This is a genomic window from Spirosoma daeguense (genome assembly GCF_054776875.1).
Map to the genome: position 1 here is coordinate 57,672 of NZ_BAAHBF010000002.1, position 57,671 is coordinate 115,342.

Genomic DNA, 57,671 nt, shown 5'->3' on the forward strand with positions numbered 1-57,671 from the left:
ACCATTGTGGAGCCGCAACCGGGCTCCATCGTTTACAATACCGATCAGCAGAAAGTGGCGATACGTAACAGTACAGGTTGGCAATACCTTGATGCCAGTGGAGGAACCTACCAAAATCGGGCGTATTTCACAACAAACTCTCTGATTCAGGGAAGTACCACAACACCAGCCAACCCGGCGCAAACGTGGACTATTCCGATAGGTGTAACCAAATTCGAGATAGAAGTCTGGGGTGGAGGAGCGGGGGGCGGAACCTTCACATCGACTAAGGCCAGTAGTAATTCTTATGTCTGTTCGGATGGAGGGTTTGCAGGTGGTTATGCTCGTAAAACCATACAAGTTGTGCCAAGTGTTACAACGGTCAGCATAAATCCGGGGGCAGGAGGTAAAGGAGCAGATGCCGTATTCGTTTCTGCGAATGCCGGAGGAGACTCATTTGTTACGTATAATGGTCAGACTTTGCGGGCTAGTGGCGGTGGGCTGACAAGTCCACGCTCTGGAACCGACGCTATATCTGGACAACCGGCCTTGTTAATAAAAGGTGGCTCGCCCGGCCCATTTCAGATAACCTATGGACAACGTTCCAGTACGGAGTTCATTCGAACAATTCAGTGTAGTAATGGGGGCATAGCCTATGGAACTCCTCCTGATCAGGCAGGATTGGGGCTGGTTCAGGTATACCGTAATTCTGATAATGTTCGGCTGTATCAGCTTAATGAACGATACTCTGACCAGGAAACTCCACAAAACGATGGCAGTTTCCCCGGTGGTGGTGGCGGTTGTGGTCAGCAATTTACGGCAAGTCTGGGTGGTGGTGGGCCGCTTACGTTTGGTTATAGCGGCTCTGGAGCGCCGGGTCTGATAATCATTTACTGGTAACCGAGCCACCAACCCGTTTCATCTATCGTATCAGACGGGTTAACGTACCAATTCTTCAATTCAGCTCGATACCGCTTCACGAATGGAAATTGAAGCCGCAGTTTTGAGATCACAAACTCAATTCTACGCGCATGAAACTGGCGATCTATGTATATGTTTTGGCTTGCCTGATGAATCTGGCGGCCTGTAAAAAAGCGGGTAATGACTTAACTCCCGTCGGACAGGTGGGATTTGCTACAGGTAAAGCCCTTGATGCTCAGGGTAATCCAATAAAAGGAGCCGAAATTGTAGCAAACAACACAGGTTCATACAGCAATAATATCGTAGGCTATACGGATGCAAATGGCAACTATAAGCTCAAACTATCGGCTGGTCCACTGGTTGGCTCATACTACGTTCGAGGTACGCTGAAAGTTAAATACGATAATAAAAATTATACGCTACCATTATTTACCGAAGAGGACGGCGCGTTCGACCCTGAAACAGGAGCAGTTAAAAATTTACGTTTAAAACTTTCCGGTGAACGTACCGGCAACTTTGGTGATGATGGTTATTACGGCGGGCATGTGGAAGTGAGCAACTGGACACAAGATGTTGATCTGGCAGATGTTGAATTAACGTTTAAGCCATCCGGAGCCTTGATCGATGGTAGTACAGGCAAAACCTTAACAACGAAACTGACTAATTACTACGTCGATGATATACCCTTAGGGAAATATACAATTACAGCCCGACAGGTATCGACCAAAAGGCCGTTAACTATTCGCGTTCGGGATAAAAATCAGGAATACACACAATCAACAATCGGTACGTTTGAACCCACTTATGATAATGCTCAGCACTTTCGGCTATTGCTGGATATCAGTGATTTGTGAGGTTGGATTAACCAGCAATAGAGGCCGACCGTCCTTTAGGGGATTTAGGGGTAAAAAGCTCATTTACAGCTTGTTTTCGGATATTTACCACTCGATGAAACCCCTGTGATTAGAAATCTTAAAGCCCTAACTCCTTTAGAAACTCGTCCCGGTAATTACTGCCAATTGGAATTTCAACGGAGTCGATAAAAACCCGATTTCCTTCGATATGGCTGATTTTGGCTTTGTTGACCACAAACGAACGATGAACACGTAAAAATTGATGGGCCGGTAGTAAGTCGAGAAAACTCGAAAAAGTCATGCCGGGTGTCAACGTAGTCGTGGTTGTGTTGATTTTGGTGTAATTGCCACTGGCTTCGGCAAAAAGCAGATCGACGTAGCGAATCCGGTAGATTTTTCCGTCGGCTTTCACAAAAATGAATTCCTCGGTTTTTCCTTCTTCCGACAGCGGAACAACCGGCTGCATGGGTTGTAATCGCTCCAGCGCTTTGTCGACGGCAACAATAAATCGTTCGAGGGAGAAGGGTTTTAACAAATAATCACACGCTGCTAAATCGAACGCATCGACGGCGTATTCTTTGTAAGCTGTCGTAAAAATAACCTGTGGCTGATTTCGGAGAGTTTTCAGAAACGCAATCCCGCTCAGAACGGGCATGTTGATGTCTAAAAACAGAATGTCGATAGCCTGTTTCTGGAGCTCAGCTTTCGCGTCGAGGGCGTTGTCGCAGGAGGCCACTACGTTCAGTTGGAGTAGATGCCGGCAATACGTTTCAATAATTTCCCGCGCAATAGGCTCGTCGTCGACAATTAAACAGGCTACTTTTTTCATTTAATCCGAAGCTGTAATTCTACCGTATAAAATCCATCGGCCTCCCGAATGGCTAAATCATACCCGTTTTCGTACAGCAAATTAAGTCGCTGATTCACATTGGTTAATCCCAGACCACCGCTTTTTGGTAGTTCGTTGCTGGTGTCCTCTGTTCGGGAAAACGAATTCTTTACCGAGAAAAGAATTGAATTACCCCAAAGTTTCAGCGTTATCTCAATCGCGATTTTCTGGTCGGTCGTGTTCTTCGCGTGTTTGAAAGCGTTTTCAACAAACACAATCAAAAGCATTGGTGCAATACGAATGCTGGTATCGGTTACGTTGTCTATGGCCGTTTTCAGAGAGAGTTTCGAGCCGATACGTAGCGTTTCGAAGTCGATGTAGTTTCTAATATAGGTAAGCTCATCGGCCAGTGGTACATAGAGTTCTTTCGCGTCGTATACAGAGTACCGTAATAGCTCCGAAAGTTTAAGCAGTAGGGTTGGCGTTTTGTCGGGTTGCGAAATGGAAATGCCGTATAGATTATTTAACGTATTGAACAGAAAATGAGGGCTTAACTGCGATTGTAGCAAATGCAATTCACTCTGGCTATGCTGGCTCAATGCCTGTGCTTCCTGAAGTTGGTTATTGATACGGGTTCGGGTTAGTTTGATGAACATACCGCCCGACACGCAAAAAATAAAAAGCGGCAACCCCAGAAACAACGCATACATGAAGGTCGGATGATGTTGCAGACTGGTTGCAAATTGAGCGCATAAAAACGCACAGGCAATCATGATAAGGGGTAATAATCCTAATAACCAATCGGGCACCTTTTTACCGGAGGGAATCCATAAATGAGCCAGATATCGCCCAATATAAACGCCTGACAGACAGCCTAACGTAGCAAACAGGGCTGCTTCCTCATCATCTCTGGAAGCTATGGTTTTGGTATAGGTCAGAAAAATGAAATAAAGGAAAACGCAGGCCACTAACCAGATGAGCCGACGCTGGGTTATCCTGAAATTTCCGATAGGAGGGGATGTTGGTTCCTTTTTCACAAGTGTCGTTTAGATTGCTGTACAAATCTGACCAACTCCGCCAAAATAAGTAAATGAGATGGACAGAAACCCTATAAGCCCTGACGAAACATTGAAAAAGACGGACTAACCCGTTCGACAGCGGAAAACTACATTCTATCAGATCGATTGCCACGTTTGTCAGCATTCTTTTAAGCGCCCAATCACTACGTCAATCTTTGCTTCGAACGTAGTGAATCGGACTCTTAATTAACGCCCTATGCAACCTGCACTTATTAGTTTTCTTCTGTTGATCTCATCCGTTATAAGCTTTGCTCAGCGTTCAGAAAATAGTCTGAATGGTTTGGTAAAAGACAACCAGAATGCGCCATTACCCGGTGCTACGGTACGTTTGCTTCGGGCAACCGATTCGACGCTGGTGCGCGGTGTGGTCAGCGATGGCAACGGTAAATTTACGATTGCCGGACTCCCCGCTGATACGTACCGAATTCATGTAACGAGCGTAGGGAATAACGATTATCGAAGTGTTGCTATACTGATTGACGACCAGCATCCAACTGTTACGTTGCCCGTTTTTATTCTGACGCCGTCGAAAGCAACGCTAAACGAAGTGAAAGTAGTGGCGAAAAAACCACTGCTCGAACAGGAGCTCGACCGAACCATTGTGAACGTAGACGCCATGATTGGCAGTGCCGGGAGCAATACGCTGGAAGTACTCGAAAAAACACCCGGCGTAAGCGTCGATATAAATGGCGAAATCAGCCTGAACGGGAAAGCGGGCGTATTGGTCCTGATCGATGAACGACCAACCTACATGTCGGTGCAGGATTTGGCGTCCTATTTGAAATCGCTGCCGGGCGGCTCCATCGACAAGCTTGAACTCATCACCAATCCACCCGCCAAATACGACGCAACGGGTACGTCAGTTATCAATATCCGCCTGAAACGCAATCGTATTCAGGGATTTACGGGCAACGCAGCACTGGGTTATAATCAGGGCGAAACAGGACGTAGCAACAATGTCGTAAATCTGAATTACAATAATCAGAAGATCAATCTGTTTGGAAGCCTCGGCTACAATAAAGATGGGAATTACTCCGACGATGTGTACGAGCGGAATCTGTACGATACCAGAATGAATTTGCTTTCGTCGGTTCTGTTGACGAGTCGATCGAAAACGGGTAGTCATGGCAGCATGGCGCGGCTAGGCATGGATTTGAACGTATCTCCCAATACTACCCTAGGATTCATCTTTAATTTTCAGCGAAGTTCCAGACTGGATCGCTTTGACTACGTCAGCAAGCGCGTTGATAATCGCTACGTTATCGATTCGGTGGGCAGGGGTTCGACCGACGGACGTTCGGTTTGGGTGAACGGAAGTGCAAACGTTAATCTGCAACACAAATTCGGGAAAACAGGCCGCGAAATCAGCGCCGATCTGAATTACGTTCAGTACGAAACAGACGCTGAGCAGGTGTTGCAGAATCAGGTAAATGATGCCGACGGTACGTTACTAAACAGCAACTTATTTTTGTATAAACTCCCATCGACCATCGCCATTTATTCGGCAAGAGCGGATTATGTGCATCCGTTACGTAACAAAGGAAAATTCGAAGCTGGTGCCAAAACAAGCCGCGTTTCGAACGATAACAACTCACAATATTTCAATGGGTCAGGCTTTTTTTACGTTCCGGATTACGGACAGTCGAACCATTTTCTGTATCAGGAAACTATTCATTCGGCTTATGCCAATCTGCGGAAAGAAGGAAAACGATTGGCAGCACAGGGTGGTTTACGGCTGGAAAATACACAGATAAATGGTCGTCAACTTGGAAATCAGGAAGTTGCCGAAACGTCGTTCGGACGAACATATACTAGCCTGTTCCCGTCTGTTTATGTCAGCTATAAGTTGGATAGTGCGGGAAAAAATACGTTGACCGCCAGCGTTTCACGGCGTATTAGCCGCCCGAATTACCAACTAATGAATCCATTTCTAGTATATCGTGACCAGTACTCGTTTACAACGGGAAATCCTTTCTTAAAACCTCAGTACCATGTACAATATGAACTAAAATATCAGCACAAACAGTACGTTGGTGTGAGCCTGCAATACAGCCGGTTTACCGATCTGATTTTTCAACTGACGGAAGCCGTCGGCGATGTGTTTATCAATCGACCAGATAACGTAGCGTTTGGTCACATACTGGCGCTGGCTACCAACGTATCGGTGATGCCAGCGAAATGGTGGAACGTGAATGCCAACGTAATGGCCGCACGGATGGCCCTTCGCGGAGAGGCCTATTCGCAACCCCTTAATTCGGGTTTATTTCATGCCAGATTTAATCTAATGAATCAGTTTCGTTTCAACCATGGGTGGAGTGGGGAGATGAACGGTTTTTATAGCGCCAATGATATTTCCGGACAGACAATCACTACGTCACGGTATCGGGTAGGAGCGGCTTTGCAAAAGAAAATCTTTCAGGATAAGGGCAGCCTTCGCCTGACGCTGGACGATATCTTTCATTCCTGGAAAACCAACTCCCGAACCATAAGTTTGAAGCAGGCCGAAGCGTTTCAACGTAACGTAGCAGATACCCGACGAATTGGGCTGGCCTTTACGTATCGATTTGGTAAAGAAACATTTGCCCGAAAAAGAAGCCATTCCGATAATGCTGCCGATGAGGAAAAAGGAAGGGCAAACTGAGTGAGGATGAGGAGGTGAACTATATTAATTTTTACGTATTACATCATCCCATTCTTCTCTATGGGCTACTCTTTTCATAGATATTTACCACCCCTGCCCCCTCCTAAAACAGGAGGGGGCAGGGGTGGTCAAAACGATGTGGTTAGTTGTAAGAATCAGCTATTACTGCCAATCAGGATTTTGTTGAAGCTTGGGATTGGCGTTGATTTCTACCTGCGGTATTGGGAAATATTTGTGTTTAGCCAGCGGTTTTCGTTCAGGGTAATCGGCATTCTTCACTTTTGGAATCTCCGTCAAAAACTTACCCGTACGAGTCAGGTCGTACCAGCGATCACCTTCTCCGAAAAACTCCCAGGCTCTCTCCCGAAGAACTGCGTCAATAAAACCATCTTTGCTCAACCCCGGCGTTAGCGCCGGAATACCCGCCCGTCGGCGAATTACGTTGATGTAATCGTAAGCGACGCCTGTTCCACCGTTCTGTCTGGCTTCCGCTTCGGCAGCAATCAGGAAGGCGTCGGCGTAGCGCAAAACCGGCATATTGTTGCTGTTCGCAGCTCCCACTGATTTCGGATCTTTAAACTTACCGAGCACAACCAGACTATCTTTAGCAAGCAACCGGGTATCGATGGCATTCTGCCGGACGACTGTTCCTGAACTGGACACAAAACTGGTATCCAGCAGCAAACGCCGTTTGTCGATTGGGTTAAAGGATTTATAAAAAGAGCGGTACATGTAAAAACCGCCGGAAGCTCCGTTCGAGTAGACACCAACGCCTGTTTGTGGGGCAACCTGCCAGGCAACCGCCGTATATTTATTGGGCGTTACCAGTCCGTTCGATTCAGCCGCAAAGATATTCTCCGTGCGAGCCTGCGATTTCTTCGTTACGTCGTACACATCCACTACGTTAGGAAGCAGGGTTAATCTACCTGAGTCAATCAGTTCTTTAGATTTCGCAAACGCCAACGCCCAATTTTCGTTATAGAGTGCAGCTTTGGCGTGTAATAAAATGGCCGCCTGTTTACACGCCCTTCCCGGTACTAAACCCGCCGAATAATTCGGTAAAGCGGCCGTTGCTTTCGTCAGATCGTCGTAGATCAGCGTATAAATTTCGGTGAGGGGCGCTTTGGCGTTCGTGGCTCGTTCAATGGTGTTGGTTGGCGTAACTTTTAGAGGCACTTCGCCGAAATTCTTCGCTAATGTCCAGTGCATCAGCGCCCGTAAGAAATACGCTTCGCCAATGACTTCCCGACGACGTACCGTGTCCATTTCGGTATTGGGTACTTTTTCGAGCAGCCAGTTTGCTTTTTCAATACACTGATACGCTGATTGCCAGAGTTGAATCGGTGACTCAAAAACCCGTGCAAAACCCGTCTGTACCGAATACGTAGGCTCGTACGTGTATAACGTAATCGACGCCCGGCCTACGACGTTGCGCGGAAACATGAGGTCGCTGGCGGTTTCGGCCAGAAGCGGGTAATGCCCACCGTACAGATCGTAAAAACTGCCATACATGGCAACATGCGCCGATTCGACTTCGGCCGCATTTTTGTAATAATTGTCGGTATAAATCTGCGAGAAAGGCGTTTCTTCCAGCGCACATCCCGATAAGCCTGTGAGTAGCAGACCGATCAGCGTAAACGATACGCATTGTTTATATTTCTTCATCATCGATTTTATTTTATAAGAGCTTGTTCTCCGTTTTTTGATCATCAGAATTCAACCTGAAGACCTACTAACCAGGATTTTGAAACAGGATAAACGATGTTGTCGACACCAACCAGTGTATTGGAACCGCCAAACGAATTAACTTCCGGGTCGAAACCTGTGTAACGTGTTACGGTAAAGAGGTTGTTGCCACTGATATACACTTTAGCGAGGTTAATACCTTTGATCTGAGGAAGCTGGTAGCCAATCGTAATATTTCTGGCTCGCAGAAAAGAACCGTCCTCAATGTAGCGATCCGTTAGCGGAATACGCTGGGCCAGGTTGGTTCCCGCGTGTACGTATTCCTGACTTGGATTTTGCGGTGTCCAGCGGTTGCTCAGTCCGCTGAGTACGTTACGCATTCCCAGCGGATTTTCTAACTGATAAGCCGCCATATTGAGCACTTTGCTGCCCTGAACACCCGAAAACAGAGCGTTTAGATAAAAGCTTTTGAACTTCAGATTGGTTGAAAAACCATAGGTGAAATTTGGTGCTGAATTGGTCAGGACCAGATCGCTGTCATTTATACGTCCATCTCCGTTTACGTCTTTCACTTTTACACCCCCAACGCGTGAACCTGAGCCTTCGAGTATGGTTTCGCTGTTCTGATAGATTCCGTTGAACACGTAGGTTCTGAACAGACCGATTGGCTGACCGACAACCAGCGAGTTGTAAAAATTGACATCGAATTTTTGCAGATTGTCCTGCAACTTCGTCACCTTATTTCGGTTAAAGGCAATGTTGGCCGATACGTCCCATTTCAATTTTTCGGTCGTAATCGGGCGAGCTTTCAGGGCAATTTCCAATCCTTTGTTTTCTAGCGAAGCAAAGTTTCCGAACACCGTCGAATAGCCCGACGAAAGTGGCAGATTGCGCGCAAAGATCAGATCTTCAGTACGTTTGGAATAGAGGTCCATCACCAGCGAAATTTTGTTTTTCAACAGATCCAGATCAAATCCTACGTTCACCTGCGTACTTTTTTCCCATCTCAAATCTGGATTCGCTACGCCAGTGGGCTGCGTTCCGGTGACGTTGACGCCGTTGAAAATATAATCCCGGCCCAGTCCAACCGTTGCCAGTGATTGATACGCACCAATAGCTCCCTGATTTCCGGTCTGACCGGCACTCGCCCGAAGTTTCAGGTTGGAAATAAAGGCGTTATTCTCTAAGAAACTCTCTTCGGTTACGTTCCAGGCACCAGAGATGGCCGGAAAAAGCGCGTATTTATTGTTGCGCCCAAATTTGGACGAGCCGTCCATCCGAGCATTGAAATCGATAAAGTACTTCCCTTTGAAATTGTATGAAAGTCGGCCAAAGAACGACACGAGTTCATCTTTAGAGCGACTGCTACGTGAATCCCGTATCTGCGCCAGTCCGATGTTTTCGTTCGACGTAGCGTCCGATGCAAAGCGTTGTCCGGTCGAATAATTGTAGTTGCTGTTATTGGCGATGTAACTGTATCCGGCAATGCCACGTAGCGTGTGATGCGTCTTAAAAACGTGGTCATAGCTCACGATACTTTCGTGCATCATGCGGTTGTAATTCTGGTTCTGCTTCATCGCAAAGCCACCGCCACCGCCATTGGTCGAAATATCCGTGATCGTCGATGCGGCAATCGGGAAATAATAATCAAGCAAACTACCAGTAATTACCGCGTTGAAATTCGCCCGGTATTTCAAGCCCTTCAGCAGGCTAAAATCAAAGTAGACGTTCGGAACAAACGTATTAGTATGCTGCTGATCCAGAATTTTGGTAAATTGAAGCGGGTGCCGTAAATCCAGATATAAACCGCGCAACTGCCGGTCAAAATTCAGAACATCACCAGCATCGTCATAGGCCCGCAAAACCGGTGGTGTTGCCAGCGCCAGTCCGACCAGCGAATTGAGCAATCCACCACCATCGGTGTCCACCGAACCCGTGGGAATTCGTTGGTTGATTGATTTAGAGAACAAGGTACTGGTTCCAATTTTTAACCAGTTTGTCGCCTGATGATCCAGATTCAGACGTAGCGAATATCGGTCGAACGACGAATTGATGACAATGCCATCCTGATTGAAATAGTTAAACGAAACCAGCAACTGCGTCTTTTCATTGCCACCCGAAACCGTAAGCTGATGATTTTGAATGACTGCTTTACGGAAAATCTGATCCTGCCAGTTCGTACCCACGCCGATTGAGTCGGGTCTTGGAAACCGATTGGGGTTTTTATAGACTTCATTTTCTAGCTCGGCAAACTGAGTTCCGTTCAGGACCGGAATGGTTTTCGTTATTTGCTGCTGGCCATAATATGACTCATAGCTGATTTTAGTCTTGCCGCTCTTCCCTCGTTTGGTCGTAATAATCACAACTCCATTTGCGGCCTGAGAACCGTAAATAGCCGCTGCCGAAGCATCTTTCAACACTTCAACCGACTCAATATCATTAGGATTCAGGTTGGAGAGTGGACTGACTTCGTTCGCATTTCCGCCAATAATCTGTCGTCCACCATTAGTATTGATCGGGATGTTCTGGGAGGTATTCTGGACTTGAACACCATCGATGATGTAAAGTGGTTCAGACGAACCATTGATGGAGTTTGTTCCCCGAATACGCATGCTGATGGCTCCCCCCGGTGCGGCATTGCTTTGGGTGACCTGCAAGCCAGCAACCAGCCCCTGCAAGCCCTGTGCTAGGTTGGAAGCGGGTGTTTGTAAAAGCTCCGAAGCTTTTACACTGGTAATGGCGCTGGTTACCTCACTTTTTTTCTGGGTTCCGTAACCTACCACCACCACTTCGTCAAGCGCTTTGGTGTCTGGAACAAGGGCTATTTCCAGATTTGCACGGTTTTTTATGCCTACTTCCTGCCGAACGTAGCCAATGTACGAGAAAACCAACGTAGCATTTCCGTCAGGCACCGACAGAGAAAACCGCCCATCTGTATCCGTAACAGTGCCATGAGTGGTTCCTTTCTGCACTACGCTCACGCCCGGTAACCCTTCATTCGTTTCGCTACGTACAACGCCTTTGACGGTAAACTCTACTGGCTGAATAACAGCATTGGAAACGAGGGAAGATTGATTAACAGTCGGTGTGGGAATTGATTCAGCCTGCCCGGAAAGAGAACTGGCAGAGGCTTCAGGAGTCGCGCTAAACTCTGTTTTTCGTGTAGAAGATTCGTTGACCGAAAAAATGAAATAGATCGTATTAGGCTTTTTATAGCGTTTATACGTAAGCCCGACTGGTTTCAGTAAATCATTTAACAGCCGATTGACGTCCGTTTTAGAGACATCGGGCGTCGGAACCCGTAACCCTTCCACTGTTTTTTCATTGTACGTAAAGCGAATCCCGAATCGGTTTTCCAATTCTTTCAAGGCATCTTTTAATAGTTGAGTCGCCGACGCGGGTGAGGTCAAAATCGGCTTTGTTTTAGACGTAGCAGATTGCTGAGCAAGCATAACCGACTGGGCAGAAATGGTACGTTGTATACTAAATAAGGTGAGACACAGGCATAGCCTGAGAGCGATAAGCTGGAAACGGTTTTTCATGAACGAATTGGGTAAGGAACAGGTACTAGCGACTGATGTAAAGCTGGTTTTCCTGACGGGTTATTTTCAGACCATTGATTGTAGAAAGTGCGTCGATTAGATCGTCCAGATTTTCCGAGGGCACAACGCCGGTCATGCGTTCCTGCGCGATGCTGGGGTCGGTGAACGTAACGGTCAGGCCAAATGTGGTTTCCAGTCGGGACGTAACATCGCTTAGGGACGTATTATCGAGAATCCACTGCTGATTTGTCCAGTCATTGTAGCGCTCCGGTTTCACCGATCGTTTCGTAAGCTTTTTCTTCTCGTTTGAAATCTCAACGAGGTCGCCGGGGGCCATCACGATACTTTTCTGCTGTGCACCCTTTCCCATGTCCAGCTTGACTTTTCCAGAGTTTAGCACGACTTGCGTAGCTCCTTTCCGGCTTGCTACGTTGAACCGTGTGCCCAACACCTCAACATTCACATCATTGGTATGAACGATGAAGCGCGTCGGCGCCGTTTTTTTCACTACGTTGAAAAACGCTTCGCCCGTGAGCCAGACTTCCCGTGTTTGTCCATCCTGCCAGTTTGTGGCTAGTTTGAGAGTCGAGTGCGCGTTCAGAATGACCTGCGATCCATCGGGTAAGGTGATGGTCTGGGTTTGGCCATAAGCTGTGTGGTACTCGGGTGTTGTGCGTTGATTCAGGTAATATAGCAGGCTACCCAAAAAGGCAATTCCAGACAGAACAGCCGCCCAGCGTGCCCATTGCCGGGAAGACCAAAGTGGCCGAACAACGGGCTGTTCGAACTGCTTTTGCTGGCGAGTCTCGTTAATCCGACTCCAGACGGCGGTTTGTTCGCCCGGTGCTGGCAGGTCTTCACGGAAGTTTAGCAGAAGAACAATTTGCCGGGCTTCAGCAATTAGTTCCTGTTTGTCAGGATGCTGATCGAGCCACGTTTGCCAGAAACGTTCATTTTCGGGGTCTGGGTTTTTAACCCATTCCTGAAAACGAGGGTCCAAAGCAAAATCTTCGGCTGAGTAATCATCGATATGCATTCGATTCAGTTTCGGAATTAAGAGTGATTTTACTCTAATCTGAAAACTGGTCTCAACCTCATCGGCAAAATGAAAATATTTTTAAAAAATATAATTTTCCGAGTAGAGTGAGTCGGAGAATGAATAGCCAAACGATGGATTTAGATACTGGAATCGATAAAAAGCAGCACCAGACTAATGGGGGTAATGTTCTTGCGTAAGACGCTTAACGCTTTGGAAATCAGGTTGTATGACGAATCAATATTCATCGACATAATCGAGGCAATCTCGTCGTATGACAGATTATTATAGAATTTCAAAAAGATTGCTTCCTTCTGTCGTTGTGTCAACGTATTAAGGGCCTTTATAATACGTTCAGTTTGTTCTTCGCTCAGTTGTTCGGCGATGAGATGGGTTTCATACGGCGGTACAAAATCAAACCCGCCCGAAATTGGGTCATGCTCAACTAACCACGGTTTTGCTTTAAGTTGATCGAGCAGCGTATACCGCATGGCTTTGAACAGGTAATATTTAATGGACGTAGTATCACTAAGATTTTCCCGCTTTTCCCATAGTTCGATAAAAAGGTCATGAATGGAGTCTTGAACTAAATTTTTATCGGTTGTAAACTTACTGGCGTAATTGTAGAGAGTTTTAAAATACCGGGTATAGATTTCCTCGAATGCGGCTTCGCTGCCTTCTTTGAAGGTTTTCCAAAGTATTGCCTCATCAACAACCGAATTTTCTCTTTTAGTCCATTCCATTCTGAGTGGTTACCAGTGAGTTAACTAGTCAGTCTACACGCTAGAATAACTCATTCAGGTAAATAAAGTTATAGTGTAAGAGGAGATAGTGCAATCAATGTTTAGGTCTGGTCAGCATAGATTAGCTAAACATGGATGACAAATTGCTATTGACAAATGTTGGACACCGAATGCAGGGCATAGCTAATTCTCTCGTGAAACACTGGTGACAATCCGCTTGATGAAGTAAAAAGAGACTTGGAATAGCTTATTATCAGCTTTTCAACGTGTTTACTCTCTACTATTAACCAGATGAAATTGCTTTCGATTGTGGCGTTGCTAACCTGTTTTCTGTACGTTGGAAAACAATTTTGCCTGTCTGCACAGGCTCAACAGATAAGCCGAAACGACACACTGACCATTGGTCGAGATACTCGGTTCAACAGGGAATTTTCGGAAACAAACCAAAAAGGCTGGTACGGCAATGCAGAGGTTTCGCCGGTAGATGGTGTTGTTAGCGTAATCAACATGAACGTAGCAAAACCGGGTGCCGTTACATTAGCGATTGGTTTGATTGATCAAAATAACTACGTCATTGTTGAACGAGAGTTTGTAAGGAAAGTAGTTTCAGGTTTGAATCAATTGGTTGTCAGTGAGCCAATTAGATCTGGTCAGCAGGTTTTTGTAAAGATGCCAGCTTCAGGAATACGCTATTTCAAAGGCGCTGGCGGGAAGATACAGTACACCCAAAAAGGGTATAGTGCTACGTTGTCTACGTTACCTGACGCCTATCTTTCGTTATCCTATCGTATTGATTCTGCGCCAACTAGTAAGCTCGTTTCCAGTAGTTTAGGGAATAAGACGATTACGTCGAAACGAGCTTACAAAAACGTGCTTATCATCGGAAACAGCATTACCCGGCATGGATTAGCAGCGTATTGGTGGGGCAACTGGGGAATGGCTGCCAGCACGCGTGAACATGATTTTGTGCATGTGCTGGTCGGTTTACTACGTCAACAAAATTCCTCAATGAATTTTTCCGTGTTACAAGCTGCCAATTGGGAGAGAAATCATGAAAATTTCGCGTTGAGCGCTTACGATACTGCGTTTGCCCGCTCGCCTGATCTGGTGATTATCCGCTTGGGCGAGAATGTTCAGGACGTAGCGAATTACGAAAAATCGTACCTCAATCTACTGACCTACATCCAGCAAAAAGTGCCGACTGCTACGTTGGTAACAACAGGGAATTTCTGGGCCAATGAAGCTAAAGACCTCGCAATGGCTAAAGCGGCCAAAGCTGTTCAGGTGCTGTTTATCCCTTTATTTCAACTGGATATAAAAGAAAATAAGAGCAGTATTGGAGCAATCGTAAAAGGTGATGACGGCTCAGAGCATAGCATCGATCATACTGGCGTTGCGAATCATCCGGGCGATTTGGGTATGAAACGAATTGCAGAAACAATTTTTAGTCAGTTGCCTTAATTACTATTGGCTTCTGGTGGCAAGGTGATTTCTTCAGTTCTGACTGGATTGCTACGACCATACTTGGAAGGAGATACCTGATAACGCTCCTGAAACACTTACGCAAAATACGATATGCTCTCAAAACCAACACTGTAGGCAATCTGAGTGACGTTATCGTCGCCTAATCGGAGTTGTTTCGCTGCTTTCTCCAGCCGGATTTCCCGGATAAAATCTGTTGCAGTTGTGTTGGTAATGGCCTTTAGTTTGCGATACAGTTGAACCCAGCCCAGGCTGACGAATGATGCAACCTAAGCTAGTATTCTATTGATCGCCACGTAGTTTTGTTGCTACTATCGAGCGATTAATAAAACAGCAAATTATATGCGCGTCATAATTATTGGCGGAACAGGTCATGTGGGTACGTATCTGGTGCCACGATTGGTAGAGGCTGGTTATGAGGTGATATGTATTAATCGCCAGCAAAAAGTGCCTTATCAGCCACATCCGGCCTGGGAAAGGGTACAACTGGTCAAAGCAGATCGTACGGAATTAGAACGCACGGGCGACTTTGGCTCTTTTATTGCCGAGTTAGCTCCCCAGGTAGTCATTGATATGGTCTGTTTTAACCCCGACAGCGCTCGGCAACTTGTAGAATCGCTACGTAGTCGAATCGAACAGTATTTATTCTGCGGAACGATGTGGGTATATGGGCATAGTATCGAAGTTCCCGTGGATGAAACGCACCCTCGTCAACCCATTGGCGAGTATGGTATACAGAAAGCCGCTACAGAAAAGTATCTGTTGACCGATGTTGACCAGCGGAGCTTTCCAGCAACAATCCTTCATCCGGGGCACATTGTCGGGCCGGGCTGGCAACCGATCAATCCGGCAGGAAATCTCAATCCCGACGTTTTTTCACGACTGGCTAAGGGTGAAGAAGTGATTTTACCCAACATTGGTATGGAAACGTTGCACCACGTTCATGCCGACGACGTAGCACAGGGGTTTATGCAGGCCATTTTGCACCGGTCGGAGGCCATCGGCGAAAGCTTTAATATGGTTTCGCCAAAAGCGCTTACGCTACGTGGCTATGCCGAATCAATGGCTGCCTGGTTTGGGCAAACTGCCCTACTTCGCTACGTTCCCTGGGATGAATTTCGCCAGCTTGTTTCGCCCAAGGATGCACGCCTGACCTGGGATCATATCGTACATAGCCCAAGCGGAAGCATTGAAAAAGCGCGCCGTTTGCTGAATTACAGTCCACGTTATTCATCCTTAGAAGCCGTTCAGGAAGCGTTACGTTGGCAAATGAGCAGATCGTGATGAGTGATTACTGATGAAGTAATTATTGGTTTTAGTGAGTACGTTTCCCACTATTTTTTACGTAGTACTATATTTTTTGTAACGGCAATGAAGCCAGTGTTTATTCATGTAATTATCTGAAAATCGTTTATAAACTATGGCGTTGGCGGTAGTTTAGTTAATAAGAAACCATGCTTCTCTGATTTTGGCTTAATGCGAAAACTGTTAACATCACCTATTCGAAGTGACTAGTTTGGTGTCTTTTCGTCTGATTATCTAACGGTTAGAGTTTGCATGACGGGTCTCAGCTATTGATTTTCTTCTAGTGAGCTTATCGCGGATCGGTCAGAACTACACAGCCGGAAATTAACTTTGTTTTGATTGCCTATTGAATTAGATCACCACTCGCTACAAGTACAATACAACAAACCACTAACTGGTAAAATCAGCCAGCAGAAAAAGGTGCAATGCGGCATCATCGCCGTATAAATCAACAAACATTTTCTGACGTGATCGAACTCCTCTTGAGAGGAGCAGGGCCCTTTTTTGCTCGTCACTTCGAAACTAATCCATTCATGAACAATATGTACAAATGCAATCTGTTACGTCAGGTAAACAGAAAACTCCTCTTAAGTCTATCACTTCTACTGCTGGTTTCGGCTTCCTTAACATGGGGGCAATCACTACCAACAGGTTTTAACAATAGTCTGGTACTCAATGGGTATACTACGCCCATGGGAACCGTTTTTTCGGCCGATGGCAAACAGCTTTTTGTGTGGGATAAAGCCGGACGAGTCTGGGTGTCTGTCTGGAATGGTGTTCAATACGTGAAGCAAACCGCTGTGGTGCTGGATATTAGCCCGGAAGTTGGCAACTGGCGCGATTTCGGTCTGGCCAGTATCTGCCTCGATCCGAATTTCGCTACCAACGGACTGATTTATTTGTTCTACGTAGTAGACCGTCATCATTTAATGAATTTCGGAACCGCGTCTTATAACGCAGCTACGAACGATTACCTTAAAGCAACCATTAGTCGTGTAACACGCTATAAGCTAGTACAAACTAATAATGTGTTCACGGCCGATGTGGCGAGTCGGAAAGTACTGTTGGGAGAGACGAAATCAACCGGTATACCGCTGACTCATGAATCGCACGCAGGCGGAACGATTTTGTTTGGGGCCGATGGTACGTTGCTGGTTTCGACCGGCGATAATGCCAGTTATAATGTAGTGGATAAGGGCAGTTCGAGTGATACGTACTGGCAGACTGCGATCAACGATGGCATTATGCGGCCCAATGAAAATGTGGGTTCTTTTCGTTCACAGATGATTACGTCACTTTGTGGTAAAATACTACGTCTCGATCCGAACACCGGCGATGGCGTATCTAGTAATCCATTCTATAATTCGGCAAATCCTCGGGCGGCAGCATCGCGGGTGTGGGCTTTAGGTTTTCGAAACCCTAACCGGATGGGTCTTCAGCCGGGTACGGGCAGTATGAATCCTGCCGATGGAAATCCGGGAACCTTGCTGGTTGGGGATGTTGGTTGGGCAATCTGGGAAGAGGTTCATTTGATTAAGCAGGGCGGAGAAAACGCAGGCTGGCCAATCTACGAAGGTATTCAGGAACATAGCTCCTATGCCGCAGCCGCTCAGACGCTGGAGAACCGCGATGAGCCAAATCCGACCAACACCTGCAACAAGCCGTATCTGACGTTTGCGAATTTGTTGAAGCAGGCATCCATCGGCACAACTACTGTACTAAATCCGTGTAGCAACCAGCCTTTGCCGGGATTACAGCGTCGATATGTTCATAATGTGCCCATTATGGATTGGCACCATTCGCAGAATAGCGCACGTGTGCCAGTTTTTACGAATACCACAACAACGGTTGCCCAGATTGGAGCTACCGGGTCGTCAGCCACAGGTACGCCTTTTAAAGGAAATTGTGTAACTGGAGGGGCGTATTATGCAGGTACCAAATTTCCGGCGGCCTACCGCAACTTGTATTATTTTGGCGATTACGGGGCTAACTGGATAAAAGCAGCCGCAATAAACAGTAATGGAACGGTTACGAGCGTAAGCGATTTTTTACCCGCTGGCGGCACAAATGGCGTTGTCGATATTGAGTACAACGCGCTCGATGGATCGCTTTACTATACCAACATCAATAACGGCGAAATTCGTAAAATCAGTTATGGCCTTAACCAGCCGCCTATTGCTACTATTTCGGTAGATAAGGCATTGGGAAATAGCCCGTTGACGGTCCAGTTTAAAGGCGATGGTTCTACTGACCCAGATGGCGATGCGCTTACCTATGTCTGGAATTTTGGTGATGGTACGTCATCGACAGATAAGAACCCCGTTCATACGTTCACCGCAGTGGGAACCCGGAGTTTTACCGTTCAGCTAACGGTTACTGACACACAAGGGCAAACAGCCAGTCAGCAGTTGCTTATCTCGTTGAACAATAGTGCCCCAACGGTTAAAATCGCATCGCCGATTGCCGGAAGTTTATATGCGCTTAATAAAGAAAGTACGTATCAACTGAAAGCCAGCGTTACGGACGAAGCCGTTGGTAGCTTAACCTATAGCTGGCAGGTTGTTTTGCGACATAATAACCACCAACACCCCGAACCGGCCTTAACAGAGGCATCGCCGATAGTAAAAATCTCTCCGGTCGGTTGCGATGGTGATACGTATTATTATCTGATAAAAGTACAGGTAACCGATAATGGCGGCTTAACCGCTACTGATTCGGTGAAGATTTACCCGGATTGTGCATCGGCCAACTTAGCCATTCGTAATCTAACCGCTACGTTGAATGCCACAACGAATGTAAATCTGAACTGGTCGTCGCCTACCGCTCCGTTCGATGAGGTTCTGGTGGTGGTGAAAGCAGGAACCGGTTTTCTGGACAGACCATCTGGAACAAACTATACTGCTAATCCTGATTTTACGGGCAACGGTTCGGCCATTGAAGGCGGTAAGGTTGTCTATCGAGGCACGGCGAGTATGCTTACCGTTACAAATCTGAATCAGCAGACAACGTATTACTTCCGGGTCTATACGCGAGCCGGTGATGCCTGGTCGGGTGGGGTAGGAACAAGCCTCACCACGGGAGTGAAGCAACTAGATCCTGCGCTTTGCTATAAAATAACCGGTCGAATTAGCAATAAAGTACTGGGTGTTGAAGGTGGCTCAACCGCTAACGGTGCTGCGGTTAAACAGCGCACCTATACGGGTCAGCAATGGCAGAAATGGAAATTTCAGTCGGTGGGCATCAATACGTATCAACTGGTGACGGTTCATTCGGGCAAAGTGCTGGATATAAAAGACGGCTCAACCGCCAACGGTGCACTGCCCATTCAATGGACAAATGCGGGGTCAAACAATCAGAAATGGGTGACGCAACTCGACGGGCAGGGGTATTATTCCCTCAAAGCGGTTCACTCCGACAAAGTGCTGGATCTGGAAGGCTCAAACCAGAACGAGGGCGGAAATGTGATTCAGTATACACCCAGTGGACAGGCCAATCAGCAATGGAGTATCGAAGCGGTAGGCTGTGCCAATACCGTAATCGATCCGAACGCCTGTTACAAAGTGACCAATCGGAATAGCAACAAAGCGCTTGGTGTTGAAGGAGGTTCTACCGCCGACGGTGCAGTGGTTAAACAACGTACCTATTCTGGTCAGCAATGGCAAAAGTGGAAGTTTCAGTCAGTAGGCGCCAATACGTATCAACTGGTGGCCATGCACAGCAATAAAGTGCTGGATGTGAAAGACGGCTCAACGGCCAACGGTGCGCTACCGATTCAATGGACAAATGGAGGAAGAAACAACCAGAAATGGATTGTTCAACTCGATGCCCAGACGTATTTTTCGATCAAAGCCGTTCACTCAGGTAAGGTACTGGATGTGGAAGCCTCAAATCAAAACGAGGGCGGAAACGTGATTCAGTATACACCAACTGGGCTCGCCAATCAGCAATGGAATGTTGAACCGGTAGGTTGTGCAAGTGGTAGCCGGGTAAAAGCAGAAGCGGAGTCGGAAAGCTCGCTGACAGTCTATCCAAACCCGGCTCAGGATTATGTTGCTATCGATATTCCTGTTTATGAAGCCGCAACGATTCATCTGGATTTGATTACGTTGGCAGGCAATAAAGTACGTTCGGAAACGCTCTCTCTGGAAAATTCTACTACGTATCGTGTGGACGTAGCTGATTTACCGGCTGGTATGTATCTAATCAGAGTACAGATTGGTGCGCAATTGACCAAAGCCCACCGGTTAGTAATCAATCGCTAAGGCCATCCGCTTATTCGGAAGTAACGTTATTGACATGATCAAACTAAGAATCCCGTTGGGAAGGCTCTAGGCCAGTCCAACGGGATTCTTGTTACGTTGCTGATCTGTTGAGGAAATCCGGAGAGGCTATTTACTCAAACAGCCAGTCGATGTTTTTTTTATTTCCAGCAAGGTCGGGCGCGACCCCGGCCGCATCCGAGATAGGAATCTCCTGATTGCCATCCATAAAACCCAGAATCAGGCAGGCACCTTTGCCAAGATTGAGCGTGTGCTGACCAGCCTTAAATGAATAGGCATGAACGTTCACGGGCGGCAGACCATCAACCAATAGTGCATTCGAAATTTTGATTTCAGACTGACCGTAATCGTTGGCGCTGGCATCGGTTTCGAGTTCGGGAGCCGGGTGGTATTTTGGATTTTTTTCGTTGAAAAATCCGACTAATAATTTCACGGGTTGAGTTGCCGTAAAAGTTAAACTGGTACGTTCCGATTGCTGTTTCGCTTTGGCAAATTTCAGCCCTTTCAATTGGTTTAGTTCGGGTGCTACGTCACTAATCGTCAGTGACGTATCGGCAAAAACGCGCTGCCCTTTTTCCAGAATATACGTATCAACCTGCGGACTCTGTAACGTAGCAACAGCGGGTTTCAACAGAATGGGTTGCTTGGCAATGGCTTTGGGAGACGTTTTCAGCGAGTCGATTACGTGCTTGAAACGGTTCAATTCTTTTTGATAAACTGGCAGCATTTCTTCCCACGTTTTATACGTACCATTTACGCCCCGCATCGGAATTTTGCGTTGCTGCGTCTGCATACTGTTAGCATACAGGTACGTATCTTTGGTAAGGTTCACTAATTCGGCGAAGTGTTTTACGCTGCTTTCGAGCAGAGGAACCGCTTTTTCCAGATCGCGCACATCGTTTGAATATTTGTAACGCAGCACAGTTACCGCAGCACGAGCTTTTTCGGCGTAGAAATTAGCAAGTGCGTTCTGACAATACACATCGTTTTTCAATCGGCCGAATTCAGCCTTGTCTTTCGTGACCGAACCAGTTGCTTTGTCAATAGCAGCTACGGCTTTTTTACCATGTTCAATCACTTCGTCGGCAATCTGAGGGGGTGTTTCGCCGATGTGTTTCTGCTTGTTCCAGTCCTTTTCGGCGTATTCGATAATCATTTCACCTTCAGGTGCTTCCGATTCGTACATTAACGTAAACAGACCATAGCGGAACGGATTAATGAGCTGCGTCATCAGCATACCGAGCGTCAGCGTCTGACGGTTTCCGTCCGTAATTCCGTAGCGACGTAGCAACTTCGGTTCAATTTCGCCCGACTGTTCGTAAGCTTCCAGTACATCTTTGCCTTTATCGGGAGATAAGCCATATTTATCGGCGAGTTGGTTGCCCCAATACGATACTTCGTCAGGGCGGTTTCTGCCAGCTTTCCAGGCGTAACGCGCCCAGGTTTTATACCAGATCCAGTCGCGGTCGAGCTGGAGTAGGCGAGGGGAGGTTTTGTCGGCAGTGTACGGCCAATCCCAGTACGACGCCTGTGGGTAAAGATGCAATCCGTTGGCTCCGTAAATGCTGTGCATGGCCCCCACCGATTTCTGGATGAAATCGGCCGAACCGTAGCGGAACGGCTCCAGATTCGCCAGAATATGCACATTTTCAATCTGAACCGTACCGATATTACTTAATGTGCGATGCAAATCGGCCCATTTGCCGCGTGGCTCATACGTAGTGAGTGCTTCGCCGTTGAACTTCGCTTCGGTATATAAATTTTTGTAGATGGGCAAGGCAGCCTTCATCACACGCGGGGCATCCGTATCGTGGGCACGTAGCACAAGCGGTGGTTCTTCGGTTTTTCCGAGTGCTCTCAGACCATCTTTTACACCCGGAATAATGGTCTGCGTAAACCAGTCGACATCATCCTGACCAACGCCTTCCATGGCTTCGCCCAGCGCAATAAGCAAACCAACGTTTGGGTATTTCTCGACAAAAGCCGCAATCGATTTTCGGGTATAATCGGCAATGAGCGGAACAATTGGCCGGTTCCGGTCCTGCGTTTTAATTTTATGGTGCTCGGCAAAAGGTTTTGAGACGATAATATTGTAGAACATCTGAATCACCCAGATACCGCGTTTGTCGGCTTCGGCAGTCAGAAATCGAAACATTTCTTCGTTCTTTTTGAACGTAGCATCATCGACTTCCACGGCGTATGGATACTCCTTGACCCGTACCAGCGATGCAAACGGATGGCCGTTCCAGAGATATAAAGAATTATAGCGATTCTCAACCATCATATCCAGATACCGAATCCACAAAGCTTTGTCGTATAACCACGGAAAGGTTTCGGGCGTGTACGGGTACTCATACACATCGCGACCGGGCAAATACGTAGGTTTCTGTACGCCGATACACGTACCACGTAGCACCATTTCGGGGCCGTCGGTCAGGTTGATTGTTTCTGGAAGTTTACCCGTTTCTTTTATCTGTTCGGCTAGTTCCAGACAGCCGTAGAGTGTTCCTGATGCATCATCACCCAGAATCGACAGTGGTTTTTGCGCTTCCTTCCGAATCGAAAATGCTTCCTTTTTCAGCCCATTTCCACTACGTAGTGCTAACTGGATAACATAATCGCTACTACGTTGTGCAGTGGTGTTGGCAATCATAGCCTGATAGCCAGTTGCCTGCAAGGCCTGTTTTAATTTTTCAGCCCCGAAGCTAATTCGTACATGACTTTGAGCGGGCAACGTAATGGTGACTGACTGCGTTTTTTTAGTCGTTTTTTGCGCGAACGAAAAAGTAACAAAAAAAATAAACAGGAGTGAACACAGCAATCGGGTTACGTAGTGATTCATAGCGACGGGAAATATGCGTCTACAAATCTAGCGGATTGGTGTGTCCTGAATCTCCACCATTTTCTCTGAAAATTGTACAATATTAGCGTGCTGCATAAAGCTATCTCAATTGTACGAAATCAGGTGATAAGGTCTGAATGCATCTTCACCCATCATCGGTCCGATTCTTGATCTGGTATGGCGGTAGGGTTCATCCCTGTCACAAAAAACGGATTCTGCTGTCTGAACGCTATCGAGCAAAAAGCTAAATAGCGGCTCAACGGGCAATCATGTTCTAATGAAAAGCCTTGCTGGAACAGCCAGCAGTTTGCTTAAATTCGGCGCAATAAACGAGTAATGTATGCAACTCAGAATAATACTGACCGGGGCCTCTGGCTTTGTGGGCGAAGGAGTGCTCTTGGCCTGTCTGGAGCATCCAGAAGTTAAGGAAGTGTTAATGGTCAATCGCCGATCTGTCGACATTGTTCATCCCAGGCTTAAAGAGCTGATCGTGCCTAATTTTATGAATCTGAGCATGTTTCAGGCGGCTATGACGGGATATAATGCCTGTTTTTACTGCGCTGGTATCAGTTCAGTGGGTACCAATGAAGCAGATTATACACGCATTACGTATGATACTACTCTGAACGTAGCAGAAACGTTGTTAACACTCAATCCGGGAATCATTTTCAATTTTGTGTCGGGAAGCCACACTGATAGCACAGAAACAGGCCGCGTGATGTGGGCGCGTATAAAAGGTAAAACCGAAAATGCGTTGATGCGCTTGCCGTTTAAAGGTGAATATAATTTCAGGCCGGGTGCAATGGCCGCCTTTTCCGGTCAGAAAAATGCTAAAAGAGGATATAAGCTGGTTATAAAACTAATCAGCCTGTTTGCACCCAAACGGGTGTTGACGCTACAGGAGATTGCATGGGCTATGATCAATGCTACACAAAAAGGCGCACCAAAGAATGTGTTGGAAATCAGTGATATTCGAGAACTGGCAACGCTATAGCGTTACGTAACAGGGGGTCTTTACATCATTTTTGTATTTCCCCGGTTTCCTCGTTTTAACCTCAAAAAGTACTACGTTCTGATCGGCTTGTTTTTGCAGGGATTGGTACGTTCTGCCAGTTGGCCAGCCGAGTATTTTTCGTGTATACTGGAGGTCGTTTCGGCTATATTTAATAGACCTGACTTCCACGTTCCATAAATTCAGATTTACCGATTTTTAGCGGAAGATATTATACCGAAACGTTAGTAAACAATAAAGCCCGGCCTCACAAGGCCGGGCTTTATTGAATTTATCCGCAAACAGTTATTGTCTGATAAGTTTTACCTGTTGTTGCTGGAGGTTGGTGCTTACGTTCAGCAGAAGAATTCCACGATTATCATTCATCGGAATGTTTACACGTTCGGTTGCTGCTGCCTGCTCAATACGTTGCTGATGGATGCTCTTTCCTTGAAGATCGACTAAATCCAACTGCACAGATTGACCCTGAACGCCCTGAATCTCAACTTCCGCTGATTTTCCTACGACTGGATTACCCAAAACCTTCACCGAAAGTTTTGATCCAGCTTCTGCTACACTTGCCCGTGCAGGAGCATTGCAGGCAGCAAACCAGTTGTAAGGATACGTAACCACTGAAGCCCCCTGCTTGGCAACCAACGTAATGGTTGGGTTGTCAGTATACAAATCAAGGCTGTAAGGGCCAGGATTATTAGTTGGCAACATTTCGTTCACAACCGAGAACGAAATTGGGCTACCATTCAGACCTGCATACTGAGGATTGAACGTAATACGACGTTGATCTGGCTTTAATACCTGACAATTCACCATTGAAACACTCGCAATAGCGAAACCGGTTGGGGTCGTGTTCGCTGGTCTAACTGTGAGTTGGAAGTTTGCACTTGCAGATAAACCGGCTGGGTCTAAGGCCGTAATTGTCACAGCCGATACGCCTGAAGCAGACGGAGCACCACTAATTGAGGTTCCATTTATACTTAAGCCCGCAGGTAGATTTTGCGATGTAAACGTCAACGCCTGACCGTCTGGATCAGAGAAATAAGGGCTGAGGTTCAACTGGTAAGCCTGTCCTTGGGTAATGGTTTGATTTGGAATCCCAGTCGTGGTAGGTGGTCTGTTAGGCGTACCTCCTGATTGACAGGCGGCTACCCAATTGTAGGCAAAATTGGCTTGCCCGTTGCCAGCCTGCACAGCCACCAGATTGATCGTTGAATTATCATTGTAAAGCTGTAAGGTATACGGCCCCGAATTGGTAGTCGGCAACATCTCATTCACAACCGAGAACGAAATCGGATTGGAGTTCTGTCCGCTATATATTGGGTTGAACGTAATCTGATAACGACCAGTTGTTGCGTTGAGGACCTGACAGTTTACCGTAGTTACCTGTGTAATGGCAAAAACGCCTGGTAAGATCCGTGGGCTTACGGCATTGGACGAAGGGCTTGTACAGCTTCCAACTGTACAGGTAGCCGTTAACGTATAATTGCCGGGTTGTGTGTAGGTATAAATCGAACCATTTGCTGAGCCAACACCACCTTGAGAGTTCCAGTTAATTGTGCCTGCGCATCCTGTTGCCGTAACCGATATCGGCTGTGCGGTTGTCGTTGCTGCACTTGCCTGTAAGGTAGGTGCGTTCAACGTGCTGTTGCTGGATACGTTTACCGAAGCAGTTGATCGACAGTTGTTAGCAGACACGTACGTTACAGAATATAATCCTGGATTTGTTACCGTTGCTGTATTGCCACCGCTTCCACCGACCTGGCTGGCTCCACTGCTAAACAGATAGCTGCTGGCACCAGTTGTGGCCACTAATGTGACTTGCGGATTTGAGCAGGTAATGGTACCGCTGCTGGTTAACGTAACCGATGGTGCTGTTGGGTCAGACAAGGAAACTGTGGTATTGAGCGTTCCCGTACAGCCATTGTTAGTGATGGAGAAGGCCGAATAACTACCTGCCGCTAAGCCTGCAAGCGTGAAAGCTCCCCCCGTAACAGTAACCTGTTTGGGACTACCCACGCCTGTGTAGCTCAACTGATACGTACCGTTGGGCAGGTTAGTGGTAAAGCTGATGCTACCATTAGTGCCGCTACAGGTAGTTGGGTTCGCTGAACCGTTCTGGACCAGTGTGGGTGTAGGCGGGTTGTTCAACGTAACAGACGTATTGGCCGAGCCTACACAACCATTGTTGGTGATGGAGAAGGCCGAGTACGTACCTGCACCAAGTCCCGTCAGAGTGAAGGCGTTGTTGGTTACCGTTATCTGCTTAGGACTACCCGCACCTGTGTAGTTGAGTGTATACGTACCGTTGGGCAGATTAGCCGTTGTGAAGGCGATGCTGCCATTGGTACCTCCACAAGTGGTTGGGTTGGTCGGCGTACCGGGTATAAGAGCCGGTGCTGCCGGATCTGACAGAGAAACACTTGTATTGAGCGATCCTGTACAACCATTGTTAGTGATGGAGAAGGCCGAATAACTACCTGCCGCTAAGCCTGCAAGCGTGAAAGCTCCCCCCGTAACAGTAACCTGTTTGGGACTACCCACGCCTGTGTAGCTCAACTGATACGTACCGTTGGGCAGGTTAGTGGTAAAGCTGATGCTACCATTAGTGCCGCTACAGGTAGTTGGGTTCGCTGAACCGTTCTGGACCAGTGTGGGTGTAGGCGGGTTGTTCAACGTAACAGACGTATTGGCCGAGCCTACACAACCATTGTTGGTGATAGAAAAGGCTGAGTACGTTCCTGCTCCTAAGCCCGTCAGAGTGAAGGCGTTATTAGTGACGGTGATCTGTTTGGGACTACCTGCACCGGTATAGCTCAGTTGATACGTACCGTTGGCCAGATTGGTAGTCGTGAAGGCGATGCTGCCATTGGTACCATTACAAGTGCTCGGGCTGACCGTTGTACTGACGGCCAGCGTTGGAGTAGCTGGGTCAGACAAGGAAACAGACGTATTGAGCGATCCAGTACAACCATTGTTGGTGATCGAGAAGGCCGAGTAAGCCCCCGCAGCTAACCCCGTTAGGCTAAAAGCTCCACTCGTTACGGTAACCTGTTTGGGATTACCCGCACCTGTGTAGCTCAACTGATACGTACCATTAGGCAAGTTGGTGGTGAAACTAATGCTACCATTGGTGCCACTACAAGTGCTCGGATTGGCCGAAGCGCTGAACACCAGCGTAGGCGTGGGCGGGTTGTTCAACGTAACAGACGTATTGACCGAGCCTACACAACCATTGTTGGTGATAGAAAAAGCTGAGTACGTTCCTGCCGCTAAGCCCGTCAGGGTGAAAGCGCCGTTGGTGACCGTAACCTGTTTAGGGCTACCCGAACCGGTATAGTTGAGTGTATACGTAGCGTTGGGTAGGTTTGTGGTGAAACTAATGCTGCCATTGGTTCCCCCGCAGGTACTCGGACTAACCGTTGTACTGACGGCCAGCGTTGGAGTAGCTGGGTCAGACAAGGAAACAGACGTATTGAGCGATCCAGTACAAGCATTGTTGGTGATGGAGAAGGCCGAATAACTACCTGCCGCTAGGCCTGTCAGACTGAAAGCTCCGCCTGTAACAGTGACCTGTTTAGGATTACCCGCACCAGTGTAGTTTAACTGATACGTACCATTAGGCAGGTTCGTAGTGAAACTAATGCTGCCGTTGGTGCCGCTACAGGTGCTCGGATTGGCTGACGTACTCAATACCAGTGTCGGCGTTGGTGGGTCTGTCAGCGTTACGGACGGATTAGAAGAGCCAGTGCAGCCATTGTTGGTGATGGAGAAGGCTGAATAACTACCTGCGGCTAGTCCCGTCAGGCTAAAAGCTCCACTGGCGACAGTAATGGTTTTAGGGCTACCCGCGCCTGTGTAGTTCAACTGATACGTACCGTTAGACAGGTTAGTGGTAAAGCTGATGCTACCATTGGTGCCTCCACAGGTAGTCGGGTTAGTCGAACCATTCTGAGTGAGGGTAGGAGCAACAGGGTCTGTCAGCGGAATTGTCGTATTGAGCGATCCTGTACAACCATTGTTGGTGATGGAGAAGGCCGAATAACTACCTGCCGCTAGGCCTGTCAGACTGAAAGCTCCGCCTGTAACAGTGACCTGTTTAGGATTACCCGCACCGGTGTAGTTTAACTGATACGTACCATTAGACAGGTTCGTAGTGAAACTAATGCTGCCGTTGGTGCCGCTACAGGTGCTCGGATTGGCTGATGTACTCAATACCAGTGTCGGTGTCGGTGGGTCTGTCAAGGTGACGGGTGTAGTTACGGTAACGCTACAACCGAAGCGAGTCAGCGAAAAATTGGAATAAGTTCCGGCACTAAGCCCCGTCAGACTAAACGCATTGCTGGCTATCGTAACCGTTTTAGGACTTCCCGTGCCCGTATAACTCACCTGATAAGTACCAGAGGCAATATTGGTGGTAAAGCCGATGCTACCATTGGTGCCTCCACAGGTGGTAGGATTGGCAGGTGTGCCCAGAGTCAGTGTAGGAGGTGCAGGATCGGTTAGGGGAACACTAGACGAACTGGTCGCCGTACAACCATTGCCACTTAGTGAGAAGGATGTATATGTTCCTTGACCTAAACCCGTCAGCGTGAAAGAATTGGCGGCAACGGTGACCGTAGCAGCACTACCCGGACCTGTGTAGCTGAGTGTATATGTACCGTTGGCAAGATTGGTAGTCGTAAATTCAAGGCGACCATTTGTTCCGCCACACGTTGTCGGGCTACCACTGCCACTAACGGTTAACGTCGGCGTAGGATTATTCAGGGTAACGGGTGTAGCCAATGAGCCAGTACAGCCATTGTTGGTGATGGAGAAGGCTGAATAACTACCTGCGGCTAAGCCTGTCAGGCTGAATGCTCCGCCCGTAACCACAACGCTTTTGGGACTACCCGCTCCGGTATAACTAAGCTGATAAGTACCATTGGACAGGTTGGTGGTAAAATTAATGATACCATTAGTTCCTCCACAAGTTGTCGGGTTAGCTGATCCATTTTGAGTCAGCGTCGGAAGGGGGTTTACAGTTAACGTAACGCTGGACGTAGCTCGTATACCTCCATTGGAGGCCGTAACAGAAATGGTATACGTAGTACTTGTGCCAACATTAGGGGCATTCTGAGTCAACGTATTGCTGGAGCCTGAAAAACCGGCTGGACTACTGCTCCAAGCATAGGTAACAGTAGCCGGAATACCCGTAGGAGTGGCGGTCAGATTTACAGAAGCTCCCGCACAGACAGCCGTAGGATTGGCGGGACTAATACTAACAGAAGGCGGAACGGTCAATACCGTCAGCCCAACCCCTCCCGTACAATTCCCAAGGCTGTTATCGGGAACAACTTGCCAACCCGATATAGGCGGCAGGGCAGTATTCGAGGCTACGGTGAGATAAGGTTGTCCATCAAGTGCTAACACCCAGCCAGCCGGACTACTTGTTTCATAATACACGGCCATCCCAACATCTTGGTATGCTGTCGTATTGATGGTTACAGAACCTGTTCCCAGATAGGCAGGTTTGCCTGTACTCTCATAATCATCAGCAAATTTCGGCAGCACATACGTACTGTTCAAACAGGCGCCCGAAACCGTAACAGAAGCAGGAATTGTTTGGGCTTTGGTCTGCATACTAAGTAACGCAAGCAGTAGGCACAAGCCGCTGACTACGTATAATCGCCAGTTCTGCAGAAACATGGGCGATGTATTTTGTCTATAGAAAAGATGATTCATGTGAGGGAAAGATTGAGGTCTGATTGTGGTTCTAAAAACAGGGTTAGTATCAGAAGCCAGCGAACTGGCTTCTGATAGAAAAAGCTAAAATCGACAAGAGATAGCTATTGACTAGTTGCGTGAAGGATAAATTCCTTCCGTAGCAATTATATAATTTAGCCCTAAATAAGGCTGCATGTTGTTGTGAGGCTGGCTACCACCAGCTATTCCTACCGACACAGTATTCGAGGCCATAGGGGCATTGGGGGCTTCATTAATGTATTCGGGGTCTAGACCACCAGATGAAGCCCAGGTATTGCCCCCTGGCGAAGATGCAGCGCCCGGTTTAGTGTTTCCCTGTGCTTGTGCCGCATGATTGTGAGCTGGCATTTCAGTGATTATGAGCGTATGAGTAGGCTCGCCAGACATCTGGCCTAAATTGATAGGCGGTAGACCTGGCCCCTGACCTGGTCCAACCGGTACGCGTCCACGCAAATCGGGGAGGGCAAACGTAGTTTGGCCGTTTCCGCCGTACGTAGTGCCCAATAGTGAAAACAAGGCGGTATTTTGAGCAATTGAGAGGATTTGGCCTTGGCAGAAAGCCCAGCCACGAGGAGCAAAATTGCCCGCGAACATAATAATAGCGGCTAAAAAAGGTTCACTCATAATTTTGTATGTTTTAAGGTTTGGTTGAAAAACAGTAGATTGTTGTTAAATAGATCGGCATCGGATGCCAAGATTGCGTTCTACTCGAATAATCTCCCGGTCAGGTAAATACTCGTTAGGTAGACAAAAGAACGCTTTCAGGTTTTTGCTGTGTTTTTTGGAAATCCCATTCAGGTTTTTCAGAGCATTCAAACTCACATAAATTTCCCGAAGATTGTGCAATTCGCTAACTGGCTCAATTGAGTCGATCATATTGATCTGAGCGTACAACTGCTCCAGCTTTTTAAGACTTTTGATCCCTTCCAGGGATTGAATCGAATTATTATTAACGAAAAGACTTTTAAGATGGACCAGGCTCGTTAGTTCGTTCAGATTTTTAAGCTGCTGATTCGTTATCACAAGAATTTCCAGATTTACCATTCCACTAACTCCTGAACAGTTTGTCAGTTCAAAACTCATATTTGGATTAGGCGCTTTGGGGCCTGCAAAACGTAGCACGGTAGTCTGCCAGAGATTTTCTAATTCTTCCGCAGAGGGCTGGTCAACATGTCTGAAAAATGCGTACTGAAACGCGGCACGCCATTGCGGTTCCAACTCAATCCACCAGCGAAACCGTTTCGCATGCGTATCCGCCATTGCCGGCAAAGGCTTATTGGAGGACGTAGTGTCTGAAGTCATGAGTGATTTTTGAGGAAAAAGAAATAACGGATTAGTAACTGGTGTAGCCAGGAAATGATGCTGTTATGCTAGATAAGCAAACTGCCTGCCTTTGTGCTACTGTTTTTAGCTACTGTTTTCCCTTGAAAATCAACCAGTTTAAAGCCTGGTTTACTCAGATTAAGCTGAACTACGCCTTTACTACCAGCAAGAATAATGGTACGTGAGGGAGTCCCTGACGCTTTTTTTACATGCGCAAGTGCCTGCCAGATTATGGATGTCTCCTGATACGTAATGCGTGTTGAAAATGACCCAAAAGCATCTGGTTTCGCATTGGATAAATGCGTTGAAAGGTCAGATGGCAACGCATCACCTAAAAGTTCAGAAAGTAAAGCAAAATCCTGACTTGTAGTTGAAAGTAGCGTTGACCATTTTGTCCGTGCGGGGCTGTAAATGTGCGAAACGGAAATTCGCTGGAGTGTGCCAAGCTCATCATTCTGAATCAGTTCAGCTAACTCGCTGACTACTAGGTTTACGGATTGATTGTCGGGTAAAGATTCGTTGAAAAAGGAGGATGGTAAAAAAGGAATGGTGAATCCGAGAGCGGATTGCCTGACAAATAGACGGCGGTCCATAGGTAAAATTTGTTACATATCGAGTGAATTATTATTGAAATGATCTACTAATCAATGGCGTGGACCTCTGGAAATAATCTAATAAGTAAGCTAAGCAACTGTTTTACTGATCGTAAACTTACAAATAATTCAATAATTGCAAAAAGTTAATATTTATTAGAGTGAATGAGCTATAAAACAACTTAATTATATAAATTATACAGATTGGGTTGCAAACAAACTAATTTTCTGAATATTACAATACCTTCTAAGTTTTTAGTATTTTTATATAGGTAACATTAAGTTTTTATTATTGTATGATTGTTAATGTGAATATTTTATAATTTCTTCTTATTACTCCATCGGCCGAATTAGAGAATATAAACTAGTGAATATTACTTACCAAATGGTATCTGACGAAGACTTTGGAATAAATAAAGAAGGCGTCGAGGCACGCAACGTAGTGATAATGAATTGAATGAGCTGTTCTTCACATACGCCTTCCGAGTCGCGATCGGTATAGAGAATCAGGTCTGGATTTAACGGAGGTTCGTATACGGCGTTGACGCCCGTTAGGTTTTCAAGCCGATCGGGATGGGTTGAGGGAAGTAAAGCGCGGGCATACAATCCTTTGGTATCTCGGGAAATAAGCGTAGTCAGTTCGCAGGATAAAAAAACAGTTTTGGAAGGTTCGTTACGTTCTGAAAGCTCGTTTCGAATATGCTGATACGGATTAATTGCCGCCATCAGAACCAGAATCCCCTGTTGGGTGAACATCCGCGCAAGACGACCCATTCGCCGGATATTTTCCTGACGGTCGGCTTCTGAAAACGTTAATTCCGGCCATAATTGCCGACGACATACATCGCCGTCCAGCACCTCAACCGGAATACCCAACTGGGTCAGTCGCTTTTGAGTCCGATAGGCCAGTGTGGTTTTACCCGCACCCGATAAGCCAGTAAATTGAACGAATAACATTATACCAAGTAGTAGTACGCGAAAGATACACAATGAACGAGCACCCTATAGATTCCGAAAATCGTTTTTTTCGATTACCAGTTCAATTCGATCAAAAACTACTGAACGCTGATTTAGCAACAAGTCGGCTGTTTAACTGGACACAACACTTCAATCAGGCCGATTTTGCGGGCAAGTGGAGCAGCATTGCGCTACGTTCGCTGTCGGGAGCCGAAACCGATATTCGGGCCTTATCTGGTACGTATGCCAGTACCACCTTATTAGATCAATGTGCTTATTTTCAGGCCATTTTGAGCCAGTTTCACTGCCCATTGGAATCGGTTCGGCTCATGGCACTTGCCCCGGGCAGCATTATTCATCCGCATCGCGATGGCGATACGAGTTACGAATGCGGTTATTTTCGGTTGCATATTCCCATTCAGACCGGCGAAAAAGTTGCCTTTGTCGTTGATGACGTAGCACTGCCCATGAAAGCTGGCGAGTGTTGGTACGCTAATTTCGATTTGATGCATAGCGTTCGTAATGAAGGTGATACGGAGCGGGTTCATCTGGTTATCGATTGCCGACGTAACGACTGGTCGGATACGTTGTTTGACAAAGCGGGTTACTCATTTGTCACTGAAAAACAAGCCGCAACCTATCCGCCAGAAGTGCTTCAACAGATCATAGCCGAGCTAGAACGGCAGGATACTGACACGGCTCGCCAATTGATAAAGCAGTTGTCGGGGCAATAAATAATAGCAGAAAAACAAACGTAGTATGAAGCTTGACGTTGAACAGGCACTTAAAAACTGGATACCGTATCGACTGACGAACGCGGATAATCTATTGAATTTCAACTGGCTATATGTGGCAGATCGGCCATTTGCAGAGCCCTTTTTTGACGAAACAATCGGAAAGTGCCAAGGGCACCCACATAATTCAACCCGTTGGCGACCTACCAGCCAGTTGTCGGGGTTGTTGGCTGCGGCAGGAGAAACCTCAGCACTCCAGCCCGATGCATTTATTTTCCACGTTTCCCGCTGTGGCTCTACATTGTTATCGCAGTTATTATCAATCCCTGAGCAACACATAGTTCTGTCTGAAATGCAGTTGATTGATGACGTGTTACGGATTCCGTATACATATCCAACGCTTGACATCTCCCCGGAAGAACAGGACGCTACGTTAAAAGCGGTAATAAAATGGATGGGTATTCGACGGACGGGCCGAGAGCAACGATTGTTCATCAAACTCGATAGTTGGCATTTTGCTTTTTATGATACGTTCCGCCGACTTTATCCCACGGTTCCGTTTGTTTTCCTATATCGCTCGCCCGATGATGTGCTCCTGTCGCATCAGAAACACCGGGGAATGCATGCCGTACCGGGTCTTATTTCGCCCGAATTATTTGGCCTGACAGCCGGGCAAGTTCAGTCTATGTCGTTGGATGAATATACGGCTAATGTGCTGGAAAGTTATTTTAGGTCGATGTTGAACATCAGCGAAACCGATGCCAATATTCGTTTGCTTAATTACCAGAAAAGTGGTCTGGATATGCTGAATCAACTAGCCAATGCGCTAAACCTGGAGGTTGCTTCAACAGACTGGGAACGAATGCAGGAACGTAGTCAATATCACTCCAAGCGTCCCGGTCAGGTTTTTCAGGAAGATCGTCCGGAGAAACCACTTCCGCATTATCTGGAGACCGCGATGAGTCTCTACCATACGCTCGATGTTCGCCGGGCATACCATCATCAACTGCAACAATGAACAACGTAATAACAGACAACGTAGCGCAGATTTATAGCTTCCTGAATAGAATCGGAATTGCCGTTGAGGAAACGGAATTGAACGAACCGACTTTCTTGCCGGGTATACTAATTCGCGAAGGAAAACTAATTATTGATCGGGGAAAGCTGGAATATCCGGGAGATATTCTGCACGAAGCAGGTCATATAGCGGTGACGTTACCCGATGAACGCCCGCAGTTAGGGGGAAATGTTACAGAAGAGCGGCCTGACAAACAGGGGGATGAAATAGCCGTAATTCTCTGGACATTTGCTGCCTGTCAGGAAATTGGCTTTTCTGCCGACGTAGTGTTTCATGCTGGAGGCTACAAAGGCGATAGTAATTGGCTGATCGATAACTTTACTAATGAAATTTACGTTGGTTTACCACTGCTGGTCTGGATGGGAATGACCAAAGACAACACGACGTCTCAAGAGGGCTTTCCAAAAATGACAAACTGGCTTCGTCCAGCCCCAGCAAACTAACAGACGAAGCGCTCTAAAATAAACCCCACGGCAGCTGCCGTGGGGTTACTATATCAATACCCTTCATTCTGTCTAAAATCACCTTTGTTGGTGACGGCATCGATTTCGCTTTGTGGAATCGGACGTAGTACGTGGAAATTCTGAATATTTTTACCGGCGTCAGGGTTGTATTTTTTTACCCGCTCAACCAGTTTTCCTGTCCGTTTCAGATCGAACCAACGTACCTGCTCACCAGCCAGTTCGCGGGCGCGTTCGTCCAGAATAAAATCGAGCGTTACGTCGGCAGCCGCAATCCGCATGTTGGCCTGACGGCCGGGAACAGCGGCCCGTGTACGGATTTCATTCAGGTAATAAGCCGCCGAATCTTTTTTGCCCAGATTTAATTGAGCCTCAGCCGCAAGCAGATAAACTTCGCCCAATCGTATAATATAAGCATCACGTGCGCTCTCAGTGGTGGCATCTGTGGCCCTTGTCGGATCATCAAATTTGCGGAGCGATACGTAGTGAAAACGATCATTGGGTGTACCGTCGGACTTATAGACATCGTTCAGATCGAAAATCTTGTATTTTTTCGACTGGCGGAAAGCGGGCGTAACAGCGTATTTGGTGGTCAGAATGGCCGTGTCGCCTACGCTCATACCGGCAGGACGTTTCGTTGCGTCGGTTTCGTTCGCAAACCAGGCTGATTTGAATGAAGCAGCGTAGCGTGAGTCGTTTTGTTCGGTAAAAAGGTTGAGCAGAAAGAGCGTTGGCATGTATCGCACATTCGGAAAGCCATTCGCTACGTCGCGTTTCATACCTGGCTGCGTGTTATACTCCATCAGATACAATGTGTGGTTGATGTTGCTGCCGGCATTGAACGCCAGATTGCTTGAGTAATTCACTGACCATAACACTTCGGTATTCTGCTGATTCGTAATTGTCCACAGATTTGCGAAGGTCGGTAGCAGTTTATATGAATACCCTGTAATTACCTTTTTTGCATAATTGCTCGCTTCCTGATTTTTACCCCGTGTTAGATAAACTTTTGCCAGAAAAGCCTCGGCGGCCGGTCGGGTAATACGTCCGTAATCGGTTGTTGTCTGCGGAATGGCGGTAACGGCAAACTGGAGATCCGCGAAAATCTGCTCATAAACAGCTTCAACCGGTGCACGGGAAGCGGTTGTTTCAATCGTTTCGGTAGGAGCCAGCCGGAGTGGTAGCGCACCAAAACTTTCGGCTAAATGCCAGTAATACCAGGCCCGTAGAAACCGTGCTTCGCCTTCCAGTTCTTTCTGGCGCGTTGCAACCACGCCAGCGGTTGGCAGGTATTTCAATACGTTATTAGCCAGATTGATAGCCGCGTAACACTGCTGCCACATGCGGTTTTTTATCCAGACATTATCCGTTGTCAACCCCTGATAAGTTGTCAGAGATGGTTGTGGAAATACGCCATTCGAACCCGAATTACCGTTATTAGCCGCGTTGGTCCAGATGTCGGTGCCCATTTCCATGAGCGCCTGACCTTCTTCTTTTCCGTAGAAATAACGGTTATACGTATAAATTCCGTTGACACCCGCTTCAATGCCTTCGGGCGTCGTAAACAAACTCTGCGCCGTTGAACCCGCCGGGTTATATTCAACCAGTTGCTCTTTGCACGAGAGGAACGTAGCGGTTAGTGCGAGAATAGGTATGTATTTCAGATAGGTCTTCATAAAGTGAATTAGTTAAAAGCCGAGGTTTAGACCTACTACATAGAGTCGGTTGAGAGGACGGTCGATAACGCCTTCGCCTTCGGGATCGAAATCTTTCAGATTGCTGAACGAATACAGGTTTTTGCCCGATACATAAATCCGCAGGTTGTCAATTTTAGCCTTGCTTAAAATGGATTTGGGAATGGTGTAGCCCAACGTTACGTTTCTGATTTTGGCAAATGAAGCCTGCCGTTCGGTCAACGTCGTTACGTAGGTCGAGCTACGGGTTGCATTAGGGCGTGGGTATTCGTTTGTCGGGTTTTCGGGTGTCCAATAGTTAATATTGGCACCGTTGCTGCTGGCGTTGCGGGTATATTTGGCATAGTAATCGGAACTAATCCATTGACCCACGCGAGCCACTAGTAGTACGTTCAGGTCGAACCCTTTGTAGCGAATATCATTGCTCAAACCACCCGTCCAGGCGGGTACGCGCGAGCCGATAATTGTACGGTCGGTTCCGTCAATTTTACCATCATTGTTCAGGTCAGCGATTTTAATATCGCCCGGAATCGCGTTAAATTTGGCCGCTTCCGATTCTTCGCCCAATTGCCAGATGCCAATTTTTTTGTAGTCATAATAAATCTGCGACGGCTGCCCTTCAATCAATGAATTTCGATAATCGTCGGCAATTACGTTGCCGTTGGGCAGCGAAACGATACGTTCCTGATTGCGGGCAAACGTTACGTTGGTCGACCAGCTAAAATCTTTCTGGTTGATATTCTGGCTTGTAATACCAATTTCTACCCCCCGGTTGCGGGTTTTACCAATGTTTCGATTCACCGTTGTTACGCCCGTTAGCAGCGGAAGTGTGTACGGAAAAATCAGATCGTTGGTACGTGCGTCGTAATAATCGATATTGGCCGTGATGCGATTGTTCCATAAACCAACATCAAGCCCTACATCGGCTGTAGTTGTCAATTCCCATCTTAGATCCTGATTGCCAATAGTTTGGTTGATCAGATATGCGTTGGCTGCGTTGGCATCATTATAAGAGTACGATACTGTTGCCAGCGAATTCTGGGTCGCGTACGGGTTTATAACGTCGTTGCCCGAAATGCCATAGCTGGCTCGTAATTTCAGGTCGGTCACTACGTTCTGATTTTTCATGAACGCTTCGTCGCTGATACGCCAGCCTAACCCGGCCGAGGGGAAAAAAGCCCATTTGTGGCCTTCGCCGAGCTTTGATGACCCATCGCTACGTCCTGTAACGGTCAGCAGATATTTATCTTTGAAACTATAATTGATGCGACCCGTAAACGAAATGAGCTTGTTCTGACTGTAACCGCTTCCCCAAAATGGATTTTGATTGGCTGCCCCAAGGTTGTAGAAAAACTGAGCAGGAATCAACTGGTTGTTACCGCCTGCAAAACTCGACGTATTATTGAAGCTCAGGTAACTGGTTACGCCCGTAATCGTAAAGGCATGATCCTGAATAGCTCTTTTGTAGGTAAATACGTTCTCCCAGCTCAGATTGCGGCTTTGGTTGTTCGTAATCGACGCCTGTGCGCGGCTACCGGCTCCGTCAATTGTGTTCACCCCATAATAACTACCCGCTTCGGAAGTTGAAAAAATAGCGCCTAGTGTTGAACGTATCGAGAACCCGGTGAAGGGTGTCAGTTCGAGGTAAGTCGACAACGTACCACGATTCGTTTTTGTGTTTCGTTTGTAAGCGTTGGGTTGCTCATCGGCTAGTGGATTGATGATAGTGCCCCCCAGTGGAAAAGGAATAAAAACGCCATTCTGATCGTAAGGAGTTCCTAACGGCAGGATGCTCGAAGCTCGGTTGAATGGGTCCCGGCGGATGTCGTTGTCGATGTAAGCCAGTTGAGTCTGAATGCCAACTTTAACCCAGTCGTTAATGGTCTGGTCGATATTCAACCGAGCCGAATACCGGTTGTATTCATCCAGTTTCATCAATCCTTTTTCGTTGAAATATTCCGCTGAGAAATAGACTTTGGTTTTATCCGTGCCACCCGTAATTCCCAACTGGTGATTCTGCTGAAATCCGTTCTGTAGAATCAGCTCGGGCCATACCGGGAACTGCTGTTTCTGAATAGCATCTAACTGATTGGCGTTGAATATTTTAGAGTCGTCGGCGGGGCTGCTCCAGGTGCCTGATGCCCGGTAGGCTTCGCGCCGGAAATCGATGTATTCCGGGCCGGTCATGAACGCACCGTAACCGGCCACTTCCGAAATGCCCGCGTAAGAATTCAGGCTTAATTTGGGTTTGCCACTCGTGCCGCGTTTGGTCGTAATAATCACAACACCATTGGCACCACGCGATCCGTAAATGGCCGTCGATGAGGCATCTTTCAGAATATCAATCGATTGAATATCATTGGGGTTAATATCTGATGCGCTTACACCCTGTACACCATCCACAATGTACAATACGTTGTTTGAACTGCTGGGGTTGGCAATGGAACGGTTTCCCCGAATCCGGATAGAAGCTCCCTGACCAGCGTAGCCGTTCGACCGGGAAATATCGGCACCGGGAATTTTCCCCTGTAATGCCTCTATAACCGACGTAACGGGCACTTTAGTGGTTTCTTCGCCTTTGATAGAAACGACTGAACCGGTCAGGTCGCGTTTGCGCTGCGTACCGTAACCAACAACAACAACTTCGTTCAATTGCTTGCTGTCGACCTGCAACGTAACGTTAATTTCGGACTGATTCGCGAGGGCAACTTCCTGTGATTCATAGCCTACAAAACTGAAAACCAGTGCGGCTGTTCCGTCGGGAACGGTCAGTTGATACGTACCGTTTGCATCTGTGTTGGTGCCACGTCCGGTATTTTTGATGACCACACTTACACCCGGTAAACCTTGCCCATTTTCATCTTTAACCGTGCCACGAATGGCTCTGTCTACGGGTGCCTTAGCTGCAATTGTGGTTTGTTTGCTGGCAACAGATGCCAACGCAAGCTGGGGTTCTGGAATTCCGACGGTTTTCTGCTGGGAGGCAGGAGTTTGTGAGAAACCTATAATCGGAAATCCTGCCTGAATCAACCCGATGAGGCCAATTAAGCAGGTACAGATTTGTTTCATATCTATCTTGTTGAGATGAATGTTAAGAAACTAATTAAATTGTAAATGATTGTATTTCAGTGCTATTTTATGATTTTAATGTCCTGCGGTGGTTGGGTTTGATTCTATCCTTGACTATCAATAGGATTATGTCAAGGTTAAATTGTTTACAAACTTAGCCGTTTATAACTCCCTCAAACTCCATCATTTTTTCTAAAAATTGTACAATGTTATCATGGTATAACTTTTTGAAAGAGTTGAACTTTTTGTGGATTACCCGTATTGTGACTGCCGTCGCTCTACTCGACCAGTCAATTTTGTGCGACGCATCTAAAACACTCTATTGACTTTAGGGTTAGTCTTGGAAATACCGTTCCTCCTACACGATATGCCTTCTCTTGATGTTGTTCTGCTTTCCTATTCGATTGTTATTACAATCGCATCCTTTATCAACCTGATTAGACTTGATTACTGGTGGATTCGCATGTGGGATTTTCCGCATCTGCAACTAACCGTACTGGCGGCAATTGGACTGGTAGGCTGGCTGTTGGTGGGGCAGCATGTAGACGGGATTTTGCTGATTGTACCCATTGGCCTGTTGATGACACTGCTTTATCAGGGCTGGTTAATTTATCCCTTCACACCGCTACGTCGGAAACAGGTTAAGTCATTTTCGGCCGCAGGAGCGGCTAAAGAGGTAGAGGACAATACAATTCGGGTGCTGACGGCAAATGTTTTCATGGAAAACACACATATGCCGGAAGTTCGGGAACTGGCGGCCAAACATAATCCAGACGTAGTGCTGGTACTGGAAGCAAATCAAAAATGGAAAGATGAACTCGCTGAATTAGAGGACGTTTATCCCTATACAATTTTACATCCGTTGGAGAACACGTATGGAATGCTGTTTTATTCCCGCTTCCCGATACGTCATCACGAACTACGATTTCTGATTCAGGATGATATCCCATCCATCTACGCGCAACTGGAATTACCTTCGGGGCAGTTGATTCACTTTTATGGCGTTCACCCGATGCCACCAAGTCCGACCGAACACTACCGCTCTACCGAACGAGATGCCGAATTACTACTGGTAGGAAAAGAAGCCAAAAAGAAATCAGGGCCAATCATTGTTGCGGGCGATTTGAACGACGTAGCGTGGTCGCATACAACCCGCTTATTCCAGCGTATTAGTGGCTTGCTCGACCCACGCATTGGGCGCGGTTTATACAATACATTCCATGCTAATTATTTCTTTTTACGTTGGCCGTTAGACCACGTATTTGTTTCACAACATTTTCAATTGCAGACCATTAAACGCTTGCCAAACTGCGGTTCTGATCACTTTCCGATGCTGATTTCATTGACTTATGTTGCCGACCAGACCGAGCACAGTACCGAAATTCCGAAGCCCGAAGGTGATGATCACAAAGAGGCTAACGAAAAAATAGAGGAAGCCAAATAAACGTATTCAGACGTAGCATTACTGCGCTGATGCCTTAGCCGTAACAACGGCTTCGTCGTCAGAAATCTCCTCAACAGGTCGGCGACGCCAGTAGTTGGCCAGCAGCGAACCCGATATGTTCATCCAGGGGCTGAAAACGGCGGCTGGCAAACCAACGGTTCCGAGTTTGCCCATGCTCCCGGCTAAACCGGATGCCATACCCCCGTTTTGCAAGCCAACTTCAAACGCTACGGTACGTGCCGAATTTTTATCGAGCCCAAACAAACGGCTGAGCCAGTAGCCGAAAAAATAACCGGCTCCGTTGTGAAGAACTGAACAGAGAAAGAGCAAAAAGCCAACTTTCAGCAGATTCTCGCGTCCGGCTGCTGTGGTTACGGCGGTAAAATAAATGATTCCGAACATCGATACGTAGGGCATCCAGTCGTCGAGTTTTGGGTTGCGGCTTGCCAGAATGTGATAAATAACGCCCACAATCAGTGCTGCCAGCAGAAAACTGAAAATTTCAAGCGCCTGTAATGCTTCAGCCGATGCTACGTTGGTTTCGAAAAAAGCCCATCCGCCCCAGGCTAGAATAATTAGCCAGCCAATCGAAAGCGCAAATAATACGTTGACTGTCCGGTGACCACGTGAAGAAGCCGTTTTCAGATAATCGTGGAGTAGTGCGGCAAAAAGTGGAACGATCACAATCTTGATAATTTCCATCATCATATTCACAAACTTGATTTCGATAAGTGTTCCGGCTAGTAGTTTGAGTAACAAGGGCGTTAGAAACGGAGCGGCCAACGTAGCCATTGCCGTTACCACAACTGACAACACCAAGTTAGCTTTGGCTAGATAAACCATTACGTTAGAAGCTAATCCGCTTGAACACGAACCGATCAGGATAACACCAGCCGCAATTTCGGGCTCAAACTGAAAGATTTTTGTGAGTAGCCAGCCCATGAGTGGCATAACCGTAAAATGACAGAACAACCCAATTGCTACGCCTTTACCCGTGCTACGTAGTCCGGTAAAATCCCGAATGCTCATCTGAATGCCCATGCCGAACATAACCAGTTGGATGATCAGCAAAATGAGCCATTTATTCCGCAAATCGAATGTTCCCCAGTGTGTAAACGCAGCCGGATAAATCATGGCGGCAACAACGGCCACAATAATCCAGGCGGTATACTGATACGTTTTGAGGCTCGGTATAGCCGTCATTCCCAGCGTAAAACTCACGGCAGCAATGACCGCCGAAGGTTGCCAGATGGCGGCATTAGCGAGTAGCAAACCAATCAGCAACGTAGCGAAAGCAAGTCCGGCAATGTAAAGCGGAGTTTTATTCATGGGATGGCAAAAACGTTTCTGGAAAATTATTGAGCTAACTGTTCGGCCAGATGTTGAATAGCGATGGGCGGACTTGCCAGAATCGGGACTTTTTTGTCAGCTTCATCCAACGTATCGACTACCCGCGCCATCGACGCCTGCGCCAGTACAATTACATCGACTTTAGTGCTTAATTCTTTCAGTGCCGAAGCCACCATTGTGTCGTGTTTGGCCGAATCGCCACTCATAAGCGCATCGAACGCACCTTCGCACAGAACCGAAGTTATGTCAATATTCTTTCCGGCAACTGCGGCCCGACGTTTTACCAAATCGCTGGTTGGGCCGAGCGTAGTAGGCAACGTAGCAATCACGCCAATTTTCTGGCCGATCTCAACGGCTTTGTCGGCCATAGGCTGATCGACACGTAGCACGGGTACGTTGGTCAGTGGAGCCGACGCTTCGACAGCCGCACCAATGGATGAACACGTAACGAGAATAAAATCGGCTCCGGCATTTTCAGCCGAACTCACATAATTACCAACGCGACGAGCAATATCGGTTGTGAGTTCACCGCGTTGGATGATATTCCTGACCAAGCTATCGTCAACAATGTTGAACGTTTGAATGCCGGGTAAATACTCGCAGCAAAGTTGTTGAAATACAGGTACTAGTGTGGCTGATGTGTGAATCAGGCCTAGTGTTTTTTGGCTCATTGGTTTATAGCTAGATGAAACGACTTTTCAAAAAATTATGAGAAATATCCTCAGAACACTTTCCCTTCGCGCAATACGCCGAAATAGTTTTCAGTGCCAACCTGTCCGCCTTTGAAATTTACCTCAATACCATCCAATGACGAACCGGGTGCCGTCGCCCGACAAAGTGGTGCGCCGGGAACAAGCGGAGCGATCATTTCTACCGCTTCGATACCCATAGCCCGAGCCGCATAACTGGACGTATCGCCACCGGCCACAACGACCCTACGTACCGACGTTTGCCCAACGACTTCTTTCCCTACGTGTCCAAGTGCAGTTCCTAGTTTTTCTGACGATAACGTAGCACCACCCGACGCTACGTTGCCGCCCGTATGCACAAGTACGTTACGTTGTAGACCGATTTCAGAAATGGCGTCCTGAATGTAGTGAGCGAGCAGTAATTGCGTGTTAGGTGCTTCGTGAATTAGTTGAGCATCAAGGATTATCTCACTAAAACCGTTGGCTTTTGCCCAGGCAATCTGTCCCGACGTAACGGGCGAACAACTTCCCGAAAGTACGAGCAAGGGCGTCGATTTTCCGGGATTGGGCCAGGACGTAACGGGCATAAATACGTTGTGGAGATTCCAGTATTTGCCAAGCGCCATATCGACCCCCGACGACCCAACTGAAAACAGCGGATTCGTTGGATGACCGTATGAATCGAGCAATTCACCAATAGATAGTAAGTGTTCTTCGTAAAGTGCGTCGAGCAGAATAATTTCAGCATCATTCTGCAAGAGCGACGTGACAGAATTCTGAATATCCTCCTGATTTCTAACAACTTGAAGGATGTCTAACAAGCCGATTTTTTTGTCTGTTTGCTTCGCCAGATGCAGCCGTAAGTCGCTTTCGTCGGCGGGCGTAACCGGATGCCTGCTCATGGACGGATGTCGGTCGAGTCGGTAAATCGTGCCTGCGCTACCAATTCCCATCCGAGCAAACAGGTTTCCGAAAACACAATAGCGACCCAATGACGGGGCTGCTACCAACAACGGAACGAAGCTTTTCTGAAATAACTCATGACCCACGTCAATAGCGCGACCAATGCTTCCGATTGCCGGTGATGAATCGAATGTGGAGCATACTTTATAATGAACGTGCCGGGTGCCGAGTTTCTGTAATTGACTAAAGGCCGAACGTAGCGTTTGCTCCATCGCATCGGCAACCATTGACCGTGTCAAACCCGCTACGCCAATTGCATCCAGATTCGGATACGTAGCGAGTTTTTCTGGCGTTGGCGGTTCGATGAACAAAGCCGTTTTCAACCCCGCCCGACTCAGAAATTCGAGCGCATCGGTAGAACCCGTAAAATCATCGCCGTAATAAGCCAGTTGAAGGGAAACCATAGCTGATGTTGAATGTAGGATATGGGATGTATGAAGTAGAATGTATGTTATATGAAGGTGACCAGAACGCTACCCAACATCATATTTCATACATCCTATATCAGACCTATAAATTACTTTCCGAATTTTTCGACCGATTTGGCGAATTCGGGATACTGGTTGGCGGCTTCGTCAATGCTCAAACCATCGACAGCCGCTTGCCATGCTTGTTGCAGGGCCGTTACGCCAGCGGCCGGACCCATTGGATGCGCCAGAATACCACCGCCAGCCATGTAGAGCAAATCAATGGTTTGGGTTCGGCGATACGTTTCGGGAGCTTGACCGCCCCACTGCCCGGATGACACAACGGGTAATACTGAATAGCCACCAAACAATGGTTTCAAACAAGCGTTGATTGATTGAACAACACTATCGTCTGATTCCCAGAACTTATTCTGAATACCGTTCACGTGAATCTGATCGACTCCGGCCAACCGCCACAATTTCTGATAGGCGGGAAATTCGATGCCTAAAAGTGGGTGGCGCGTAAGCATACCCCAGCCGTTGCGGTGCCCGTGAATCGCCAGCGCGCGCTGATCACCAATTTTTTTTGTCGCCGAAATACCAACGCTGTTCAGACTGACCATAGCACACGTACCGCCACTGTTCACAACTTTGTCATACCGACGTAGCATTTCATCAATTTCGGCGCTGATGTTGAAGGCATACATGATTTTTTTGCCCGTTTTATCAGCATGTCGATTGATCACATCCATGATGGCGTCGACCCGCGCGTCGAACGGCGAATTGGCGGTTGATCCCATCAGTTCGTCATCTTTCACAAAATCAATACCGGCCCCGGCCAGCGTTTTTACTAATTCGGCCGTTTGTTCCGGCGACAGCCCAACGCTGGGTTTGATGATGGTTCCGATCAGCGGACGATTATAAACTCCTGTAAGTTTACGACAGCCATCAATGCCAAACGCTGGACCGGGGTAATTATCGGCGAACGATGGTGGAAGGTCAATATCGAGAAGTTTCAGCCCCGTGAATTGCCGGATTTCATACAGATTACCCTGTAACGTCGAGATCAGAACCGGCAGGTTATATCCGAAATTTTCGATTGACCACGATACCGTAACAATAGCCCGATGATACGTCCCGGAAGCACTCACCGCGCCAGGAATAGCTGGTTCCGAGACGGATTCCAGCGGTGTAACGGATTCGACACGAGCGGCAAACCGGCTTTTTAGCTCTTCGGTTTCGCCCGGTACGGCCACAAACGTACCCGACGATTGTTCGCCCGCCAGAACGGCTGCTGCAGATTCAGGACTAAATGGCGTTTCGATGTAGTACGTAGCTGTAATACGTTCCATACGTAAAGAAAATTGGCAATGGGCAAACTTACTCGTTTACGCAAACCCGAATCTCCACCATTTTCTCTGAAAATTATACAATATTAGCGTGAGGGGTTGGGGCAATATAAAACGCCAATTTTGATAATGAGTATCATCAAAATTGGCGTTTTATTCACTGTGAAGAATTATTGATTAGCTGAAATCTTTTGTTTTACCTTTTTTACAAAGTCAACAGATACGCCGGCAATTTCAGCGATTTGCTCAAGGCTATAATTCAGCTTTGTAAGAAGGCTAGCAACAATTTTTTCCTCACCAAGATTGAATCCCTGATCAATACCTCGAAGGAAAAGAACATCACGTTCTTCGTTGATATGTTTGGCGATACTATCCATAGCAGTCTTTAATATCAGCTCCAAATTACGCAATTGGGCTAAAACGCGCAATTGATTGAAATATTTCTTTAATGCTAAATCGCCCTCCGTCGTTTCCTCAACTCGCTGAATGATCTCTTTCAGTACGCGTTCTGGGTTTTGATTTTTAAAATTGCCCAATATACTTAAAACCACTTCTTCAGGTTGAGGAGATTGTAGAAAAAGCTGGTAATCAAGTTGGGCAAAGGAAATCAGCGGGAAATGGAATTTCATATACGCACTGTCAAGTTGAGTAGGCATTTCAGGCACGGATGAGCCTAGGAAAATAACGAATTGCCGAATTGGTAATTCATATTTACGCTCTAACATCACGTAGTATTCTGCCATGCGATAAATCATTTTATGTTCGTCGGCCACTTGAAATTCAATTTGCAGAACAAATGTGTTGTGCAGATCATCAGTGATTTTCTTTAGTACATCTGGCTTTCGTTCTTTCGTGTGTTGAATATCATCTGGCAATTCTTCTGACACAATAGCGGTTATAGCGAGAATGTGTTGCATCAGGCTCGGAATAACCGCTTCTATATTTTCCTTGACTATCTTATCGTATTGGCTGGATTGTTTACCCATGCCGTAAAAATAGTAAAAGGAAAGAGTTTTGTATCTATTTTTGATACATAGGTTTCTTGTAGCTCGCTTTGTGCGTTCTCATGATAAGCTTAAAGACGGGTTGCGTTTCACTCATGTAGCTCTACGTCATTCCAACCTAACCGTTCGCCCGATATTTATCTCTTCCAGAAACGATTCGTCGTGTGAAACGACGATGAGGGTACCCTGATATTCGTTGATGGCGGACGTGAGAATGCCGATGCTTTGGATGTCCAGATTGTTGGTTGGTTCGTCGAGAATGATCAAGTCAGGTGCCTGATTACTGATGGTGAGACAACATAACATCAATCTCATTTTTTCGCCACCGCTTAGGGACGCACATGATTTGTCCCAGTCGTTTTTCGAAAACAGAAACCGATTGAGTCGAATTTTGACTTCGTGCTCCTGCAACGCCGAAACATTGAAATGCTGAGCCTGCTGATAAACCGTTAACGTATTGTCGATGAGCGAATAATCCTGATCTATATAAACTGATTTATTCTCGGCTCTATAAACGCTTCCCTTGTTGGGTTCCAGCTCACCCAGAATGATTTTCATCAGCGTTGTTTTACCCGAACCATTCGCGCCTTTCAAGGTAATACGTTCGCCACTGGTCAGTTGAAAACGTAGTGGTTCCGGCCAAAGAAACCGATCATTATAGCCAAAATTGATATCGTTGGCCGAAAACAAAATCTTGCCTTTGTGCAGCGTTGAGTTGTCGAAACCAAACCGCATTTTATCGGTATCGGGAAGCTCTTTACGTAGTTCAGATAACTCCTCTGAAATAGCTCCGATCTTTTCGGTATGAACACCTTTCAGCCGCGAGGTACTTTTCTCGGCGTTATTGCGGAGGGTGTTCATCATGATTCGGGCAACGCCAGCATTTTCCTGTTTCTTTTTGCCACGCGTATCGAGTTTTTGTTTGCGTTCTGCCGTTTCGCGCTCTACGTCTCTGGCTTTTCGGAGTGCTTTTTCTTTACTTTTTACATCCTGATTCAGCGCGTTGCTTTCGATGGTTTTTTGCTCAACGTAGAAGTCATAATTGCCGCCATAAACCGTAATTCCACGTTTGGTTAACTCATATACGGCACCAAGTAAATTCAATAATTTTCGGTCGTGACTCACTACTACCAACGTAGCAGACGTTGACTGGATAAAATCATATAACAATTGCCGACCTGCTGTATCGAGGTGATTGCTGGGTTCATCCAGTAATACTACGTCGGGATTATGAATCGAAATGCCCGCCAGAAACACCTTTGTTTTCTGACCGCCACTCAACGTACTCATAGGCTGGGTTAAATCCAGATTTTCTAGTTGCCAACGAATTAAGGCTTCCTGACAACGTTCTTCAATTGTCCAATCATCGTTTAGCTTAGCGAGGTTCTCTTCTGTTACGTTGCCATCGAGAATTTCCCGAAGCGAGCGAAGTTTGTCCTCTATTCGTAGAGCCTGTGCTACGTTCAGCTCATTGAACTGACCGAATAATTGCGGAACGTAGTAGGGCACTGAATCGACCTTAATCTGGCCTTCTGAAGGCTTTAATGCGCCCGCCATAATTTTTAACAAGGTCGACTTACCAGTGCCATTGTTGCCAATCAGAGCGGCTTTTTCGTGAGAATTGATGGTAAGATTTACGTCGTTGAATAGTAAATCTTTATTCGGATGGAAGTAAGATATATGCTGTAAATTAATCATGATTTCTTTCGTATGGAGATGAATGATTATAGCGAACCGACTAATGGTTTCGCTATTGATTTTCCCAGAAAGAAATTTGATCCTACATGAAGAGGGGAGACGTATTGACTTGTGGCTACAAAGATAAGAAAGTTTTGGTTTCGACAGGATTAACAAGATGAACAGGATAAATAAGCATTAGTCTGAATCCTGTTCATCTTGTTAATCCTGTCGAAAAAATCTATCGAACAAACGGAATCCAGACTTCCATTTCTGAATGGCCTCGGTTGGCCCAGGCGTAGTATGGAATCAATCGAACGCGGGTAGGAGCGGGGGCTTTTTCCGATACTTCCCGATAAAGCTGGTTAGTCCAGTTGGCTTCGCTCAACAGTTTTGCCTCGCCTTCCAGCGCCATCAACTCGCTGTTGGCAACAGTAAGCCGCGTTGGTTTGAAATCTATTTTTGCCGACAGTGCTACGTTGTTCAGCTTGGTTTTCGGATTATCGACCGATTCTAAACAGTACACTAATGGACCACGTTTCACGGCAACCTGATTGCGGGTTTCTTCTACGAGCGGGTTCGCTTCAATCAGTTTTACGGGCATGGGCAGATTGATTTCAACTTTATCGCCTGCTTTCCAGCTTCTGTTGATTTCGGCGTATTCGCCCGTTTTCAGCGACGTTGCAATTGCCTTTCCATTTACTGAAATCGTTGCGCCCTGACACCAACCCGGAATACGGACAAGCACCGAGAACGGTTTGGTCGGCGCCTGTTCCAGTTGCAACGTAACGGCACCATCCCAGGGGTAATTGGTTGTTTGAGTTAAACGTAGCGGTGAGCCGTCTTTTAACGTAGTGTTCAATTGGCTTCCACCGAATAGGTTCAACCACAGTCCCTTATCGGAAATGCTGTAGGCATAACTGCTTACTTCAGCTACGGTACGTACTGTGTTGGGTGGGCAACAATTCGACAGGCGGATGTACGGCTGGCGGCCGCCCATCCAGCGCATTTGGTATGGATAATCGTCGGATGCACTAAGCGGGTTTGTGTAGAAAAACCTGGTACCGCCTAGATTTACGCCTGATAAAATGCTGTTGTATAAGGCCAGTTCCATTACGTCGGCATACTTGGCCTGACCCGTAATTTGGAGCATCCGATAATTCCAGAGCAGGCTGCCGATATTGGCGCAGGTTTCGTTATGCGCCGAATGATTGGGTAATTGAAACGCCTTTCCATACGCCTGATGGACTTTCTGTACCGTATCGGGTTTGTAGGACGTTCCTTCAGGCGATACGCCGTCGTACAAGGCACCACAGCCACCCGTTACGTACATTTTACGATTCACTACGTCGTTCCACATTAAATCGAGAGTCGAGAGCAACGTACTATCGCCGGTTTCTGCAAATACGTCGGCGGCTCCGGCAAACAGGTAATTGGCACGTACAGCATGACCGATTACTTTTTTCATCTGGCGAAATGGCACCCGGTCGGAGTTGTCGTCCGTACCTTCGGAAAGCCCACGAATGTCGATAAGCTTTTGTGCCAGAATCAGGTATTTTGGATCGCGGGTGGTACGGTACATCTCCGTGATACCCATATAATGTGATGGACAAATGGCGTTACGTGCCTGTTCGGGGCTGGCAGAATTGTAGAAACCGATCAGAAAATCAGTCGCTTTTTTGGCAATATTGAGCAACGACGTTTTTCCTGTTGCGCGGTAATGTACGCAGGCGGCAGTCATGAGATGCCCGAAATTGTAAGCTTCAAAGCTGAGCTTATCATCAAACATCTTTTGCTCGCCCGTCTTCTTCTGCTGAATAATGGCTTTTGTATATACGTACCCATCGGGAGCCTGTGCTTTGGCGATTACGGCAATGGCTTTATCGAGTTGCGCATCCAGTTTCGGATCTTTCGTAATGGCGTACATACTCGCTACTGACTCCAGCGTTTTGTAGAAATCACCATCGTGGAATGAAGGCCCTTTAAAATTGCCGGATTCGAGACCCGCAGCTATCTCGAAATTCCGAAATGCGTGGCTGATTTTGGGGTCGGTATAGGTATCCCACAAGCGCGGTACCATGGAATCTCGGCAAACGGCAAATCGGTCAGCCCAAAAGCCTTTTGTCCATTTCACAGCGTTTAGATCAGTGCTTTCCAGTCGCGCAAACTTGCTCTGCGACGTATTGACCAGCGCTTTGGTTTGGGCCATTACGGATGATGAGAGAAAGCTAAACGCGGTAGCTAAAAGAGTATATCGGAATTGACTTTTAGACGGAGTCATGACGATGGAATAGTATAAAAGTCAAAATTAATTGGAGTAAACCGATGTTAGTTCCGTTATGTTGGCTTGAGTTTGTATGATTTTATCATGTTGCTAGTAGCATTCTGGATCTCCACATCTGGATATATTAGTAACACACTGCAGTATATACCTGCACGTTGACGCTAGAATGCTAGCCTGGTCAGGCTATCTGCATCGATCATTAATTAGAGGAAATTTACTTACGTAAAAAATAAATTTTCAATAAACTTTGTATTACAAAGTACTTTTATAATATTTGCAATCATAATAAAACAACACAGATATGATCACCAGCAATCAACGATTTACAGGCATTTTACTGACCGTCGCTTTTATTCTGCTTATTCCCTTTGTGGCGATGCAATTCACGCCAGAAGTGCAATGGACATTATTCGATTTTGTAGTAGCCGGTACACTTCTGCTAAGCACGGGTCTGCTGATTGAGCTGGTTATGAGGAAGGTAGCTAAAGTCGAATATCGAATTGCTATTTGTGTTATGCTTCTGGTCACTCTATTTCTGATTTGGGCTGAATTGGCAGTTGGCCTCTTCGGAACGCCGTTTGCAGGCAATTAATGTTCAAAAAAAAATCCTTAAACTGATTCGCCATGAAAAATGTACTAGGGAAGTTTGTTGGCTTTGTTGTCGGATTTGCCAGTTTCCTTTTTCTATTTAAACTACTCATCCTCGATCATACCCCGCCTTCCGATGAATTAGCACCTGGCGTAGTAATACTTACTGCGATTTTTAGCGGCTTATGCTTTGCTTTTGTGGGCCACAGGCTACAGAACTATTGGAAAACGAAGAGTCTTTAGGTACGTCTGCAATACAAGCATGGGCGCACGATGGCTTATTTATTGCTACGTTGGGAAAGTAGTTTCCGTTCGAGATGTACCAGGCCGAGTATTATAAGGATTTCGAGGGTGAAGTAGAGTAAGCCTAAGATTGTCAGGTTGTTGTAATGGTAAATAACCAGGCTGGCTGTTAGTAAACAGTAGAGTAGGTTGGCTACGCTGATGATCGCTACGTATTTACGCCAGTTTCTGATGGGTAGAACGTAACAGCTAAGCGAATAGAGCGCGAACAGGCTAGCTATTGATGCGAGGACGTAAAGTAGTTTCGGGGATAGTCCAAAATTGGATTCAAGTCGGGCCAGAACAGCCACCAGAAAGAACGCCGTTATAAAAGCGCCGATACCATCGATCAGGAAAATTCGCTTTGACTCTGCCAGAGACCACTTGATACGTTCCGAAACTTTATCGGCCATTGGGGCTTGTTCAAACAAGAAAAGTGCTACGTCACCAAAAGTGAGAAACGTAGCACTTTTCACCAAACTCTACGTTAAAATAATTAGTTAGCTCCTGTTAACGTTGCTAATAGCTCATCAAGCGATTCGAGTGTGGCAGTTAGTCCTTCCTGCATACCCATCTGAACAACTGTTTCTAAATCAGCGAGGGAGTTGAACGTAACAATCGTTTGAACAAGGGCATTGTCGCCCAGATTGGTAAACGTTACTTCCCAGGTGGCGCGGGGAAGTTCAGTATTTAGATTGCCGTCTTCGTCGCAGAAACCGTCCAGCGCGGTATATGTATCAATAGGCTGAATTTTCAGGTAATCCATACGCCCCCAATACTCTTTTCCGTCGGGTTCAACCATCGCGTATAACCATTGCCCGCCTTCGCTAAAATCCATCGATTTGGTTTTGGTAGTGAGGGGTTTCGGCGCAAACCATCTTTCGAGCAGTTCACTTTTGGTGTAAGCATCCCAGACCAGTTGGCGGTTGGCCCGGAATTCGCGCCGGATGGTCATAGTGTTGTTTTCTCTGTCTACCAGAAAATCAAATTGTACGTTGCTCATTAGTTATTTGTTTTTAAGGGTGTTCAAAAGGTCGTCGAGCTGGCTGAAACGGTCTTCCCAGATTTTTCGGAATTGCTCCAGCCATTTATCTATTTCTTTCATCTTGTCGATTTCGAGCTTGTAAAAAATCTCCCGGCCCTGATGATCGGGTTTTACAAGATCACACTCCGTAAGAATTCGTAAGTGTTTGGAAACGGCCTGCCGGGTTGTGTCGAAATGTTCGGCAATGGCGTTCGGCGTCATCGGTTGCATTGCAATCAGCACAATAATTGCCCGGCGGGTCGGGTCAGCTATCGCCTGAAAAATATCCCTTCTCATAGGTTCTCTCTTTTTGTGCAACTATATGGTTGCAAATATACGTGCAACTGTTCGGTTGTACAAGTTTATTTTACTGTTTTATTTGCTAGTTTGGCAGCAGAAGAGGTTATAAATAAAACATTTAGGTAGCGCGGCAATTAAGGCTATTGCGAAATTGACGCCAGTATTTTTAGATCAGTAAATTCAATAACTTAGATTTATCCAGTTCGTGCCCTTTAATAAAATCCATCTCATTTTGTTTTAACCCAACTGTTTCGGACAGTGAATCATTACTGTACATTTTAACATGTGGGTCGGGTAAAGCAACTAACGTTTTTTTTGCTACTATCTGCCCCCAAATATCTCCTAAAGTGTCATTTATATAGATTTTAGATTCTAGATAAGAGCTAAAATCGGGTTCATGTTTATCTCTGAATTGGTCTTGGACAAGATACTTTCTAACGACGTCTTTTGGTTGGTAAAATGAATCAAATTCTGCAATATTCAATTTAAAGCCAGAAACGTCGAAAAAAACTAAATAAGTCCTATCGATAAACATTGGGTTGGCTTTAGGGTTAACAGGGTTTTCCCAATAACCACCATTATAACATGGAAATACTAGTGATTTAATTTTACCACCTTGTATAATTACCTCTTTTCCAATTATAGCACAATCAAACAGTTGTATATCTTCTAGTTGCATATCAAAAAGGGTCATTTTTTGCTGAATTTAGAATTTCCTTTATAACCTAATAATGACTTTGTAGCTTATTTATCAGGATAAGCTTTGAGCAAAGAATTGGCTTCGCTGACTGAAATAAGCGAAATACAGCCATGTCGGGCTTCGGACGGGAAATCGACATTCTCTTCAACTGTCCAGTGAAGCAAGTCCGGCGAGTAGGATGCGCCGAAGCGGTTGGTCATGCAATAATCGTATAGTAATAGCCAGCCGGTTTTTACGGGGTCCTTGATGACCGTTGGTCCCTCAGTGATTACCGGAACAATTTGGCCTTTATTCAAATGCCCTTCTATTGTTGTGTAAGGCCCTTCCAGATTTTGGGACGTAGCAACTCGAATGGCGCGCCGTTCGCCGGTTTTGGCCCCAAACTCTTCTTCTTTATGGAACAGATAATACGTTCCCTGCTGCTCCAGCAGGGTTCCGTCGATTACTGAATAAGTTGGGGCAAAAAAGACTTTGGCGGGCGTAAAGGTTTTCCAGTCGCGGGTTCTGCTGTACCAGAGTCGACTTTCTTTCCAGCCTGCATCTTTGAAGGACGATGACCAAAATAGTACGTAGTCGCCGGATTTAGCATCGTAAAACCATTCGGGTGCCCAGATATTTCCGGCAAAATCACCTGACTCATTTTTGGCATCTTTCATCAACGGCAGCGTACCCTCGACTTGCCAATGAATCAAATCTTTCGACGTAATGTAAAGACAACTTGGCCCCATTTTCTCCCGATCGGCCCGATTGCCGCCACCCGTCGATAAAATCCGCCAGAGACCATCGGGGCCGCGACGAACGTATGGGTCGCGAACGTGATGTTCCCAAACGGGTTTATTGTCATTTAATGGTGTCCAATGGCGGCCATCAGTCGATAAGGCAATGTGTAACTTGTTAATCAGCATCGGGTCGGGTAGAGGTACCTCCACCGTATTGCCTTTTGCGTCGATTTCAATACGTGTCGGATAGCGTTGTCGGAAGTACGTCAGCATCCAGACGTTTTTGGTATTGCCGTCGATTTTGAGCGGTTTTTGTGGAACCGACTCGTTTTTCGATTGGGCAAAAGCTCCATTCAATGATAATAGCAGGAGTAGCGATAAGGTCGTAATTTTCATTCCAGCATTGATCGTATGGAATGAGAAGATTGTTTTTTTGCCAATTCTACTCTTTACCGCCAAATCGGTACGTTGATCGAACTGTCTGTATACCACTGGATACGTAGCGGTTCTTTACCGTCTTCGATGGTTTCGGTGCTGGCATCTTTGCCCGTTCCGTAGTTGAGTTGTGAGAACGGATTTTTATTGACGTTAACGCCCACCACCAACCGACTTCCTTTTCTCAATTGCTTGCTCACCAGATGCGTGTTTGTAAAGTCGATAGTCGTCAGTTCATTAGGCTTTAGCAAAGTTCGTTTGGTTATGTTTTTAGCATAGCTCGCCCGCCCGATGTAGTACGACAGATGAAAGTATTCGCCGGTTGGTGTTAATTCGTACAACGTAACGCCCAGATCCACATCCTTTTTGTTGATGCTGATTTTCAGTTGGCCCAGAAACGAGCCATTCACAAGAAGCGGTTCAGTTAGTGGTTCGCTGACGAAAATAAAGCCGTTACTGGTGTCAAGTTCCGTTCGCGCAATCGGGGCGGGGTAGTAGTTGTTGTACGTGAATCGCCGATCCGAAAAATCGACCTCTTGCGTCAAATAATCCGTTTTTACTGGTTTTTTAGCCGCTAATGAATAGAAGCCGTTTTGCTTTTTGTCAGACAGATAAAAGGTAAGAAAACCGTTATACAGTTTATCGAGCGAGGGTGCACTACGCCACGTATTGGCTCCCATGACTTCGTAATTGATTTTATCCTTCAGTATGGCAGGCTTTGGGCCATCTTGAAGGACGTAGTCAAACCACTGATACGTTATTTTTTTGATGTCGAACAACGCGACGGAATCCACCGAATAGTCGTTAATTATTTTTTCCCCGCCAATCTGCGTTCCGAAGTGTCCATACGGTCCAATGACGAGGTAAGCGGGCGTTTTTGGATTATACTTTTGAAGCTCGCGGAGGTAGTACAGACTCGAATTTTGCGAATCGTTGTAATAACCATCGAACGCTAAAATCGGAATGTTGATCCGGGCAAAATCACGCTCGTACGGAGCCATCTTCTGCCAATACGTATCAAAATCGGGATGACTGATCCAGCGTTGAAACCACTTGTTGGGCACACCGTCGACGCTGTCCATTTTGTTGTAAGCCGCTCCGCTGTGCCACCAGTCGAACATCAGGTTTCGATACCGTTTTCTATCGTTTCCGGCCAGTGTGTCGAGATATTTATTGTTGCCAACGTAGAACGCCCATTCATAATTCGGGTTGATAAATACGTTATTTTCCATCGGCAACCCCATTCCCGGTCGGTTTGCTACGTAGGGAACAATGGTTTTGAGTGCCGGATGAAGTTTTTTACAGGCCGCCCACTGCGCAAAACCGTTGTAACTGCCGCCAAACATACCAACGCTGCCATTGCACCACGGCTGTTTACTGATCCAGTCGATTACCTCATACGTATCGTTGGCTTCATGTTCGTATGGATAAATCTCGTCGGGGCTAAATCGTTTGCCACGCGTGTAAGCAATGACGCCCACATACCCATTATCGGCCGATTCTTTGAGCGTCTTCATATCACGCCCTTTGTCACGCACGTAAATGGTGAACTGAAGAACCACCGGAAGCGGTTGCGCTACGTTCTTTTTTCGAACCACAATAGCCGATAACGTAGCACCGTCGCGGGTTTTTATCAATACGCTATCCTGAATATCGTATGGACTGGAAGCATCTTCGAATTTGGTGGCAGCGGTCTGTTGTGCAAAGCTGCAGAGTGAAAGCAAAAACAAAAGAGAAAGGCAAAAAATACGGTTTACCATGCGAATCAGAAAGTTGCGGCTAACCTAGTGCTTGTTGTGAACAGATTACTACGTAGCATCCCAAAGACGCACTTTAAAGGAAGACGTTGCAACAAGTCGCTTATTTGCGTTTACCCGTTTCGATGCCGATGTATTCGAAGTAATTGCCTTTGAGCTGATAGAGAAGATTTCGGGTTGATACGGTTCCCTGCTCATCGACAACTGCTACGTATACGATTTTACGTTTTTCGTCGTAGCTAATTAATTCAACAGGTCGTTCGGACCGGTCGACAACGCTGAAAAAATTATATTCTACCCGAATGCTGTTTAGTTTTTCGGTTCTGGTTTTGAATAGCTCAACAGAGTCATTCAGTTTTCCATTATCTATCGTAAAAACAGAAATAGATTGTAATGCATCGCGGGTCGAATAGATGCTGTTCGAGATAGCTAAATAGTAATTTTTATGGTTGATGTTGACGGTATAAATCTTCGAACAGAAACTCCCGGCGTCGCCTTCTTCTGCTACGTATTTCAGCACTTTGGTAAATATTTTCGAATTGTCGCTCCACTGATAAATCTCATTATAAAGACGCATTGTACCGCCTGTCCATGTATCCCAACTGTAGATTCTGAATTTTCCATCGGCGGACGTATTGATGTAGCAATTTGCTTTACTCACTAATTTTTTAAACGGGTAAGCTAACGTAGCAGGGTTTTCCTTTAAAACCTTTACCAATTCTTTCGCGAATACGTTGGCTGGCTTTCCTGTTTTTCCGCTGTCTTTGAACAACTTCGAGTATAAAACAATCAACTCATTTTCTTTTGTCGCGAGACTTTTTGA

41 protein-coding genes (2 of these 41 cut by a window edge) are annotated in these 57,671 nt (G+C 46.6%); 12 read left to right on the plus strand and 29 right to left on the minus strand.

Going from position 1 to position 57,671, the window contains the following annotated elements:
- Window positions 1–879 carry the 3' portion of a glycine-rich domain-containing protein gene (locus tag ACYVD4_RS05145; protein WP_460943108.1) on the plus strand. Its footprint begins 132 nt before the window's first position, so 879 of the gene's 1,011 nt are visible here — the last part of the coding sequence; its start codon lies beyond the left edge, outside the window; the stop codon is at window positions 877–879.
- A gap of 131 nt (window positions 880–1,010) precedes the next feature.
- Window positions 1,011–1,754, plus strand: a complete 744-nt coding sequence (locus tag ACYVD4_RS05150; RefSeq protein WP_460943110.1) for a hypothetical protein — start codon at window positions 1,011–1,013, stop codon at window positions 1,752–1,754.
- Between the two features lie 118 nt (window positions 1,755–1,872).
- Here ACYVD4_RS05150 and ACYVD4_RS05155 read toward each other — a convergent pair whose 3' ends face one another.
- Entirely contained in the window at window positions 1,873–2,583 is a 711-nt protein-coding gene (locus ACYVD4_RS05155) for a LytR/AlgR family response regulator transcription factor (protein ID WP_460943111.1), read from the minus strand.
- Window positions 2,580–3,620, minus strand: a complete 1,041-nt coding sequence (locus ACYVD4_RS05160) for a sensor histidine kinase (RefSeq protein ID WP_460943113.1) — start codon at window positions 3,618–3,620, stop codon at window positions 2,580–2,582. The genes ACYVD4_RS05155 and ACYVD4_RS05160 overlap by 4 nt, the downstream gene beginning before the upstream one ends.
- A 238-nt stretch (window positions 3,621–3,858) precedes the next feature.
- Here ACYVD4_RS05160 and ACYVD4_RS05165 point away from each other — a divergent pair, with 238 nt between their 5' ends.
- Window positions 3,859–6,303: an outer membrane beta-barrel protein gene (locus ACYVD4_RS05165; RefSeq protein WP_460943115.1), complete on the plus strand. Its 2,445-nt coding sequence runs from the start codon at window positions 3,859–3,861 to the stop codon at window positions 6,301–6,303.
- A gap of 162 nt (window positions 6,304–6,465) precedes the next feature.
- Here ACYVD4_RS05165 and ACYVD4_RS05170 read toward each other — a convergent pair whose 3' ends face one another.
- The 4 genes from ACYVD4_RS05170 to ACYVD4_RS05185 all read right to left on the minus strand — a co-directional run bounded on the left by ACYVD4_RS05170 (window position 6,466) and on the right by ACYVD4_RS05185 (window position 13,310).
- Entirely contained in the window at window positions 6,466–7,971 is a 1,506-nt protein-coding gene (locus tag ACYVD4_RS05170) for a RagB/SusD family nutrient uptake outer membrane protein (protein WP_460943117.1), read from the minus strand.
- A 41-nt stretch (window positions 7,972–8,012) separates the two neighbouring features.
- Window positions 8,013–11,531, minus strand: a complete 3,519-nt coding sequence (locus tag ACYVD4_RS05175; RefSeq protein WP_460943119.1) for a SusC/RagA family TonB-linked outer membrane protein — start codon at window positions 11,529–11,531, stop codon at window positions 8,013–8,015.
- Window positions 11,532–11,556: 25 nt separating this feature from the next.
- Window positions 11,557–12,567 carry a FecR family protein gene (locus ACYVD4_RS05180; protein WP_460943121.1) on the minus strand — a complete coding sequence of 337 codons (1,011 nt, stop codon included), beginning with the start codon at window positions 12,565–12,567 and terminating at the stop codon, window positions 11,557–11,559.
- A 140-nt stretch (window positions 12,568–12,707) separates the two neighbouring features.
- On the minus strand, window positions 12,708–13,310 hold the full coding sequence (locus tag ACYVD4_RS05185; RefSeq protein WP_460943123.1) for an RNA polymerase sigma factor: 603 nt from the start codon (window positions 13,308–13,310) through the stop codon (window positions 12,708–12,710).
- Between the two features lie 291 nt (window positions 13,311–13,601).
- Between ACYVD4_RS05185 and ACYVD4_RS05190 the strand changes: the two genes are divergently transcribed.
- Window positions 13,602–14,771 (plus strand): SGNH/GDSL hydrolase family protein, encoded by a 1,170-nt coding sequence (locus ACYVD4_RS05190; RefSeq protein WP_460943125.1) that lies wholly within the window; start codon window positions 13,602–13,604, stop codon window positions 14,769–14,771.
- 98 nt (window positions 14,772–14,869) lie between these two features.
- Here the strand turns inward: ACYVD4_RS05190 and ACYVD4_RS05195 are convergent, their stop codons facing one another.
- Window positions 14,870–15,043, minus strand: a complete 174-nt coding sequence (locus ACYVD4_RS05195) for a helix-turn-helix transcriptional regulator (protein ID WP_460944734.1) — start codon at window positions 15,041–15,043, stop codon at window positions 14,870–14,872.
- 91 nt (window positions 15,044–15,134) lie between these two features.
- Here ACYVD4_RS05195 and ACYVD4_RS05200 point away from each other — a divergent pair, with 91 nt between their 5' ends.
- A complete protein-coding gene (locus ACYVD4_RS05200; RefSeq protein WP_460943127.1) occupies window positions 15,135–16,076 on the plus strand; it encodes an NAD-dependent epimerase/dehydratase family protein in 942 nt (313 codons plus the stop codon).
- 554 nt (window positions 16,077–16,630) lie between these two features.
- Window positions 16,631–20,359 carry an RICIN domain-containing protein gene (locus tag ACYVD4_RS05205; RefSeq protein WP_460943129.1) on the plus strand — a complete coding sequence of 1,243 codons (3,729 nt, stop codon included), beginning with the start codon at window positions 16,631–16,633 and terminating at the stop codon, window positions 20,357–20,359.
- Window positions 20,360–20,489: 130 nt separating this feature from the next.
- On the opposite strand, the gene ACYVD4_RS05210 is transcribed toward ACYVD4_RS05205, so the two are convergent.
- Window positions 20,490–23,219, minus strand: a complete 2,730-nt coding sequence (locus tag ACYVD4_RS05210; RefSeq protein WP_460943131.1) for an alpha-d-galacturonidase — start codon at window positions 23,217–23,219, stop codon at window positions 20,490–20,492.
- Between the two features lie 340 nt (window positions 23,220–23,559).
- On the opposite strand from ACYVD4_RS05210, the gene ACYVD4_RS05215 reads away from it, so the two are divergent.
- The gene (locus ACYVD4_RS05215; RefSeq protein WP_460943133.1) at window positions 23,560–24,213 is read left to right on the plus strand and encodes an NAD-dependent epimerase/dehydratase family protein; all 654 of its coding nucleotides are present in this window, start codon (window positions 23,560–23,562) and stop codon (window positions 24,211–24,213) included.
- A gap of 303 nt (window positions 24,214–24,516) precedes the next feature.
- On the opposite strand, the gene ACYVD4_RS05220 is transcribed toward ACYVD4_RS05215, so the two are convergent.
- The 5 genes from ACYVD4_RS05220 to cysC form a co-directional block, all read right to left on the minus strand.
- Entirely contained in the window at window positions 24,517–29,946 is a 5,430-nt protein-coding gene (locus ACYVD4_RS05220) for a beta strand repeat-containing protein (RefSeq protein WP_460943135.1), read from the minus strand.
- Window positions 29,947–30,057: 111 nt separating this feature from the next.
- Window positions 30,058–30,591 (minus strand): phage tail protein, encoded by a 534-nt coding sequence (locus tag ACYVD4_RS05225; RefSeq protein ID WP_460943137.1) that lies wholly within the window; start codon window positions 30,589–30,591, stop codon window positions 30,058–30,060.
- 45 nt (window positions 30,592–30,636) lie between these two features.
- The gene (locus tag ACYVD4_RS05230) at window positions 30,637–31,269 is read right to left on the minus strand and encodes a leucine-rich repeat domain-containing protein (RefSeq protein ID WP_460943139.1); all 633 of its coding nucleotides are present in this window, start codon (window positions 31,267–31,269) and stop codon (window positions 30,637–30,639) included.
- 68 nt (window positions 31,270–31,337) lie between these two features.
- Window positions 31,338–31,883: a hypothetical protein gene (locus ACYVD4_RS05235; RefSeq protein WP_460943141.1), complete on the minus strand. Its 546-nt coding sequence runs from the start codon at window positions 31,881–31,883 to the stop codon at window positions 31,338–31,340.
- 378 nt (window positions 31,884–32,261) lie between these two features.
- Entirely contained in the window at window positions 32,262–32,840 is a 579-nt protein-coding gene (cysC, locus tag ACYVD4_RS05240) for an adenylyl-sulfate kinase (protein WP_460943143.1), read from the minus strand.
- A 32-nt stretch (window positions 32,841–32,872) separates the two neighbouring features.
- Between cysC and ACYVD4_RS05245 the strand changes: the two genes are divergently transcribed.
- Genes ACYVD4_RS05245 through ACYVD4_RS05255 form a run of 3 tightly spaced genes read left to right on the plus strand, consistent with a single transcriptional unit; the run spans window position 32,873 to window position 35,095 of the window.
- Window positions 32,873–33,574 carry an aspartyl/asparaginyl beta-hydroxylase domain-containing protein gene (locus ACYVD4_RS05245; RefSeq protein WP_460943145.1) on the plus strand — a complete coding sequence of 234 codons (702 nt, stop codon included), beginning with the start codon at window positions 32,873–32,875 and terminating at the stop codon, window positions 33,572–33,574.
- Window positions 33,575–33,599: 25 nt separating this feature from the next.
- The gene (locus tag ACYVD4_RS05250; RefSeq protein ID WP_460943147.1) at window positions 33,600–34,592 is read left to right on the plus strand and encodes a sulfotransferase family protein; all 993 of its coding nucleotides are present in this window, start codon (window positions 33,600–33,602) and stop codon (window positions 34,590–34,592) included.
- A complete protein-coding gene (locus ACYVD4_RS05255) occupies window positions 34,589–35,095 on the plus strand; it encodes a hypothetical protein (RefSeq protein ID WP_460943149.1) in 507 nt (168 codons plus the stop codon). Before ACYVD4_RS05250 ends, ACYVD4_RS05255 begins: the two co-directional genes overlap by 4 nt.
- A 53-nt stretch (window positions 35,096–35,148) precedes the next feature.
- Here the strand turns inward: ACYVD4_RS05255 and ACYVD4_RS05260 are convergent, their stop codons facing one another.
- Both ACYVD4_RS05260 and ACYVD4_RS05265 read right to left on the minus strand, forming a co-directional pair.
- Window positions 35,149–36,789: a RagB/SusD family nutrient uptake outer membrane protein gene (locus ACYVD4_RS05260; protein ID WP_460943151.1), complete on the minus strand. Its 1,641-nt coding sequence runs from the start codon at window positions 36,787–36,789 to the stop codon at window positions 35,149–35,151.
- 12 nt (window positions 36,790–36,801) lie between these two features.
- A complete protein-coding gene (locus tag ACYVD4_RS05265) occupies window positions 36,802–39,876 on the minus strand; it encodes a SusC/RagA family TonB-linked outer membrane protein (RefSeq protein WP_460943153.1) in 3,075 nt (1,024 codons plus the stop codon).
- Window positions 39,877–40,243: 367 nt separating this feature from the next.
- Here ACYVD4_RS05265 and ACYVD4_RS05270 point away from each other — a divergent pair, with 367 nt between their 5' ends.
- Window positions 40,244–41,320, plus strand: a complete 1,077-nt coding sequence (locus ACYVD4_RS05270; protein WP_460943155.1) for an endonuclease/exonuclease/phosphatase family protein — start codon at window positions 40,244–40,246, stop codon at window positions 41,318–41,320.
- Window positions 41,321–41,338: 18 nt separating this feature from the next.
- Here the strand turns inward: ACYVD4_RS05270 and ACYVD4_RS05275 are convergent, their stop codons facing one another.
- The 7 genes from ACYVD4_RS05275 to ACYVD4_RS05305 all read right to left on the minus strand — a co-directional run bounded on the left by ACYVD4_RS05275 (window position 41,339) and on the right by ACYVD4_RS05305 (window position 51,040).
- The gene (locus tag ACYVD4_RS05275) at window positions 41,339–42,649 is read right to left on the minus strand and encodes a bile acid:sodium symporter family protein (protein WP_460943157.1); all 1,311 of its coding nucleotides are present in this window, start codon (window positions 42,647–42,649) and stop codon (window positions 41,339–41,341) included.
- A gap of 26 nt (window positions 42,650–42,675) precedes the next feature.
- A complete protein-coding gene (locus ACYVD4_RS05280) occupies window positions 42,676–43,341 on the minus strand; it encodes an aspartate/glutamate racemase family protein (protein WP_460943159.1) in 666 nt (221 codons plus the stop codon).
- A 50-nt stretch (window positions 43,342–43,391) separates the two neighbouring features.
- Entirely contained in the window at window positions 43,392–44,726 is a 1,335-nt protein-coding gene (locus ACYVD4_RS05285) for a four-carbon acid sugar kinase family protein (protein ID WP_460943161.1), read from the minus strand.
- 113 nt (window positions 44,727–44,839) lie between these two features.
- On the minus strand, window positions 44,840–46,081 hold the full coding sequence (locus ACYVD4_RS05290; protein WP_460943163.1) for a ribulose-bisphosphate carboxylase large subunit family protein: 1,242 nt from the start codon (window positions 46,079–46,081) through the stop codon (window positions 44,840–44,842).
- A gap of 167 nt (window positions 46,082–46,248) precedes the next feature.
- Window positions 46,249–47,064, minus strand: coding sequence for an RpnC/YadD family protein (locus tag ACYVD4_RS05295; protein ID WP_460943165.1), 816 nt, complete (start codon window positions 47,062–47,064; stop codon window positions 46,249–46,251).
- Window positions 47,065–47,190: 126 nt separating this feature from the next.
- On the minus strand, window positions 47,191–48,780 hold the full coding sequence (gene abc-f, locus ACYVD4_RS05300; RefSeq protein ID WP_460943167.1) for a ribosomal protection-like ABC-F family protein: 1,590 nt from the start codon (window positions 48,778–48,780) through the stop codon (window positions 47,191–47,193).
- Between the two features lie 220 nt (window positions 48,781–49,000).
- Entirely contained in the window at window positions 49,001–51,040 is a 2,040-nt protein-coding gene (locus tag ACYVD4_RS05305) for an aceric acid hydrolase (RefSeq protein ID WP_460943169.1), read from the minus strand.
- A 304-nt stretch (window positions 51,041–51,344) separates the two neighbouring features.
- On the opposite strand from ACYVD4_RS05305, the gene ACYVD4_RS05310 reads away from it, so the two are divergent.
- Window positions 51,345–51,635 carry a hypothetical protein gene (locus tag ACYVD4_RS05310; protein WP_460943171.1) on the plus strand — a complete coding sequence of 97 codons (291 nt, stop codon included), beginning with the start codon at window positions 51,345–51,347 and terminating at the stop codon, window positions 51,633–51,635.
- 274 nt (window positions 51,636–51,909) lie between these two features.
- Here the strand turns inward: ACYVD4_RS05310 and ACYVD4_RS05315 are convergent, their stop codons facing one another.
- The 7 genes from ACYVD4_RS05315 to ACYVD4_RS05345 all read right to left on the minus strand — a co-directional run.
- Window positions 51,910–52,389: a hypothetical protein gene (locus tag ACYVD4_RS05315; protein WP_460943173.1), complete on the minus strand. Its 480-nt coding sequence runs from the start codon at window positions 52,387–52,389 to the stop codon at window positions 51,910–51,912.
- A gap of 20 nt (window positions 52,390–52,409) precedes the next feature.
- Window positions 52,410–52,916: an SRPBCC family protein gene (locus ACYVD4_RS05320; RefSeq protein ID WP_460943175.1), complete on the minus strand. Its 507-nt coding sequence runs from the start codon at window positions 52,914–52,916 to the stop codon at window positions 52,410–52,412.
- A 3-nt stretch (window positions 52,917–52,919) separates the two neighbouring features.
- Window positions 52,920–53,234 (minus strand): ArsR/SmtB family transcription factor, encoded by a 315-nt coding sequence (locus ACYVD4_RS05325; RefSeq protein ID WP_460943177.1) that lies wholly within the window; start codon window positions 53,232–53,234, stop codon window positions 52,920–52,922.
- Window positions 53,235–53,403: 169 nt separating this feature from the next.
- Entirely contained in the window at window positions 53,404–53,931 is a 528-nt protein-coding gene (locus ACYVD4_RS05330) for a hypothetical protein (protein ID WP_460943179.1), read from the minus strand.
- A 50-nt stretch (window positions 53,932–53,981) separates the two neighbouring features.
- The gene (locus tag ACYVD4_RS05335) at window positions 53,982–55,052 is read right to left on the minus strand and encodes a glycoside hydrolase family 43 protein (RefSeq protein WP_460943181.1); all 1,071 of its coding nucleotides are present in this window, start codon (window positions 55,050–55,052) and stop codon (window positions 53,982–53,984) included.
- Window positions 55,053–55,105: 53 nt separating this feature from the next.
- Window positions 55,106–56,815, minus strand: coding sequence for a CocE/NonD family hydrolase (locus ACYVD4_RS05340; protein ID WP_460943183.1), 1,710 nt, complete (start codon window positions 56,813–56,815; stop codon window positions 55,106–55,108).
- 136 nt (window positions 56,816–56,951) lie between these two features.
- Window positions 56,952–57,671, minus strand: partial view of a hypothetical protein gene (locus tag ACYVD4_RS05345; RefSeq protein ID WP_460943185.1) — the 3' portion only. The gene runs 72 nt beyond the window's last position; 720 of the gene's 792 nt are visible here — the last part of the coding sequence; the start codon falls outside the window, past its right edge; the stop codon is at window positions 56,952–56,954.

Bases quoted from the DNA above. Each gene is read 5' to 3' on its own strand.
- ACYVD4_RS05150 (WP_460943110.1), top strand. From the start codon at position 1,011: ATGAAACTGGCGATCTATGTATATGTTTTGGCTTGCCTGATGAATCTG.
- ACYVD4_RS05155 (WP_460943111.1), bottom strand. From the start codon at position 2,583: ATGAAAAAAGTAGCCTGTTTAATTGTCGACGACGAGCCTATTGCGCGG.
- ACYVD4_RS05165 (WP_460943115.1), top strand. From the start codon at position 3,859: ATGCAACCTGCACTTATTAGTTTTCTTCTGTTGATCTCATCCGTTATA.
- ACYVD4_RS05170 (WP_460943117.1), bottom strand. From the start codon at position 7,971: ATGATGAAGAAATATAAACAATGCGTATCGTTTACGCTGATCGGTCTG.
- ACYVD4_RS05175 (WP_460943119.1), bottom strand. From the start codon at position 11,531: ATGAAAAACCGTTTCCAGCTTATCGCTCTCAGGCTATGCCTGTGTCTC.
- ACYVD4_RS05180 (WP_460943121.1), bottom strand. From the start codon at position 12,567: ATGCATATCGATGATTACTCAGCCGAAGATTTTGCTTTGGACCCTCGT.
- ACYVD4_RS05185 (WP_460943123.1), bottom strand. From the start codon at position 13,310: ATGGAATGGACTAAAAGAGAAAATTCGGTTGTTGATGAGGCAATACTT.
- ACYVD4_RS05190 (WP_460943125.1), top strand. From the start codon at position 13,602: ATGAAATTGCTTTCGATTGTGGCGTTGCTAACCTGTTTTCTGTACGTT.
- ACYVD4_RS05200 (WP_460943127.1), top strand. From the start codon at position 15,135: ATGCGCGTCATAATTATTGGCGGAACAGGTCATGTGGGTACGTATCTG.
- ACYVD4_RS05205 (WP_460943129.1), top strand. From the start codon at position 16,631: ATGAACAATATGTACAAATGCAATCTGTTACGTCAGGTAAACAGAAAA.
- ACYVD4_RS05210 (WP_460943131.1), bottom strand. From the start codon at position 23,219: ATGAATCACTACGTAACCCGATTGCTGTGTTCACTCCTGTTTATTTTT.
- ACYVD4_RS05215 (WP_460943133.1), top strand. From the start codon at position 23,560: ATGCAACTCAGAATAATACTGACCGGGGCCTCTGGCTTTGTGGGCGAA.
- ACYVD4_RS05220 (WP_460943135.1), bottom strand. From the start codon at position 29,946: ATGAATCATCTTTTCTATAGACAAAATACATCGCCCATGTTTCTGCAG.
- ACYVD4_RS05225 (WP_460943137.1), bottom strand. From the start codon at position 30,591: ATGAGTGAACCTTTTTTAGCCGCTATTATTATGTTCGCGGGCAATTTT.
- ACYVD4_RS05230 (WP_460943139.1), bottom strand. From the start codon at position 31,269: ATGACTTCAGACACTACGTCCTCCAATAAGCCTTTGCCGGCAATGGCG.
- ACYVD4_RS05235 (WP_460943141.1), bottom strand. From the start codon at position 31,883: ATGGACCGCCGTCTATTTGTCAGGCAATCCGCTCTCGGATTCACCATT.
- cysC (WP_460943143.1), bottom strand. From the start codon at position 32,840: ATGTTATTCGTTCAATTTACTGGCTTATCGGGTGCGGGTAAAACCACA.
- ACYVD4_RS05245 (WP_460943145.1), top strand. From the start codon at position 32,873: ATGAACGAGCACCCTATAGATTCCGAAAATCGTTTTTTTCGATTACCA.
- ACYVD4_RS05250 (WP_460943147.1), top strand. From the start codon at position 33,600: ATGAAGCTTGACGTTGAACAGGCACTTAAAAACTGGATACCGTATCGA.
- ACYVD4_RS05255 (WP_460943149.1), top strand. From the start codon at position 34,589: ATGAACAACGTAATAACAGACAACGTAGCGCAGATTTATAGCTTCCTG.
- ACYVD4_RS05260 (WP_460943151.1), bottom strand. From the start codon at position 36,789: ATGAAGACCTATCTGAAATACATACCTATTCTCGCACTAACCGCTACG.
- ACYVD4_RS05265 (WP_460943153.1), bottom strand. From the start codon at position 39,876: ATGAAACAAATCTGTACCTGCTTAATTGGCCTCATCGGGTTGATTCAG.
- ACYVD4_RS05270 (WP_460943155.1), top strand. From the start codon at position 40,244: ATGCCTTCTCTTGATGTTGTTCTGCTTTCCTATTCGATTGTTATTACA.
- ACYVD4_RS05275 (WP_460943157.1), bottom strand. From the start codon at position 42,649: ATGAATAAAACTCCGCTTTACATTGCCGGACTTGCTTTCGCTACGTTG.
- ACYVD4_RS05280 (WP_460943159.1), bottom strand. From the start codon at position 43,341: ATGAGCCAAAAAACACTAGGCCTGATTCACACATCAGCCACACTAGTA.
- ACYVD4_RS05285 (WP_460943161.1), bottom strand. From the start codon at position 44,726: ATGGTTTCCCTTCAACTGGCTTATTACGGCGATGATTTTACGGGTTCT.
- ACYVD4_RS05290 (WP_460943163.1), bottom strand. From the start codon at position 46,081: ATGGAACGTATTACAGCTACGTACTACATCGAAACGCCATTTAGTCCT.
- ACYVD4_RS05295 (WP_460943165.1), bottom strand. From the start codon at position 47,064: ATGGGTAAACAATCCAGCCAATACGATAAGATAGTCAAGGAAAATATA.
- abc-f (WP_460943167.1), bottom strand. From the start codon at position 48,780: ATGATTAATTTACAGCATATATCTTACTTCCATCCGAATAAAGATTTA.
- ACYVD4_RS05305 (WP_460943169.1), bottom strand. From the start codon at position 51,040: ATGACTCCGTCTAAAAGTCAATTCCGATATACTCTTTTAGCTACCGCG.
- ACYVD4_RS05310 (WP_460943171.1), top strand. From the start codon at position 51,345: ATGATCACCAGCAATCAACGATTTACAGGCATTTTACTGACCGTCGCT.
- ACYVD4_RS05320 (WP_460943175.1), bottom strand. From the start codon at position 52,916: ATGAGCAACGTACAATTTGATTTTCTGGTAGACAGAGAAAACAACACT.
- ACYVD4_RS05325 (WP_460943177.1), bottom strand. From the start codon at position 53,234: ATGAGAAGGGATATTTTTCAGGCGATAGCTGACCCGACCCGCCGGGCA.
- ACYVD4_RS05330 (WP_460943179.1), bottom strand. From the start codon at position 53,931: ATGACCCTTTTTGATATGCAACTAGAAGATATACAACTGTTTGATTGT.
- ACYVD4_RS05335 (WP_460943181.1), bottom strand. From the start codon at position 55,052: ATGAAAATTACGACCTTATCGCTACTCCTGCTATTATCATTGAATGGA.